This is a genomic window from Nitrospira sp. (assembly GCA_024998565.1).
In the GTDB taxonomy this organism is placed as follows: Bacteria; Nitrospirota; Nitrospiria; order Nitrospirales; family Nitrospiraceae; genus Nitrospira_A.
The window spans coordinates 1-57,671 of sequence record JACOEM010000003.1 but is presented as its reverse complement, the minus strand read 5'-3'; the positions used below and the strand labels follow the sequence as shown (position 1 = coordinate 57,671).

General features: G+C 59.9%; 58 protein-coding genes. 20 read left to right on the top strand and 38 right to left on the bottom strand.

Features of this window, described 5'->3' with window-relative positions:
- Positions 1 to 25 precede the first annotated feature (25 nt).
- Positions 26 to 370: a hypothetical protein gene (locus H8K11_06755; GenBank protein MCS6263444.1), complete on the top strand. Its 345-nt coding sequence runs from the start codon at positions 26 to 28 to the stop codon at positions 368 to 370.
- A 181-nt stretch (positions 371 to 551) separates the two neighbouring features.
- Here the strand turns inward: H8K11_06755 and H8K11_06750 are convergent, their stop codons facing one another.
- Both H8K11_06750 and proC read right to left on the bottom strand, forming a co-directional pair.
- A complete protein-coding gene (locus tag H8K11_06750; protein ID MCS6263443.1) occupies positions 552 to 755 on the bottom strand; it encodes a hypothetical protein in 204 nt (67 codons plus the stop codon).
- A gap of 6 nt (positions 756 to 761) precedes the next feature.
- Positions 762 to 1,592, bottom strand: a complete 831-nt coding sequence (proC, locus tag H8K11_06745; GenBank protein MCS6263442.1) for a pyrroline-5-carboxylate reductase — start codon at positions 1,590 to 1,592, stop codon at positions 762 to 764.
- Positions 1,593 to 1,706: 114 nt separating this feature from the next.
- Here proC and H8K11_06740 point away from each other — a divergent pair, with 114 nt between their 5' ends.
- Positions 1,707 to 2,783: a HEAT repeat domain-containing protein gene (locus H8K11_06740; protein ID MCS6263441.1), complete on the top strand. Its 1,077-nt coding sequence runs from the start codon at positions 1,707 to 1,709 to the stop codon at positions 2,781 to 2,783.
- Positions 2,784 to 2,836: 53 nt separating this feature from the next.
- Positions 2,837 to 3,340, top strand: a complete 504-nt coding sequence (locus H8K11_06735; protein ID MCS6263440.1) for a hypothetical protein — start codon at positions 2,837 to 2,839, stop codon at positions 3,338 to 3,340.
- A 438-nt stretch (positions 3,341 to 3,778) separates the two neighbouring features.
- On the opposite strand, the gene H8K11_06730 is transcribed toward H8K11_06735, so the two are convergent.
- From H8K11_06730 to H8K11_06705, 6 genes are all read right to left on the bottom strand, one after another.
- Positions 3,779 to 4,222: a type II toxin-antitoxin system VapC family toxin gene (locus tag H8K11_06730; protein ID MCS6263439.1), complete on the bottom strand. Its 444-nt coding sequence runs from the start codon at positions 4,220 to 4,222 to the stop codon at positions 3,779 to 3,781.
- Position 4,223: 1 nt separating this feature from the next.
- Positions 4,224 to 4,472 (bottom strand): hypothetical protein, encoded by a 249-nt coding sequence (locus H8K11_06725; GenBank protein MCS6263438.1) that lies wholly within the window; start codon positions 4,470 to 4,472, stop codon positions 4,224 to 4,226.
- Positions 4,473 to 4,506: 34 nt separating this feature from the next.
- The gene (locus H8K11_06720; GenBank protein ID MCS6263437.1) at positions 4,507 to 5,628 is read right to left on the bottom strand and encodes an LPP20 family lipoprotein; all 1,122 of its coding nucleotides are present in this window, start codon (positions 5,626 to 5,628) and stop codon (positions 4,507 to 4,509) included.
- Complete coding sequence (locus H8K11_06715; protein ID MCS6263436.1) at positions 5,625 to 7,049, bottom strand: hypothetical protein; 1,425 nt, start codon at positions 7,047 to 7,049, stop codon at positions 5,625 to 5,627. Before H8K11_06715 ends, H8K11_06720 begins: the two co-directional genes overlap by 4 nt.
- Before the next feature lie 86 nt (positions 7,050 to 7,135).
- A complete protein-coding gene (locus H8K11_06710; protein MCS6263435.1) occupies positions 7,136 to 7,765 on the bottom strand; it encodes a penicillin-binding protein activator LpoB in 630 nt (209 codons plus the stop codon).
- Positions 7,766 to 7,803: 38 nt separating this feature from the next.
- Positions 7,804 to 8,370 carry a hypothetical protein gene (locus H8K11_06705; protein ID MCS6263434.1) on the bottom strand — a complete coding sequence of 189 codons (567 nt, stop codon included), beginning with the start codon at positions 8,368 to 8,370 and terminating at the stop codon, positions 7,804 to 7,806.
- 414 nt (positions 8,371 to 8,784) lie between these two features.
- On the opposite strand from H8K11_06705, the gene H8K11_06700 reads away from it, so the two are divergent.
- Positions 8,785 to 8,955, top strand: coding sequence for a hypothetical protein (locus H8K11_06700; GenBank protein MCS6263433.1), 171 nt, complete (start codon positions 8,785 to 8,787; stop codon positions 8,953 to 8,955).
- Positions 8,956 to 9,154: 199 nt separating this feature from the next.
- Here the strand turns inward: H8K11_06700 and H8K11_06695 are convergent, their stop codons facing one another.
- Complete coding sequence (locus H8K11_06695) at positions 9,155 to 10,540, bottom strand: tetratricopeptide repeat protein (GenBank protein ID MCS6263432.1); 1,386 nt, start codon at positions 10,538 to 10,540, stop codon at positions 9,155 to 9,157.
- Between the two features lie 227 nt (positions 10,541 to 10,767).
- Here H8K11_06695 and acs point away from each other — a divergent pair, with 227 nt between their 5' ends.
- On the top strand, positions 10,768 to 12,657 hold the full coding sequence (gene acs, locus H8K11_06690) for an acetate--CoA ligase (protein MCS6263431.1): 1,890 nt from the start codon (positions 10,768 to 10,770) through the stop codon (positions 12,655 to 12,657).
- Positions 12,658 to 12,712: 55 nt separating this feature from the next.
- The gene (locus tag H8K11_06685; protein ID MCS6263430.1) at positions 12,713 to 13,231 is read left to right on the top strand and encodes an IPT/TIG domain-containing protein; all 519 of its coding nucleotides are present in this window, start codon (positions 12,713 to 12,715) and stop codon (positions 13,229 to 13,231) included.
- A 35-nt stretch (positions 13,232 to 13,266) separates the two neighbouring features.
- Here H8K11_06685 and H8K11_06680 read toward each other — a convergent pair whose 3' ends face one another.
- From H8K11_06680 to H8K11_06640, 9 genes are all read right to left on the bottom strand, one after another.
- Positions 13,267 to 13,923, bottom strand: coding sequence for a riboflavin synthase (locus H8K11_06680; GenBank protein MCS6263429.1), 657 nt, complete (start codon positions 13,921 to 13,923; stop codon positions 13,267 to 13,269).
- Positions 13,924 to 14,097: 174 nt separating this feature from the next.
- Entirely contained in the window at positions 14,098 to 15,273 is a 1,176-nt protein-coding gene (locus H8K11_06675; protein MCS6263428.1) for an MFS transporter, read from the bottom strand.
- A gap of 10 nt (positions 15,274 to 15,283) precedes the next feature.
- Positions 15,284 to 16,090 carry a hypothetical protein gene (locus H8K11_06670; GenBank protein MCS6263427.1) on the bottom strand — a complete coding sequence of 269 codons (807 nt, stop codon included), beginning with the start codon at positions 16,088 to 16,090 and terminating at the stop codon, positions 15,284 to 15,286.
- Positions 16,087 to 17,412, bottom strand: a complete 1,326-nt coding sequence (locus H8K11_06665; GenBank protein ID MCS6263426.1) for a hypothetical protein — start codon at positions 17,410 to 17,412, stop codon at positions 16,087 to 16,089. The genes H8K11_06670 and H8K11_06665 overlap by 4 nt, the downstream gene beginning before the upstream one ends.
- Positions 17,413 to 17,419: 7 nt before the next feature.
- On the bottom strand, positions 17,420 to 18,541 hold the full coding sequence (gene ribD / locus H8K11_06660; protein ID MCS6263425.1) for a bifunctional diaminohydroxyphosphoribosylaminopyrimidine deaminase/5-amino-6-(5-phosphoribosylamino)uracil reductase RibD: 1,122 nt from the start codon (positions 18,539 to 18,541) through the stop codon (positions 17,420 to 17,422).
- Positions 18,542 to 18,543: 2 nt separating this feature from the next.
- Positions 18,544 to 21,393: a pyruvate, phosphate dikinase gene (locus tag H8K11_06655; protein ID MCS6263424.1), complete on the bottom strand. Its 2,850-nt coding sequence runs from the start codon at positions 21,391 to 21,393 to the stop codon at positions 18,544 to 18,546.
- A gap of 25 nt (positions 21,394 to 21,418) precedes the next feature.
- Complete coding sequence (locus H8K11_06650; protein MCS6263423.1) at positions 21,419 to 21,937, bottom strand: hypothetical protein; 519 nt, start codon at positions 21,935 to 21,937, stop codon at positions 21,419 to 21,421.
- Positions 21,938 to 21,951: 14 nt separating this feature from the next.
- Entirely contained in the window at positions 21,952 to 24,144 is a 2,193-nt protein-coding gene (locus H8K11_06645) for a glycine--tRNA ligase subunit beta (protein MCS6263422.1), read from the bottom strand.
- 20 nt (positions 24,145 to 24,164) lie between these two features.
- On the bottom strand, positions 24,165 to 25,085 hold the full coding sequence (locus H8K11_06640; protein MCS6263421.1) for a glycine--tRNA ligase subunit alpha: 921 nt from the start codon (positions 25,083 to 25,085) through the stop codon (positions 24,165 to 24,167).
- A 242-nt stretch (positions 25,086 to 25,327) separates the two neighbouring features.
- Here H8K11_06640 and H8K11_06635 point away from each other — a divergent pair, with 242 nt between their 5' ends.
- From H8K11_06635 to H8K11_06610, 6 genes are all read left to right on the top strand, one after another.
- On the top strand, positions 25,328 to 25,753 hold the full coding sequence (locus H8K11_06635; GenBank protein MCS6263420.1) for an Rrf2 family transcriptional regulator: 426 nt from the start codon (positions 25,328 to 25,330) through the stop codon (positions 25,751 to 25,753).
- Between the two features lie 22 nt (positions 25,754 to 25,775).
- The gene (locus H8K11_06630; GenBank protein ID MCS6263419.1) at positions 25,776 to 26,831 is read left to right on the top strand and encodes a sulfate ABC transporter substrate-binding protein; all 1,056 of its coding nucleotides are present in this window, start codon (positions 25,776 to 25,778) and stop codon (positions 26,829 to 26,831) included.
- A gap of 102 nt (positions 26,832 to 26,933) precedes the next feature.
- Positions 26,934 to 27,815 carry a sulfate ABC transporter permease subunit CysT gene (cysT, locus tag H8K11_06625; GenBank protein ID MCS6263418.1) on the top strand — a complete coding sequence of 294 codons (882 nt, stop codon included), beginning with the start codon at positions 26,934 to 26,936 and terminating at the stop codon, positions 27,813 to 27,815.
- 48 nt (positions 27,816 to 27,863) lie between these two features.
- Positions 27,864 to 28,673 carry a sulfate ABC transporter permease gene (locus H8K11_06620; protein ID MCS6263417.1) on the top strand — a complete coding sequence of 270 codons (810 nt, stop codon included), beginning with the start codon at positions 27,864 to 27,866 and terminating at the stop codon, positions 28,671 to 28,673.
- 4 nt (positions 28,674 to 28,677) lie between these two features.
- Complete coding sequence (locus tag H8K11_06615) at positions 28,678 to 29,775, top strand: ABC transporter ATP-binding protein (GenBank protein ID MCS6263416.1); 1,098 nt, start codon at positions 28,678 to 28,680, stop codon at positions 29,773 to 29,775.
- A gap of 349 nt (positions 29,776 to 30,124) precedes the next feature.
- On the top strand, positions 30,125 to 30,430 hold the full coding sequence (locus H8K11_06610) for a hypothetical protein (protein ID MCS6263415.1): 306 nt from the start codon (positions 30,125 to 30,127) through the stop codon (positions 30,428 to 30,430).
- 210 nt (positions 30,431 to 30,640) lie between these two features.
- Here H8K11_06610 and H8K11_06605 read toward each other — a convergent pair whose 3' ends face one another.
- The 17 genes from H8K11_06605 to H8K11_06525 all read right to left on the bottom strand — a co-directional run bounded on the left by H8K11_06605 (position 30,641) and on the right by H8K11_06525 (position 42,734).
- The gene (locus H8K11_06605; protein MCS6263414.1) at positions 30,641 to 31,507 is read right to left on the bottom strand and encodes a hypothetical protein; all 867 of its coding nucleotides are present in this window, start codon (positions 31,505 to 31,507) and stop codon (positions 30,641 to 30,643) included.
- Between the two features lie 10 nt (positions 31,508 to 31,517).
- Positions 31,518 to 31,868 carry an isoamylase early set domain-containing protein gene (locus tag H8K11_06600; GenBank protein MCS6263413.1) on the bottom strand — a complete coding sequence of 117 codons (351 nt, stop codon included), beginning with the start codon at positions 31,866 to 31,868 and terminating at the stop codon, positions 31,518 to 31,520.
- A 239-nt stretch (positions 31,869 to 32,107) separates the two neighbouring features.
- Complete coding sequence (locus H8K11_06595) at positions 32,108 to 32,794, bottom strand: isoamylase early set domain-containing protein (protein MCS6263412.1); 687 nt, start codon at positions 32,792 to 32,794, stop codon at positions 32,108 to 32,110.
- Between the two features lie 3 nt (positions 32,795 to 32,797).
- The gene (locus H8K11_06590; protein MCS6263411.1) at positions 32,798 to 33,388 is read right to left on the bottom strand and encodes a sigma-70 family RNA polymerase sigma factor; all 591 of its coding nucleotides are present in this window, start codon (positions 33,386 to 33,388) and stop codon (positions 32,798 to 32,800) included.
- 96 nt (positions 33,389 to 33,484) lie between these two features.
- On the bottom strand, positions 33,485 to 34,444 hold the full coding sequence (locus H8K11_06585) for a transporter (GenBank protein MCS6263410.1): 960 nt from the start codon (positions 34,442 to 34,444) through the stop codon (positions 33,485 to 33,487).
- A 184-nt stretch (positions 34,445 to 34,628) separates the two neighbouring features.
- Positions 34,629 to 35,216: a hypothetical protein gene (locus tag H8K11_06580; GenBank protein ID MCS6263409.1), complete on the bottom strand. Its 588-nt coding sequence runs from the start codon at positions 35,214 to 35,216 to the stop codon at positions 34,629 to 34,631.
- Positions 35,217 to 35,273: 57 nt separating this feature from the next.
- Positions 35,274 to 35,711, bottom strand: coding sequence for a hypothetical protein (locus tag H8K11_06575; protein ID MCS6263408.1), 438 nt, complete (start codon positions 35,709 to 35,711; stop codon positions 35,274 to 35,276).
- A gap of 279 nt (positions 35,712 to 35,990) precedes the next feature.
- Complete coding sequence (locus H8K11_06570) at positions 35,991 to 37,457, bottom strand: hypothetical protein (GenBank protein MCS6263407.1); 1,467 nt, start codon at positions 37,455 to 37,457, stop codon at positions 35,991 to 35,993.
- Between the two features lie 82 nt (positions 37,458 to 37,539).
- Complete coding sequence (locus H8K11_06565; GenBank protein MCS6263406.1) at positions 37,540 to 38,445, bottom strand: hypothetical protein; 906 nt, start codon at positions 38,443 to 38,445, stop codon at positions 37,540 to 37,542.
- 61 nt (positions 38,446 to 38,506) lie between these two features.
- A complete protein-coding gene (locus H8K11_06560) occupies positions 38,507 to 39,286 on the bottom strand; it encodes an enoyl-ACP reductase (protein MCS6263405.1) in 780 nt (259 codons plus the stop codon).
- Between the two features lie 183 nt (positions 39,287 to 39,469).
- Complete coding sequence (locus tag H8K11_06555) at positions 39,470 to 40,321, bottom strand: hypothetical protein (GenBank protein MCS6263404.1); 852 nt, start codon at positions 40,319 to 40,321, stop codon at positions 39,470 to 39,472.
- A 40-nt stretch (positions 40,322 to 40,361) separates the two neighbouring features.
- Entirely contained in the window at positions 40,362 to 40,604 is a 243-nt protein-coding gene (locus H8K11_06550; GenBank protein MCS6263403.1) for a hypothetical protein, read from the bottom strand.
- 40 nt (positions 40,605 to 40,644) lie between these two features.
- Complete coding sequence (gene bcp, locus H8K11_06545) at positions 40,645 to 41,112, bottom strand: thioredoxin-dependent thiol peroxidase (protein MCS6263402.1); 468 nt, start codon at positions 41,110 to 41,112, stop codon at positions 40,645 to 40,647.
- Positions 41,113 to 41,151: 39 nt separating this feature from the next.
- Positions 41,152 to 41,592 (bottom strand): tetratricopeptide repeat protein, encoded by a 441-nt coding sequence (locus tag H8K11_06540; protein MCS6263401.1) that lies wholly within the window; start codon positions 41,590 to 41,592, stop codon positions 41,152 to 41,154.
- A 35-nt stretch (positions 41,593 to 41,627) separates the two neighbouring features.
- Positions 41,628 to 41,903, bottom strand: coding sequence for a DUF507 family protein (locus tag H8K11_06535; GenBank protein ID MCS6263400.1), 276 nt, complete (start codon positions 41,901 to 41,903; stop codon positions 41,628 to 41,630).
- A 72-nt stretch (positions 41,904 to 41,975) separates the two neighbouring features.
- Positions 41,976 to 42,257, bottom strand: coding sequence for a DUF507 family protein (locus H8K11_06530; GenBank protein ID MCS6263399.1), 282 nt, complete (start codon positions 42,255 to 42,257; stop codon positions 41,976 to 41,978).
- Between the two features lie 66 nt (positions 42,258 to 42,323).
- Positions 42,324 to 42,734: a hypothetical protein gene (locus H8K11_06525; protein ID MCS6263398.1), complete on the bottom strand. Its 411-nt coding sequence runs from the start codon at positions 42,732 to 42,734 to the stop codon at positions 42,324 to 42,326.
- A gap of 132 nt (positions 42,735 to 42,866) precedes the next feature.
- Here H8K11_06525 and H8K11_06520 point away from each other — a divergent pair, with 132 nt between their 5' ends.
- The 8 genes from H8K11_06520 to H8K11_06485 all read left to right on the top strand — a co-directional run bounded on the left by H8K11_06520 (position 42,867) and on the right by H8K11_06485 (position 55,242).
- Positions 42,867 to 43,640: a ribonuclease H-like domain-containing protein gene (locus tag H8K11_06520; protein MCS6263397.1), complete on the top strand. Its 774-nt coding sequence runs from the start codon at positions 42,867 to 42,869 to the stop codon at positions 43,638 to 43,640.
- A gap of 1 nt (position 43,641) precedes the next feature.
- Positions 43,642 to 44,448 carry a serine/threonine-protein phosphatase gene (locus H8K11_06515; protein MCS6263396.1) on the top strand — a complete coding sequence of 269 codons (807 nt, stop codon included), beginning with the start codon at positions 43,642 to 43,644 and terminating at the stop codon, positions 44,446 to 44,448.
- 158 nt (positions 44,449 to 44,606) lie between these two features.
- A complete protein-coding gene (locus H8K11_06510) occupies positions 44,607 to 45,446 on the top strand; it encodes a nuclear transport factor 2 family protein (protein ID MCS6263395.1) in 840 nt (279 codons plus the stop codon).
- 73 nt (positions 45,447 to 45,519) lie between these two features.
- Positions 45,520 to 46,521: a hypothetical protein gene (locus tag H8K11_06505; GenBank protein ID MCS6263394.1), complete on the top strand. Its 1,002-nt coding sequence runs from the start codon at positions 45,520 to 45,522 to the stop codon at positions 46,519 to 46,521.
- 400 nt (positions 46,522 to 46,921) lie between these two features.
- A complete protein-coding gene (locus tag H8K11_06500; GenBank protein ID MCS6263393.1) occupies positions 46,922 to 51,112 on the top strand; it encodes a PilZ domain-containing protein in 4,191 nt (1,396 codons plus the stop codon).
- A 106-nt stretch (positions 51,113 to 51,218) separates the two neighbouring features.
- A complete protein-coding gene (locus tag H8K11_06495) occupies positions 51,219 to 52,499 on the top strand; it encodes a hypothetical protein (protein ID MCS6263392.1) in 1,281 nt (426 codons plus the stop codon).
- Position 52,500: 1 nt separating this feature from the next.
- A complete protein-coding gene (locus tag H8K11_06490) occupies positions 52,501 to 53,913 on the top strand; it encodes a sigma-54-dependent Fis family transcriptional regulator (protein ID MCS6263391.1) in 1,413 nt (470 codons plus the stop codon).
- A gap of 186 nt (positions 53,914 to 54,099) precedes the next feature.
- Positions 54,100 to 55,242: a response regulator gene (locus H8K11_06485; protein ID MCS6263390.1), complete on the top strand. Its 1,143-nt coding sequence runs from the start codon at positions 54,100 to 54,102 to the stop codon at positions 55,240 to 55,242.
- Here H8K11_06485 and recN read toward each other — a convergent pair.
- The 3 genes from recN to H8K11_06470 all read right to left on the bottom strand — a co-directional run.
- On the bottom strand, positions 55,239 to 56,936 hold the full coding sequence (gene recN, locus H8K11_06480) for a DNA repair protein RecN (GenBank protein ID MCS6263389.1): 1,698 nt from the start codon (positions 56,934 to 56,936) through the stop codon (positions 55,239 to 55,241). The two genes, H8K11_06485 and recN, sit on opposite strands and share 4 nt — an antisense overlap.
- An 18-nt stretch (positions 56,937 to 56,954) precedes the next feature.
- Positions 56,955 to 57,377, bottom strand: coding sequence for a thioredoxin (gene trxA / locus H8K11_06475; protein MCS6263388.1), 423 nt, complete (start codon positions 57,375 to 57,377; stop codon positions 56,955 to 56,957).
- Between the two features lie 29 nt (positions 57,378 to 57,406).
- A partial coding sequence (locus tag H8K11_06470) for a hypothetical protein (protein MCS6263387.1) occupies positions 57,407 to 57,671 on the bottom strand: 265 nt, incomplete at its 5' end.

The following is a 57,671-nucleotide window of genomic DNA, read 5'->3' as shown; positions in this document are numbered from 1 at the left end:
CGAGGAAACAGAAGGACGAGCAACGATGACAGACGATTACGCTCAGAGGAAGGTGCAAGTCATCAGGGAATTTCTGGCTGCCGGATATCCTGCCCCCTATATCGTGGAGGCGGTGGTCCCCCGAAGAGATCCGTTGGCTGACACGAAGTTCAAGATTATTGTGAACAACCAGGTGGAACGCACTCTCGCCGTTTGCGCCGCCGTCGTGTTGGACAGCCTCCCCACCCCGGACCAGCTGAAACAACTCCTGGTCTCGCAGGGCATTCTGGAACAGGTCAAGGCATCGACGGACTCCCGTATTTGCCATGAGGCCCTGGGAACCGACGAAGAATCACATGCGCGACCGATGAGGTCGGTGCGGGGGACCTAACAGGGTGCTTCGAAGCAGAGTGTGTCACTATCATTTCCCACCGAGGTGACTCAGCCGAGCCGCGTGGGAATTCCCCCTGCATTCCATCGTATCGCCGATGAACCCACAAAAAAGAGGCGAAGCCTGCAACCTCGCCCCCGCTTCTCGCATTTCCAGCCGTGAGCAACTGACCCGTAGAAATTTACGCTTTCGCTTTCTGCGCGAACACCGTCGCATCGCAGGCGATGTACTTAATCTGTTTCATGGGCACGATGATCACTTCCTTGGCCGAATCGACTTCCAGCACCTCCATGTCTTCGCTGATCGTGTGACGAATCGCATCCTTCACCAGTAATTCCTGATTGTCGGCAAACACGACTTTCACCCAATATTGCACGAGACGCACTCCTTGTTAGAGGTGATGGTTCTCTTCTTGTCCCAGTTCCTGCGATCTCTGCGCCGCGGCTGTCACGGCCGACATCAAGGTCGCGCGCAGCCGCCCCTGCTCAAGTCGAGACAGCCCCGCTATCGTGGTGCCGCCCGGCGAAGCCACGCGATCTTTCAACACGGCCGGATGTGTCCCCTGCTCCAGCACCATACGCGCCGCGCCGGCTACTGTCTGCGCCGCCAGCACTTGCGCGGTGGCCCTTGGCAATCCCATCAACACGCCGCCGTCGGCCAGCGCTTCGATCATGGTGAAGACGTAGGCCGGTCCGCTTCCGCTCAATCCGGTCACGGCATCCATCAACCGCTCGTCCACTACAACCACCTTGCCGACCGATTCGAAGAGGCATCGCGTCCGGTCCTGATCTTCTGACGACAACCCCGGCGCGAGGCTCACCGCCGTCACCCCTTCTCCGATGGTCGAGGGCGTGTTCGGCATGGCACGGACCACCCTGGTGGCCGTCTTGAGATGAGCCTGCAGGCGGGAGATGGGATACCCGGCTGCAACGGACATCGCGAGGGGCCGGGACTGGAGACTTGAAGCCACTTCATCCAGGACGGCGTCGAGCACCTGCGGTTCGACACAGAACACAACCAGATCCGCGCCTTGCGCCGCCGTCCGGTTGTCGGCATGGACGGCGACCCCGAATCGCTCCGCCAGCAGTTCCCGGCGATGTCCATCGGGATCGCTGACGGTGAGGTGCTCAACGGCAGCCACGCCCTTGCGCAGGAGTCCAGCCAGCAGCGCCTCGGCCATATTGCCGCCGCCGATGAACACGATTCGTGTCCCCGTCAACATGGCGCGATTATACGGACGGCTCCCCGACAGGCGCAACTTGCAACAGCCGGAAGTGGTTGTATAGAGTGACGGCAGGGTTCGTGATCATCGTCTTTTCATCAAAATGGAGCAGACATGAGATGCATCCTTTCGCTCATCATCCTGGGGGCTCTAGTGCTCCTGGGGGACCAGAGTTGGGCCCGCCGCGACGCCTTAACCGCCGAACAAAAAAGCCAACTGGAACGAATCGATCGCGTGCTGGTCGATGTGATTGCCCTCTCGGACAAGGGCAGCCTCGACGCCAAACCCCTGGTCGACGTGGTCGTCACCCGCATGAAAGAATTCGACTACACGACCGTGACCGACCCGGCCCAACCGCACGATGTGGAACTGAAGATCAAATGCGAGCAGCGAAAAACTTGGGAGGGCAGCACGACGATGGGCAGCGACGCCGACCTTCCCGATGCCCCGTCACGAATCTGGAAGGGGCCGGCCTGCCAGCTCGGCTATCTCCTTAACGGAAAAAAAATGGCCTGGCGCAAAGAGGTCCGGACGGATTTCGACGATGCTCAAGCCGCGGCCACAGTCGCCAAAGCGGGCGATCCCACGGCCTACGCGATGGCCAAGTTACAAGCGCGCCTGGAAGAATACGATTTCCCCGCGCTCATCACCGCTGAATGGGGACAGGAAGCGCGCCTGTTCCGCCTCTACGACGATCCCAAGACTCCGGTCGCGCGCAAGGTGAAGTTGGTGGCCCTGTTCGGCGACCTGTTCTCCGTGAAGGCGATCCCTCGCCTCCTTGACGGACTCAATGGAGCCGACCGCAATATCGCCAAAGCCTCGGCCCTGGCGCTGGGCAATATCGGCCAGAAAGACACGATCCCGGTGCTCATCAAGACGATGAAATCCGGTCCCACGGATTTACGCGCGCCGGCGGCGAAGGCCCTGGGTATCGTCGGCGCGTTGCACGGAGATTTCACGATCGTGGATCCGCTGCTCGAAACGTTGAACACCGAGGATGTCGCCGTGAAAACCGAGGTCGCCTGGGCGCTCGGGAAGCTACCGGACATGCGGGCCTATGAGCCGCTGTTCACGCTCCAGAAATCGCTCTATCGCGTGCACGAAAACGATGCCGATCCTAACCTCGTCAAGTTGAAGGAAGCCGTCAATTGGAGCATCAAACAGATCGACACCTGGGAACACGTGCAATAACAGGCTCCGCCTTCCTCCTCTGCTTCGGCCGGTCGGCCATGCGGCGGACTCTCGTGGCGTGCCGAATCCTGACGGCGGCGCTCGTCGTCTGCATCGCGGTCAACGGCCAGGCTCAGGTCATGGGAGAAGAGGCGGAACTCGACCGCCTCAGGGCGAAGGCGGAAGATGCCATGGGCAATGACGATGCGGAGACCGCGGCGATGAGCATGGGCCGCGCGGCATTGATGGCGGCGCAACTCTCCAAGCGGCAGACCGAACTGGCCCTGCGACAAACCTTCAAAGCCACGGAGCAGCTCTACCGGTCGCAGGAACATGGGTATCGGGCGATTGCCCTGTTTCGGCGAGCCGGCGGGGAACTGCCCGCCTCAGCCGGCGTCTGCGGCAGTCTTCAACTGGCACAACTCGAACTGCGCCACGCGCAGGAAACTCTCAGCCAGCCGGGTGGGGTGGAAGAAAAGCAGACAGCCTCCCCCAGACGGAAGGCGGCGCAGCAGAGTATGGAAGACTGGTCGATTGTGTTGGATTCGATGCAGGGGGAATTTCGCTGCCCCACCTAGCCCGGACTATTCATGAATACCTGCTCCGGCGTCCGATCCTCTAGCCCGGCGGGGCTATTCTCGTTCGGCCTCCTCGACGGACTGCAAGTACGCCTGCGGCGGCCTCACGTGCGAGAAGCCCCGGCGGGCTTCGGTCTCAAACGCCTCGCGGCGGCATTCATGAATAATCCGGGCCAGCCATCCGTTGAAAAAGGCTACTCATTAGCAACCTGCCTAGCCATCACGCCCTGAAAGGCTGCGGAAGAACTTGTTTTACCCGCAAGCGGTCGGGATTAACTCACTAGCCACGTTGACGGGCGGATCGTCTGCAGGATGCGCAAACAGGCCGTCCAGCAAGGCCGCAGCGAGTGAGGGCCCCGAGGCGTACCCTTGCGGTACGTTGAGGGCCTGAACGAAGCGAGAACGCGGCTGGCGGACTGTTTCCGCATCCTGCTCCTGCTAGTCGTCTTCGGGATTGATGATATGCAACCCCGCCGGACGGCAGGCCGCCAGAAGCTGTTTATCCGCGCTCACGACTGTCAGCCGGAGCGGCTTGAGTTCCAACGCCAGGGCCAGGTGTTGCAGCTGCGCCGAGCGCAGGGCCGGATAGTCCAGAATCAACTCTTTCGCAGCCAGATAGGTGTCCATCGTCGGGGAAATGAACTGGAAGAGCCCTTGCGAGGCTTCCATCTCGAACTTGTACAGCACCGAATAGCAGTCGTCCCTGGTGATTTCACCCTGCTGCGCGCGAACGGAGAGGGCCGAGTAAAAATCCGTGACGCTCCACATGGGCAGAATGGCGACCTTACCCCGTTTCACCATGAGCTTGTTCACCACCCGCGTTCCGCGCTCCATGCTGTACCGCTTCACCAACGCCGTGGAATCGAAATAGTAATACGGCATCCTAGACCCTCCCCTTCAAGAGACTGTCGGCCAACGGCGACTGGAGCTTGGAGAGGCGATCCTGCAACTCATCCAACGGCAATTCCTCGTAGTAGCCCTGTTTGCGGAAAATACTCACGATGTCGCTCTTCAGCACCTGTTGCGTGTCTGCCGTCAGCCGTTCGCGCAACCGTTTCTTCATCGCCTGACTGGACAACCGGCGCCCGCCGTTGCCCTGCTCGCCCGCTTTCCGGGTCCCTATTTTACGCATCCCTGCTCCTCTCTCCTGTGGTTGACTCACCGCGTTAACGACTGACCGGCGGCTGCACCGCCTCTTTCGGACAACCGGACGGCGTCGCGGCCGACGCCGGCAGATCTCTCTCTCCATACACATGCGCGGCCACGGACCGGGCCAGATCGGACGCAAACTCCTGCTGCATCACACGGACCGCTTTGGCGGCCGCCTCGCGCTCCGTGACATGCCCTTCCTTCCCGCCTTTCGACAGGGCCCCGACCACGCGATGGGTCACGGCTTCTTCGATCACGGACTCCGCGCACCAGCGCACGTACCGAAAATGAGGATCGTTCACCTCGATCGGCCAGAGACGCACCGACCCGGTAATGAGCAATTCCGCAGGCGCGGCACCGGCGCCGCGCCCGACCACCGTGAAGCCTTCCTGTGCGAGTCCGTCTACAAGCGCTCGCTCAAGCGGCTCGGCTTGATCGCCAGACAGATCGACGGCCATGAGGAGATTCCCGGCAAGAAACTGTTCCAATTCGGCGGTCAATTCCGCCACGCGATAGGGCGATGCATTGCCCTGACCGTTGGAGCGCACCACGCGAAGATCGGTGTTATAGGCCTCGCGAAGCACCAGATTCTTGGCGGCCCGTTTGAGATTACGCACGCGTGAGAGCTTGTCCTGGGTCTGATGCGCTTCGGTCACTTCGGTCTGAATCGTGCGATCGAGTTCATTGAGGCGCTCCACCATCGCCGATTCGGCTTGCGCCCGGTTCATGCCTGCCAGAGCATAGTACTGTCGCGTCTTTTGGTCAAACCAGGTATCCAGGACCTGCACATTTTCCAGCACCTTGTCGGTCGTCACACGGGTCACGTTGTCCAAGGTGAGGCGACGCTCCGTGCTCGTCTGCCCGCGGGACTCCACCACCAGGTACGATTCCCAGTCTTTCGCCTGCGCCGTGATCTCGGCTTTAAAAATTCTGGAGACGGCAGCGTAGGCCTGCTCCGTGGCTTGCGGGCGCGAATCGGCCTGACCCACCCCGACGAGATACTGAGCCGATGGAAACTGAGGGCTTCCTCCCTCGATCCACGACGGACGGGCCGTCCCGCCGAACCATCCGCAGCCGACCAGCACCAGCAGGAGTGCGGAAAGAACGATTCCTCGCCCTCGACCCGTGCCCGGTGTCATAACACCACCCGTTCGATCAGAAAGACGGTCTGCCCGGCGCGAAGGACCAGCGGGCGAGACACTCCGGCCTGGGGAGCCCCGCCCTGTCGAAGCACCGGTTGAATGCGACTCTCGTATTCGCCGGCCGGGACCCACAGGCGGGAAATCTGAATTTCATCCGGCAGAGTCCGCCAACTCCGCGTATCGGCGACTTCGGACGCCACCGCCAGACCATGCGTGAGCAGCCCCACCAAAAGCCCGACCCACGCCGCATCTCCCTTGTTCACGGCATGTTGGGATCCACGGGTCGCCGCTTCGGCTGCGGTAAATTTCACAGCCGCGCGCGCAAGGGCTTTCGTGGTGATTCCGGGCATGCGATCCGACAGGGATTTTTCTGCTAGCGCCGTGCCGTTATACATCAGCTGCGATTGTCCGGTGATCGGCTCTCCGCTTCGCGGCACCAGCGTGATCGATTCGTGGGAGACCTGCGTTTTTTGTGGCACCAACCGGGGCAGGGCCACCCGCACGACACGCCCGTTCAGGCCATACAAGACACTGTCCGCCACGCGACGCTCCTGACGATTGGACGCGTGAATCACGCCCCGATTCAGCAGGACCAGTTGCAGCGCGCTCAGGCTGATCGGAATATCGAGATGGGCCTCTTCCTTGCGCGGCGCGCGGCCATTATAGCCGATCACCACCACCTGAGCGAGATCGGGTTGCCCCTGCAGCGATGCCCATCCTGTGTCGGGAAACTGCCGACGATACTCCTCGAACTCCGCCGTCATGTGCAGGGCATCGGTGGTGCGAAGCAGATCTGCGCGAAGCATCGGCGGCATGGGCGTCCTGGCCCACCCCCGCGTGGATTCATAAATTTCGTAGGCTTTTCGATAGGCGATGAACGCATTGTTGAGATCGCCCGTCGCCTCGTACAACACACCGGTCAGGTACCGGGCAAACGCATCCTCTCTATACCCGTCTTTTTCTTTGGCGCTGTCCGACAACACGTTCAAGCGATGGTCGATCTGCCGCGCCTCAACGACGGCCTCCATCAACTGCCCCATCGCCGCATAATTGAGCGCCTTGATGACGTTGATCATCACGTGCTCATATGGGTCGCCTTCATAAGGCAGCATGGTGTCGTTGGTCAGGAAGGCGGCGGTTTCCGTGCGGATGGTCCTGGTATACAGTCGCTCCACTTCGAGCGAGGCCTGTTCCAGCAGGTTGTTACTCTGCACATAGTCCCCGGCCAGATGCAGCGTCATCCCGCGATCCATGTCGTACAGCAACCGATTCCGCGAGCCATATTCGGATTCGGCCTGCGCCATGATGGCGTCCGCCCGCCGGGGATCGTTCGCCAGCAAACTCTGATCGATGAGGAGATAGTGATTGGCGGAGAACCCGCACCCGGACAGGGTGAATAACAGACCCAGGAAGACCACGCGCATCCACGGGAGAGAAATGAAACGGCCTCCCGGAAGGGAGGCCGTGGTCGATGGGGAGTGGCGTCTCAACAGAATACGTCAGGCTAAAAAATCGTTCGTTTCTTCTCGACGACTTTCTTGATTTTTTTCTGCCCGAACCAGGCCTTCACGTTGTTCTCCATATCCACCATTTCCAGGTCGATCTGATAGAAGACCGCTTTGGCCCCGTCCTGCTCATCCAGAATCGTGGAGATGCTCCCGCGCATCATGTAGTCCGCGCCGATTTCTTTGCCGGGTGCTTTCTGCGTGTCTTCACGGGCGTGCACGGCCTGCTCGCGCCGCTCCTCACGCACCTCTTCCCGCTCGCCCTTGCCGGCGACGAAGGTCACTTTTTGCGAGTTCGTCAGTTCCCGCTCCAGGTCGCTGATGAAGGTCTGCACGTTGATGTGTTCATGGCTCTTGTTGAGGACGGTTCCGACGATGACGACCGGCTGGCGATTCTTGCCCTTGGTGAAATTGCCGAGCCAGGGATTGCCCAGGGCTTCTCGCACCATGGCTTCAGCCACCATTTGTGAATCGGTGTCGTTCCAGCGCCCGCTGAGGTCCGTGACGATGCCGGTATCGACGCGCGTCACTTTCGTTTCATGCCCACATCCGCTCGCCACCGCGGCCACAGCCACCAGCGCTGCGGTCACAAAGGTCCGGCCCACTGAACGATCCCGCCACTCGATCATGCTCTCTCCTCCTGGTCAGCGCGCACCGGCACGTCCGCTTACTTCGTCGCCCGCTTGTCTTCTTCCTTCTCCAGACGATCGAACAACCGGTCGGCATTCTTTCGCACAAAGTCGCGGACCTGGCCGTTCAACTCCTTCGCCTGCTCCAGATTGTTCTTCATGTCTTCGAGGCTCAGCTTGGTGAGGACGTAGTAAGTGCCGGACTTCTCATCTTTGTACCGATCCATCGGCTTCACACCGTTCAGAGTGACTGCTGAGAAGGTCTTCACTGCCCGTTCGATGTTCTGTTCTTCACTGTTGCGGGAAAAGTCGCCGGCGGTCGTTGAGGCCGCATAGTCACGCATGAGATAGGCCGTGTAGGTTTCGAAGGTTTTCGCGATTTCAGCGCGGCTGCGGTTCTCAGCCGTGTCCCAGGCTAAGGGCTCGTTCCGCACGCCCACCACCGACCCGACACCATAAAAAGACTTATCGCTCTTTTCGTTGAACGCGCCGGAGCCCTTCTTGACCCAGTTCGGAGGACCCCCGCAGGCAGTCAGCCCGATGAGGAGTACGAGCGCCAACGCACTGCCGGTGAACTTGGAAAAAGCCCCCTCTACTCTGCGCATACGATTCCTCCTTGGTGTAACACAGATGAACGCTGACGGCTTCGTGGTGTGTGGCAAACTGATGGGAGAGAGATGTGTGTGGCTCACTGTCACCCGACACAGTTGGGCGAAAAAAGCAGATTTTATGCTAACATGCACCCCTAACACTGTCAACGCGCAACGACTGTTTCGGTTGACCACAGGGCCGATTCATCTACCCTAGGAGCCTGTGCGAGTAATCCTTCGTAGCGAGACGAAGGAGTTGCCGGCGGATGCGAGGCCGCAGGCTCGAAAAAACCGGAAGCGTATTCGCTGAATACGTTGAGGATTTTTACGGGCCGAGAACGAGGCAGATGCCGGCAGATCATTCGTCGCAGCAGAACGGCATTACTCGGACAGACTCCTAGACACAGGTTTTACGGAGGAGACAGACACATGGCTGACGTGCAGATTGAAGACGGCATCATTAAAGTGGTTCAACTCGATATCCAGGATCCCAAGGCCGCCGCCGTGTTGGCGGAATATCCCCAGGTCCGCTGGCCGGAAATCACTCGCCGGGCGTTGAAGATTGGGTTGGGGTATCTGAAAGGCGGAGGAAAAGACTAGCGGTGCATCGAAAAACCGTACGCCCCCCAGCAAAACTAATCGTTTCGCAGGACACCAAATCGGACCTGGATGCCTGCAGGCTGGTCAGAAAGCACGTCCAGCAAGGCCGCAGCGAGTGAAAGCCCGAGGCGTACCCTTGTGGTACGTTGAGGGCCTGAACGAAGCGAGAACGCCGCTGGCGGGCTTTCTCAACAGCCTGCTAAGGCCCATGTTTCTCAGCTGGAGGAGCACTGCCTTGGACGGCGCGGATCGCGCGTTCACTTTGTCCCCCCAACTCCAGATATCGACGGAACGCGTCGACGGACTTTTGCGGTTCGTTCAAATGGTCGGCGTAGAGCTCGCCGAGCGAGAAATAGACATCCCCGTAGGCCGGGTTCACTACTAATGCCTGCTGCATGGCCTGCTCGGCTTCCTGGTACTGTCCCTTCTTTTCGAGGGCCAGCGCCAGGGAGTAGTGGGAATCGGGATTCTGCGGCGCATGTTGCACCGCCGCGCGGGCGGCAAGCAGGGACTCCTCAAGATTCGGCAGCACTTCCAAACGGATGTAACTCTTCAACACGTAGGCATCGCCGAAGGACGGATCGTAGCCGATCGCGCGGTTGAGCCGTTCCAACGCTTCTTCGGCCGACTTTTGCTGCTGCAATAATGCAAAGGCCTGTTCATACTGAATGCGGGCCTCCCTCATCCGGTCCGCCTCACTCGTCGGTTCCTTCCCGGCCTGGAAGGCGCCTTTTCGCCCTTCAATCAGGACCACGTCCCCGTCGCCCTCCAACTGCACGAACTGCGGGTGCTGGGCCCCTTTGGTCGCAGTCTCCACGTCCTGCTTCACCTGCGCTGCCAGTTCACTGGCCATGAGCCAGCCGTTCTTGTTGAGATCGGCAGCCCCCTTCAAACCGGCAACCAGCGCTGCGACGAACGCACTCTGACCCGCAGCCCGTCCGATCGCCTCCTCTTTCTCGGCCGCCGTCAGGACCTGAACGGCTCGCTTCTCCGTCTCATCTTCCGGCGACAAGCGGCCTTCGAGTGAAAGCGGCTGCGGCGCGGTCACTTCCCATCCCCGGATGTTCGCGTCGAACAACATCAACATGTGTTTGGAAGCGGACCGCCGGCTGAATTCCTTGAGCTGATCAAACGTGATGGCTTTGGCGGGATTGTTCAACTGCGCATCCCAGGGAACCAGATAGCCCACTTCTTTGGATTGAGAATCCTGCGTGATCCCGGCATGCCCGGCAAAAAAGAACAGCACGCGATCCTGCCGCCCGACCTTGCGAGGTAAATAATCGTTGAGGATCTGGAGCAGATGCTTGGAACTGGCCTCTTTATCCTGCAGCTCGATCACTTCATCGAACCCGAGCCCCCGCAGCACCGTCGCCACCGCATGCGCACCCTCCAACGCGCCGGGCACCTTCGGCGCCACGAGGTAGTTTTCGACCCCGACCACGACCGCCCAGGACTTGTAATAGAGGCCTTCCGGCTTTCCGACCTGCGCGTGGGCAATGGAGAGCATTCCGACCGTTCCAGCGGCGCACATGGCCACCAGGCATACGAACATCCGGCGAAGACAGGGGGATATTGACAAGCTCATGAAGGGGTTAATCCAGTGAGGTGCAACACGTTCAGCGTACCTTCGTCTCCTCCTGACTGTCAAGAAAGGCGGAGTGCTCCGGCCTTGCGCCATGCGGTCTTCGCCTGCATCTGCAACCGTCTCACAGCGGCGCTGAGGGTTGCAGTTCTTTTCCCCCGTCCGCATAATGCCGGTGATGATTGACCCGCGCGCCGGACAGGCCCGCGCTTTGTGGAGGCATGGCACCGATGGACGAGAAGATCGATACCCTACTGAAAGAAGGACGTGTCATTCAGCCGACCGCCAAGACCAAGGCGGCCGCTCATATTCAGGACTATGACCAGGCCTACAAAGCCTCTATCGCCGATCCGGAAGCGTTCTGGGGCGGTGTGGCCAAGGAACTGGATTGGTTTTCGCCGTGGAGCAAGGTGCTCGATTGGAACTACCCCTGGGCCAAATGGTTCGTCGGCGCAACCTGCAATATCGCTTATAACTGCCTGGATCGACACGCAAACACGTGGCGGCGTAACAAAGTCGCCATCATCTGGGTCGGTGAAAACGGCGAGGAACGCATCTTCACCTATGGAGAACTGTTGCGCCAGGTCAATCGCTGCGCCAATGCCCTCAAGGCGCTTGGCCTGCAAAAGGGCGATCGCGTCACCATCTATCTCCCGAAAATCCCGGAGCAGGTCGTCGCCATGCTGGCCTGCGCGCGTATCGGTGTGATCCACAGCGTGGTCTATTCCGGCTTCAGCGCCCCGGCCCTCGCCAGCCGCATTCAGGACGCCGAAGCGCGCGTCGTCATCACGGCGGATGTCGGGTACGATCGCGGGAAAACCATCAACCTCAAGGGCGTCGTCGACGATGCCGTGCGCACCTGCCCGTCCGTCGAAAAGGTGGTGGTCGTCCGACGCGAATCTCCAGGCGTCGCCCTCGCGGCTCCCAAAGAAATCGATTGGGTCGAGTGGCTGCAAGCACAGAGCGCCGCCTGCCAGGCAGAACCGCTCGATGCGGAAGCTCCGCTCTACATTCTCTACACCTCCGGCACGACCGGTAAACCCAAAGGCGTCGTGCATGTGCATGGCGGCTATATGGTCGGCACCTACATCACGACCAAATATGTGTTCGATCTCAAGGAAGAAGACGTCTACTTCTGCGTGGCCGACCCGGGCTGGGTCACCGGCCACAGTTACATCGTCTATGGCCCGCTGCTGAACGGCGCGACGATCCTCATGGCCGAAGGCAAACCCGACTATCCGACCCCCGGCCGCTGGTGGGATCTCATCGCCCGCTACGGCGTCTCGGTTTTCTACACCACGCCGACGGCGGTCCGGCTCCTGATGAAGTACGGCGAGGACTGGCCGAAGAAGTACGACCTCTCCACCTTGCGCATCCTCGGCAGCGTCGGCGAACCCATCAACCCGGAAGCCTGGGAATGGTTTTACCGCGTCACCGGCAGCGACAAGCCCATCATGGATACCTGGTGGCAGACCGAAACCGGTTCCATCCTGGTCACGCCCCTGCCGTCCGTGCCGCTTAAGCCGGGCTCGGCTACCAGGCCGTTTCTCGGCATCGAGGCCGACGTGGTGGACAAGGAAGGGAACAGCCTGCCGAACAATGCCGGCGGCTTTGCCGTCATCAAGAAGCCCTGGCCGTCCATGATGCGGACGATCTACAAAGATCCTGATCGCTACAAGGTCTACTGGAACACCATCCCCAACTGTTATACGGCGGGCGACGTCTGCCGGAAAGACAACGACGGGTATATGTGGTTCATGGGTCGCGCAGACGATGTAATCAAAGTCGCCGGCAACCGCATCGGCACAGCGGAAGTCGAAAGCGCCCTGGTCAGCCACGAGGCCGTGGCCGAAGCGGCGGTCATCGGCAAACCGCATCGCACCGCCGGCGAAGCGATCAAGGCCTTCGTCATCCTGAAACAGGGCTATCAGGACTCGAAAGAGTTGGTGCAGTCGCTCAAGGACCATGTGCTGAAAGAGTTAGGGAAAATCGCGGTGCCGCAGGAAATCGACATCGTGCCGTCGTTGCCGAAGACCAGGTCCGGCAAGATCATGCGGCGGGTCCTCAAGGCCAAGGAACTGGGACAGGACGTGGGCGACATTTCGACGATCGAAGACTGAGACGATTCGTCTTCAGCCAATGCATCATCTTGTATTGTGTGCATGGAGGCCGGTCATGCAAAGACAGAGCGAGAAGCAGGGTGTGGTGTGGTCAACGGTGATGGGATTTGTGCTGCTGGGAGGAGTCATTCCCGCCGCGGCCGCCGAGGACACCAAGAAGCCGGCTGAACAGGCCGCACCAGCAGCAAAGAAGACTCCCGAAAAAAAGGCGACCGCGAAGAGCGGAAGTCAGAAGGCGAAGCCGGCCGGCACAGCCAAAGGCCCGGCACCCAAGTATGCTTCAGCCGAAACGGCAGCCAAGGCGCAAGCCTGCTTCGGAGAAGCACCGAAGATCCAATCGGTCACGCCGGATGAAGCGAAAGCAGGCGAGAAAGTCACGATCTCGGGCAGAGGATTCGGTCCCGCCGAGTGCCTGCGCTCACTCTCTTTCGGTCCCGGGTATCCCGCTGCATTCACATTCGTCAACGATACCCAGATCACCGCGACCGTACCGACCGGCAGACGCAGGGGCATGGCCATGATGACCGTCACGACCGCGTCCGGTGAAGATTCAAAAGCGTTTCTGGTGAGGTAAGGGGGCCGGCTACGGCCTGATTGACCTCGATTGCTCTAGATCAATCCCCGCCGTTTTAGATAATCCGTATCGATCACCGGCGTTGGTTTGGGAGGGAGGATGCCGCGCTCCTGGAGCAGGCGCTCGACGTATTTCCCGATCAGGTCTGATTCCAGGTTGAGCTTGTCACCCACCTGTTTCAGTCCGAGTGTGGTGACTTTTGCGGTGTGAGGAATGATCGAAACGACGAACGACCGTTCGGTCACGTCGTTGATGGTGAGACTGATGCCATCGACCGTGATCGATCCCTTCTGAACACAGAGGCGCAGAATCTCCTTCGGCGCCTCAATCTCCAGAATCAGCGCGTTCCCGTCCTGATGCCGGCTCCGGATGGCACCGATGCCATCCACATGTCCTGACACCATGTGCCCGCCGATGCGCTCGTTCAACTTCATGGCACGCTCTAGATTCACGGGCGAACCGGAAGTGAGACCACCGAGCGTCGTCACCCCGAGGGTTTCAGGCGAGACATCGACCGAGAAGTCATGGTCGGTTCTGGCGACCGCCGTCAGGCAGGTCCCATTGACGCTCACGCTGGCGCCGATGGTGAGGTCGCTCATGATCGTCGAGGCGATGATGGTCAGACGCGTGCCGGCCAGCCCCTTATTCAGTACGGAGACCGCGCCCATCTCTTCCACGATGCCGCTGAACATGGCTTACGCTCCCTTGCGAGTCTTCAAGAGATAAAGACAAAAACCCAGTAGTCCGATGCCGCCCACGACGGCAATCCCGCGCTGCAGCGTTTCGATAAAATCCGTGTCCATCCTTCTCCGCTTCCTTTTGAAAAATGTGGCCGTCCCCGGGCGAAAAGCGGCAGCATTATAGCACTACCGCGAGAGAGTTCTCATCGTGGCCCAGAAGGCGATGGCCGCCAGGATCTGAAGACCGGCAATCACGGCAAAGGCTCCCTGATAGCTCACATGGGCGATCAGCAGACCGGCCAGCAGGGGCCCGCTGGCATGGCCGATATCCATCACCGTTCCCTGCATACCCATCCCCGCCCCCAGCCGTTTGAACTCGGAACTGTCGGCCACCAACGCAGCGGACGAGGAAGAGACCACCGCCTCCCCGAACCCGAATCCTGACGACAGCACCAGCAACAGGGCGAATGAGCCGACATGGGGCATGCTGATGAACGTCGCGGCGCATATCAAGAGGCCGGCCAGAATCAGCGGCTGCCGCCCGACACGGTCTGATATGCGCCCCATGACCGGCTTGGACAGAAATGACGTCACCGCCTGCACACTAAACAACAGCCCCACTTGCCCGGCATTAAGTCCCACCGAAAGACCATACAGGGGCAGGAACGCCATGAGAGCGCCGTTGGCCACCATCTTGGCGGCATCCGTGGAGCTGGTGATCAACACCTTCCGGTTGCGCGCCACGGCGAGAAAGCCCTTCCCCATCTCCGCCATGACCGGTGCCAAACCCCGCTCGCGCACGCGCGGCGGCGGTTCATCCAGATGGAGACTGAAAAAGATCAGGATCGCAATACAGCCGAATACCCCGGCCGTCACGAAGGCCGTGGAAAATCCTGCGGTATGGGCCAGCCAGCCACCCAGGAACGGGCCGAGGAGGGAACCGGATTGGGTGCAAGCCGTATAGGTTCCCAGCGCCGCGCCGCGCCGTTCCTTATACAGATCGGCCACGGTGGCCAGGGCACTCGGCGCGAAAATGGCGGTGGCTAGGCCATGCACAAACCGCAGCGCCGTCAGCGCGTTGAGATCCGAGATGAAGGGGTAGATGAACGGCGGCAGTCCGAACGCCACCACGCCGATACGCAGCAGCATCTTCCTTCCATAGATATCGGAGAGGGCGCCCGAGGGTAGTTTCAGCAACACCCCGGTGATGGTCGACACCGACACGATCAAGCCGATCCGCTCAGGGCCGGCCCCCAACGATTCCGCGAAGAGGGACAAGACCGGCATGCGGACGAGGTTGTAACTGATGAAGCAGAACACACCGAGGGTACAGAGGTAGAAAAAACTGCGCGAGGTCGTCATGGATGTCTCATCAGGGTATCGGGCGAGGCGATTCGACAGGATTGTGCAGACTCGCAAGGGCGGCTTTCAAGAAGACCACTTCCTCGTCCGGTAATCCAGGCGGATCCGTCGCTTCGAATAACACTTTCTCCGAATGCTCCCGCATCGCGCCCCCCAGCCGACGGGCGGCATCGAAGGCTTTCAGGAGCTGACGATTCACCACATTCCCGATCAGCGGACGGAGCAACGACAGCATCCCCGACAAGAAGCGATTGTCGAGTCGCAGGTAAGTGACCATCGTACTGTCGATCGATTCGATCCCGCGGTTGTCGGTCACAGGGTGCAGCCTCAACAGAACCACCGCCTTGCCGCTCACCCGCGGCAGAAACCGTCCGTCATGGCTTCCTTCCACGTAATAGATCCGCGTCGCAGTGTCCCGAAACAGGGGATGGACGATCCCTTCCGTGCCTTCCCCGTCGGTAGCCCAGAATTCCCCCGGCTCCCGCTGCTCGGCCTTATACAACCCGAGATCGAGGCGGTTGACCAGCATGGCGGCCATCACCGGATGATCCAGGAGATAGAGAAAGACCGGTTGCGGCAAAGGCGTACGCTGCGGCCCGACTTTATTGGCGGTGGTGTAATGCGTGACGATCGGCTCAATTCGGCAAGCCCAGGCGACCTCAACTTGGTCCAGCGGAAAGACCACACCGGCATGGTGTACAGGAAGGGAGCAGCGGTCCGATTCAGTTCGCCCGACGGACACAAGGGCCGCCAGCCCGACTGTGAGCACGACCCCGAGCAGGCCGGCTCGTCGGGCGACCGGCCTGAACCTGCTCATGAAGGCCGTTGCGGCACTGAGAGCGTGAGATGAGCGGGATAGAGCTGCCCGGGGTCCTGTCTGAGCCGCGCCTGCCGCAGCAGCGTGTCAACCTGTGGCGTGATGATGCCCTCGAAGGAGACCTGCCCATCGGTGGTGACGACGACCGGCTTCGAGAGATCGACGAGGTCTTCGTTCAGGAACAACGTGTATTGCCGGACACGATCGGTCTTGACCTCAATCCGATTCGGCCCGGACACCTGTGCGATCAGCCTGGCGTAGGTGCGCTGCCGGATACTGTCGTCCCGCTTATCGACTAAGTCCTCTGAAAAGGATGCGATCTGGTCCGTGGCATCGATCCGCACCCAGCCGAACGGCAGCAAATGGCTGGCGTCACGCACCACCGTCAACGCTTTTGGGACGGCTGTCCGCCGCTGATTGTCGAACCACTTCACGAGATCCGGAAGTTCTTCACGGGGGAAAAAGTGGCCCCCCGCCATCGCATGGGTGCGATCATGTTCGCGATAGATATAGGGGTACCCCAGGTTCTTGAGTTCTCCCGCCAGCCTCCGGCTCAGCTCCACCGGCATCACCTGATCCTGCGATCCATGAATGATGTAGGTCGGCGTCGTGCGGAGGTTTTCCAGAAACGGAAACAGCACGTCATCGATCCCGCTGGCCATCGGCGCCAGTCCGGCAAACAGGGGCGCATGATGCATGCCGATCAACCAGGCGCCGATCCCGCCGTTCGACATGCCGCTGAGGAAGATGCGGTTCGGATCGATGCGATACCGCTGTTGCACGGCCTGCACGGTGGCCAACACGAGATCTTCCGCGCGCCGGGTGAACCAGGCGCCGGCCGGATAGGTCGGACAGGCAAGGATGTACGCCTCGCCTAAGCGGGACTTCCATCGATCCAAGTAGGCCTCGCCGGTGAATCCCGCCCCATGGAGACAGACGATCAGGGCATAGTCTTTGGTCGGTTCATAACTCTGGGGGATAGACAGGCTCAACCGATACGGACGTTCGCGAACGACGATCTGCTCATCCGGCAGGAGTCCCACAGGCTGCAACCCGTGAGGCGGACCGTTCCGCAACAGGTCCTGCACGGTCTGCACCGTGGCGTCCGGCCGCTGTACGATCGACGCGAGCAGGGTACGCTGCTGCTCGGCATCCTGAGTCGTGAGATACTGCCAGACCTGCGAGGCCAGATCGGACGAGGAACTCTCGTCAGCGGCCTGGGTGGACGGAATCGAAAGGCCTGCCCACAGCAGGCACGAGAAAAGAAACAGGGAGAATCTGCGTTGGTGAACTCGGCCGACGGGCCGGAAAGAATGTCCCACGACGCTCCTACTGAGTCTCGAAATCCGCCTCTATCAACATATCACGCCCGACCGGCTCGATGCGCACATTCTTCAATGGCACGGCACTCCGGAGTCGGCGCGGGCACTGTCCACCGAAGAGTCCTTTTGCATCCTGCCCCCCGAGCAGCAACGGAGCGACATAACACATCAATCGCTGGGGCAATCCCGCCCGCAGCACGGCCGCGTTCAGGTCGCTGCCGCCTTCGACCAAAACCGTTGTAAGGCCGAGCTGCCCCAGACGCGCCCACAACACCGGCAGGTTCACATGGCCACCGGCTTTCGGCAAGACCAGGACATCGATCCCCCGATCCTTCAACAATTTGATTTTACGCGCCGAAGCTGCCGCTGTCGTCGCAATCAACGTGTGAGCCGTTTGCTGATCCTGCAGCACCTTGGCCTTGAGGGGAATGCGCAATCGACTGTCGACTACAATGCGCAACGGCTGCCGCGGTGCCGGCCTCGGCGGGCCGTCGCCCACCCGCGCGGTCAACTGTGGATTGTCGCGTAACACCGTGCCGATCCCTACCAACACGGCATCCGCATCGGCACGCAATCGATGGGCCTGCTGTCGGGCGGCCACATCCGTAATCCATTGAGACTCGCCGCTCGCAGTCGCGATCTGCCCGTCCAGTGTCATCCCGGCTTTCAGGATGGTAAACGGGCGGCCGGTCCGGATCCAATGGATGTAGCGTTCATTGAGCTGCCTCGCCTCGGCCTCGCAACATCCCACATCGACACGAATTCCAGCCCGCGTCAGCTGCGTAACCCCATTGCCCTTCACCTGCGGGTTGGGATCGACCATGGCCACGACGACGCGGCGGACTCCGGAAGCAACGACCAGGGGAACACAGGGAGGGGTGCGTTTGTTGAGATGACTACAGGGTTCGAGAGTGACGTAGAGGGTGCCGCCTTTGGCCCGTGAGCCGGCCTGACTCAAGGCGATGACTTCGGCATGGGGACCGCCGGCTTTGCGGTGGGAGCCCTGGCCGACGATCCGGCCGCGGTTCACCACCAATGCGCCGACCATGGGATTCGGGCTGGTGGATCCCCGGCCCTTCGCCGCGAGGCGGAGGGCCAGGGTCATGTACTCAAGATCGTGTCGAGTCAACCTCACCGTTTCGTACGCTTGGAGCGACGGACCGCGCGCTTGGCCGCTGGGCGTTTCTTCGCCGGCGCAGGCGTCGCGGCCTTCTTGACCGGTTTGGATTTCGCCATCCGCTTGCTGCTCGGTTGGACTTTCTTCGGCTTGGCCTTTTCCGCTTCTTCCTGCGCCAGCGCCGCCTGCGCCGCAGCCAACCGCGCGATGCCGACCCGATAGGGTGAACAACTCACATAGTCCAGGCCCAGTTGATGACAGAATTCCACGGAGCTGGGATCGCCGCCGTGTTCGCCGCAGATGCCCAACTTGATCGTGGGACGGGTCTTGCGTCCGCCCGTGATGGCCGTGCGCATCAGCGATCCGACGCCTTCCCGGTCCAGCACCGCAAACGGATCGCTGTCGAGGATATTGGCCGTCTTATAGAAATCGATGAACTTCGCGGCGTCGTCGCGGGAGAACCCGAAGGTCGTCTGCGTCAAATCGTTCGTGCCGAAAGAGAAGAACTCGGCCTCCTCCGCGATCCGATCGGCGGTCACGGCGGCGCGCGGCAATTCGATCATGGTCCCGACCAGGTACGACAGTTTCACGCCGTACCGCTTCATCGTGTCCGTGGCCACTTCGCGGACCAGATCCTTCTGCGCTTTCATCTCCGAGACCATGCCGACCAGCGGAATCATGATCTCCGGCACGATCTTGGTGCCTTCCTTCGCCAGTTCGCAGGCCGCTTCGATGATCGCACGGGCCTGCATCTTGGTAATTTCCGGCATCGTGATGCCGAGACGGCAGCCGCGCAGACCCAGCATCGGGTTAAACTCATGCAGCTCTTCCACGCGAGCCAGCAGCCGCTTCTTTTCCTCCAACACCGTCGGCGCGCCGCTGGTCAGTTCAAGCTGGGCGATTTCGACCATCAGGTCTTCACGCTTGGGCAGGAACTCGTGCAGGGGTGGATCGAGCAGACGAATCGTAACGGGATAGCCCTTCATCTCGCGGTATAGGCCGATGAAATCCTGCTTCTGCAGCGGCAGGAGCTGATCCAGATACATTTCCCGTTCTTCACGCTTCCTGGCCAGAATCATCTTCTGCATGATCTGGATACGGTCTTCGGCGAAGAACATATGTTCCGTGCGGCAGAGGCCGATACCTTCAGCGCCGAAGCTGCGCGCGATGCGGGCCTGATCCGGCACATCCGCGTTCGCCCGGACCTTCAGCTTGCGCACGCCGTCGGCCCACTTCAGCACCGACTCGAACAATTGGTACTTCTCGGAAGCCGAAGCCTCCATCTTGCCCTGCAGCACCTGGATGACTTCGGACTCCACGACGGGAATGTCGCCGCCGTACACGTTGCCGGTCGAACCGTTGACCGACAGGTACTCGCCTTCGCGAAACACCTGGGTCCCGATCCGCACCGACTGACTATCCAACACCTCGATCGCTTCACAGCCGGCCACGCAGACTTTGCCCATTTGCCGGGCCACGACGGCCGCGTGGGACGTCATGCCGCCACGCGCAGTCAAAAAACCCAACGCCGCGTTCATGCCGTGAATGTCGTCCGGGCTGGTTTCCTGCCGGACGAGGACCACGCGATTGCCCGCGGCTTTCATCTCAACCGCGCGATCCGCCGTTAACGCAAGTTTTCCGGCAGCGGCGCCGGGACCGGCAGGCAATCCCTTGCCGAGCGGCGTGCAGCGAGATTCTTCCTTCGCATCGAAAATAGGATAGAGGTACTGCGCCAATTGATCGGGGCCGATGCGCTGGAGCGCTTCCTTCCGCGAGATCAAACCTTCCTTCACCATGTCCACCGCGATCCGGACGGCCGCCACACCCGTGCGTTTCCCGACGCGGGTTTGCAGCATATAGAGTTTGCCCTCCTGGATCGTAAACTCCAGGTCGAGCATATCGCGGTAATGGCGTTCGAGTTTTTTGTAAGTCGTTTCGAGATCCCGATATGCCTCCGGCATGAACTTTTCGAGTTCCTTGACGGGCAGCGGGGTCCGGATACCGGCGACGACGTCTTCGCCCTGCGCGTTCGTCAGACATTCGCCGAAGAACTGACGCTGACCGGTGGCGGGATCGCGCGTGAAGGCCACGCCGGTGCCGCTGGTTTCGCCCATGTTGCCGAACACCATGGCGACCACGTTGACCGCCGTGCCCCAGGTTTCTGGAATATTGTAGAGCCGTCGATAGGTCACCGCCCGGGCTCCGTACCAGGATGAAAACACGGCGTTGATCGCCATGCGCAGTTGCTCCAGGGGATCGTCGGGGAAATCCCGCTTGGTCTCTTCCTTCACCAACTCCTTGAAACTGACAACGAGTTCCTTGAGCGCCTTGGCATCGAGGTGCGTGTCCTGCGTCACCCCAAGATCCCGCTTCTTATGCTTGAGAATGTCTTCGAAATGTTCGCGATTGACGCCCATCACGATGCTGCCGAACATACCGATGAAGCGGCGGTAACTGTCCTGCGCAAACCGCTCGTTCTTCGTCTTGAGGGCCAGGCCGTGCACGGTCTTGGTCGTCAAGCCGACGTTCAACACGGTATCCATCATGCCGGGCATGGACGCACGGGCGCCGGAGCGCACGGAGACCAGCAAGGGATTGTCCGGATCGCCGAACCCGGCCTTCATCGAGCGTTCGATCCGCTTCAGGGCGTGCAGCGCTTCGTCCATCATGCCGGGAGGATAGGCCTTGCCGCGTTTGTAGTACTCGACGCAGGCCTCGGTGGAGATCGTAAAGCCGGGGGGCACGGACACTTTCAGGTTCGTCATCTCGGCCAGTCCGGCGCCTTTGCCGCCGAGCAGTTCTTTCATGTTGCCGGTGCCTTCGGCCTTCCCATCCCCGAAATAATAGACGTATTTCTTGGCCACGCGACGCTCTCCTTGTGCTATGAGGTCAATGAGTCGGAACCGAATGGCGGGCGGCGGCTTCCAATCGCAGGCGGTAGCGGTTCACGACGTGCCTGGTCACCCGAATGCCGCACACGATAATCCCCACCACGAACGCGCCGACCGCAAAAAGGCGGTAGTCCACGAACGGTCCATAATCGAAATAGAACTTTCCGTCTGCGCCCTGTTTGAGTTGTGCGTCTTTTTGAAACGTATGGGTCTTCCCGGTCGGATCGGCGAGATTGAGCCACTCCGAGCAGAACTGCACCGGGTTCTCCGAACCGGGGACATGTTGGTAGGCCAGTCGCAAGCAAATGTCTTGTCTGGAGTCATAGATATCCGGTGTCCGCACCAGCCGTTCGAAGTTGACGCCGGTCACCCAGATGCCGAAGAGGAACACCGCGTTGCACACCACCATCATGACGACGCTGATGCCGGACGCAAACCGCCGGACCTTGGTCGCCCTCAATTGGGCCGCGGCACTCGCCTCGGGCGACTCAGGCTGGCTCTCTGACGTAGAGTCCAAACGTTCACCATCCGCTACGTCCCTTGTACCATAATCTGGGAGAAATCAGCGAATGACATGAACAAATCGTCGACGCTCTTCAGGAGAGACAACCGGTTTCCGCGTACCGCCGGATCGTCGGCATTCACCATCACCGCGTTGAAAAAGTCGTCGATCGGACCCTTCATTCGAACCAGCACATCGAGCGCCTGCCCATACTGCCCGCCACGCATGGCCGCCGCATAGTCCTGCTGACTGCTCTGCACGGTCTGATGCAAAGCAGACTCCGCCCCCTCCCGGAAGAGACCGGACTCCACCGGCTTGCGGTCCCACTGTTCCTTCTCGGTCAGCCGGTGGGCACGTTTGAATCCGACGATCAGCGGATCGAACTCCGCCCGCACGGTGATCTGCTGCAACGCCTTCATCTTGTCGAAGAGATCCGTCAGGTCGATGGCCCGGCGATCGGCCGACTTCAACACGGCCTCCATCACATCGTCCCGCAATTGATGCGCGCTCTTTCCGTAGAAACGCACCCGCTCGAACAGAAAACCGATGACATCGGGAGTCCCGCCTTTGCCTGACTGGGGTGCCGCCGCCACATTCTGGCCGCTCAGTACGTCCTGCGCCTCCTGCACAGCTTGGGCGAGATTCAGCCGCAGCTTGCTCTCGATCACGATGCGCACGATGGCCGTGGCATGACGTCTGAGGGCAAAGGGATCTTCGGAGCCGCTCGGGACCAGGCCCACGAGAAAAAATCCTGCGATGCTGTCCAGCCGGTCCGCCAACGACAGCACTTTTCCCGCGAGCGACTCAGGCAACTCCCCTTCCATGGCGCGAGGCATGTACTGTTCACGGATTGCCGCGCTCACCACCGGAGATTCGCCGTCATGTTTGGCATATTCCCCGCCCATCAGGCCCTGCAGGGTCGGAAACTCCCCGACGATACCGGTCAAGAGATCGGCCTTACTGAGTTCCGCCGCGCGCCGGCAATCCTGAACCAGTCGGTCGTCACCGAGTTGCCCGGCCACATGGGCCGCCATCGCGACGACACGTTGCGTTTTCTGATGCAGGCTGCCGAGTTTCTGGTGGAACGTCACCGCCAGCTGTTTCGCGACGCGATCGACCAACGAGGTCTTGCGATCTTCATCGAAGAAGAACTTGGCATCGGCCAGCCGCGCCGCCAGGACCCTCTCGTTCCCTTCGCGAATCAGCTGCATGTTAGACAACTTCATGTTCGTGACGGCGAGGAAATTCGGCAGCAGCGCGCCCTTCTGATCGACCAGGGAGAAATACCCTTGATGCTCCTTCATAGAGGTCATGAGGATTTCTTTCGGGAGCGAGAGATAGTGCGGCTTGAAGGAACCCAGAATCGTCAGCGGAGACTCCACCATGTAGACAGCCTGTTCGAGCAAATCGTCGTCCTGGTGCAGATGGCCGCGGGCTGATTTGGCGAGCGAGGCCAGCTGGTCGAGGATCATCGCGCGCCGCCGCTCCTGATCCACAATCACCCCATGCCGTTCGGTCTCCTTCAAATAATGCGCAATCGACTTCACCGCAAAGCCCTTCGGGCTGGACACCTTGGCGCCCAGCACACGATGGCCGTGACTCAGATTGCCGGCCTTGATCGTGGCGAACTGGATCGGGAGTACCTTCCCGCCGCACAAAGCCACCAGCCAGCGCACCGGCCTGGCGAAGCGTACGCCGGTCTGGTTCCAATGCATGGCTTTGGGAAACGACAGTTTGCCAAGGAGCTGCGGCAAGGCCTGGGTCAGGACCGCCGCCACGGCCTGCCCCTTCTCCTGCTTCACCGCAAAGAGATACTCGCCCTTGGGCGTCTGCCGCACTTGTAAGTCTTCAACGGGAATACCCTGGCCCGCGGCAAAACCCACGGCCGCTCTCGTAGGCTGTCCATTTTGGTCGAAGGCCACCGCCTTAGAAGGCCCCATGGCCTCTTTCACGGCAGACGCTTGTTGCCGGGCCAGTCCTTCGATCAACAGCACCAGCCGCCGCGGAGTGCCCATCGTACGGACGGTGCCATAGGTGAGGCGCAGATCTTTCAGCAGGGTCTCGGCCGATTGCTGCAGAGCGCGCATGGCCGGGGCGACGAACTGATAGGGCAACTCTTCCGTTCCGATTTCCAACAGGAGTTCCGTGGTCGCCGGAGCCTTGGGGGCTTTGGCCACCTTGGAGCGTGAGGCAGTTTTGGTCATGGTCTTTTTTGTCGGCATCGTCAGGTACTGCCTGCGGATTATTTGGTTGGAACGGGTGAATGAGCGCCGGCGCGCTTGCCGGTCCCAGCCGATTGCTTGATCAAGGGATGTCCCATCGCTTCGCGATCGGCCAGGTAGGACTCGGCGCAACGACGGGCCAGCGCCCGCACACGGGCGATATAGGAGGTCCGTTCGGTGACGCTGATCGCCCCGCGGGCATCGAGCAAATTGAACATGTGCGAGGTCTTGATGCAGTAGTCGTAGGCCGGCAACGTCAGCTTCTTGTCCAGCAGCCGCTGGCACTCGCCCTCGAACGCCTGGAAGGTGGCCATCAGCATGGGCACCTCTCCCTCCTCGAAGTTGTAGCGGGAAAACTCGACCTCGCTACGGTGATGCACATCGCCGTAGCTCACACCGTCGGTCCAGGCCAGGTCATACACGTTATCGACCTGCTGCAAATACATCGCAATACGTTCGGTGCCATAGGTGATTTCGCCCGTGATGGGATTCAGCGGAATCCCGCCGATTTCCTGGAAGTAGGTGAACTGGGTAATCTCCATGCCGTCGAGCCGGACTTCCCACCCCAACCCCCAGGCGCCGAGCGTGGGCGACTCCCAATCGTCCTGCACAAACCGGATGTCGTGTTTCTTCGGGTCGATGCCCAGCTGCTTGAGGCTCTCCAGGTAGAGGCCCTGGATATTGTCGGGCGCCGGTTTCAGCACCACCTGATACTGGTAGTAGTGCTGCATGCGGTTGGGATTTTCGCCGTACCGGCCGTCGGTCGGTCGGCGGCAGGCTTGCGGATAGGCGGCGCGCCAGGGCTCCGGACCGAGGGAACGCAGAAATGTGGCCGGATGGAAGGTCCCCGCGCCCATTTCCAAGTCATAGGGTTGATGCACGACACAGCCACGGTCCGCCCAAAAACGATGCAAGGTCAAAATGAGGTCTTGGAAATTCACCGGGTATCCAGATCTAGCAGCAGTCTGCTGGTGATGACGGATGAAAATCAGGCTGAAGCTAGCAAGAACGGTTACAGGGTGTCAAGAAACTGAAGCTCGGATTTCAATGGGTTGCAGGGACGTTTCTGCGTCGGCAGTCACAGGATTCCTCTACCCATCCCGTGGTCAACGTGCTTGAATCACAACACGCGCTGGTTTATTCTTCGAAATCTTGAGCAACTCACTAGACAAAATCTCCCGGCATGAAGTTCTCCAAAAAAAGTGAATATGGCCTCCGGGCACTGCTCGAATTGTGCGAGACCTATGGCGGGCGTGTCCTCCAACGCCATGAAATTGCAGAACGGCAGAATATCCCGGTGGAATTCCTGGAACAGATTCTCCTCGCGTTGAAACGCGCCGGCCTGCTGGCCAGTCGGCGAGGAGTCCGGGGCGGCTATTCCCTTATCAAATCGCCGGAAGAAATCACGCTGGGCCAGGTCATCCGTATCCTGGATGGACCCCTCGCCCCGATCAGCTGCGTCAGCAAGACCGCCTACCAAAAGTGCGCGGACTGTCCCTACGCAGCCAAACCCTCGTGCCCGCTCCAACAGGCCATGGGTGAAGTCCGGGATGCCATTGCCAACATTCTCGACCATTACACGCTCAGTCGATTCGCCCATTCGAAATAGGCAGAAGGAGCCGCGACCCGCTATGACTCGTCAGACACGTACCATTTTTGGCCTTGCACTAGGCGCCTTATTGACCGCGTTCATACTGACAACTGCGCCCGTGCAGGCCGCCGAAACCCGCGATCTCATCCTGGCCGCCTACAGCGTGCCGAAAGAAGCCTACGAACGGCACATCATCCCCGCCTTTCAACGACATTGGAAACAAAAAACCGGGCAGGACGTGCTCGTACGCAGTTCCTACGGAGCCTCCGGCGCCCAGGCTCGCGCCATCATCGGGGGATTCGATGCGGATGTCGCCGTCTTATCGTTGGAAGGTGATGTCGATCAGATCGTCAAGGCCGGATTGATCACCCATGATTGGCGAAAGGCGCCCGACGGGGGCATGATCTCCGCGTCGGTCGTGGTCCTCGGTGTCCGCAAGGGCAATCCCAAAGGCATCAAGGGATGGGACGATGCCGCGCGCCCCGGCGTGGAAGTGCTCTACCCGAATCCCAAGACATCCGGCGGCGCGATGTGGGATGTGATCGCGATTTATGGCGCCGGCCTGAAACTGGCGGAGCAGCGCGCAGGCGGGAAGCCGGTCGCCCCGGATGCGGCGGCCTCGCAGGCCGTGGACCTCCTGACTCGCGTCCAACGGAACGTCAAGGTGATGGACAAGAGCGGCCGGGAATCGGTGACCACGTTCGAGCGCGGCGTCGGCGATGTCATCGTGACTTACGAAAACGAATTGCTGCCGCGTGTGAAGAGCGGACGGCCTTATGAAATCATCGTGCCGGCCGAAACCGTCTGGATCGAAAACCCGGCGGCGGTCGTCGACACCTATGTCGACCGCCACAAGGCCAGGGATCTCGCAGAAGCGTTCGTCGCATTTCTCCACGGACCGGAAGCGCAGGCTGCCTTCGTTGAATTGGGATTTCGCCCGTTGGACAAGAATGCCGGCACCCCTGCCGCCGCGCTCCCGCAACCGGCGCGCCTCTTCACGATTGCAGATCTGGGCGGCTGGGATCAGGTGAGCAACAAGCTGTTCGGCGCGCAAGGCCTCTGGACGAAGATCGTCGAAGACGTGACAAAGAAATAGCAGCCTCCTGAGAACATGATTCGTGAAGAATCATCACGACCACCGATAGGAATGGTGCCTGTCGAACATGCGCGACCGTAACCAGTAAGGTAGAACGCTCGTATGACCGCTCATCTCTTGCTCAGCCTGGCCTTACGATCTGCCGCAGTCGGCTATGTGCTCGTGCTGATTTTCTTGCCCCTCGCGGCGCTGGCACATCAATCGTTCGCGGCCGGATGGGACCGATTCATCCAGGATCTGTCGGCTCCCCAAGCTGCGGCGGCGCTGTGGCTCACCGTGGAAACCGCCGCCATTGCGACCGCCATCAATGCCCTGTTCGGCACCTTGTCGGCACTGGTGCTGGTGCGCTACGAATTCCCCGGCCGGTGGCTCCTCAACGCGCTCGTTGATTTGCCCTTTGCCATCCCAACCTTGGTGGCTGGATTGATGATCGCCGCGATCTATGGACCGACCAGTCTGCTGGGTACCTGGCTTCAACAGGGCGGGATGGCGGTGCTCTACAACCAGCCCGGCATCATCCTGGCCATGGTGTTTGTGACCATGCCGTTTACCATCCGCTCCCTGCAGCCGGTGTTGATGGGACTGGAACGCGATCAGGAGGAAGCAGCCTTCACGTTGGGAGCCAGCCCCTGGATCACCTTCTGGAAGGTCACGGTCCCGTCGATCCTGCCCGGTCTACTCACCGGCGTCTTCCTCACCTTCGTGCGGGCGCTCGGCGAATTCGGATCCATCGTGATCGTGGCGGGCAATATTCCGATGAAGACGCAAGTCGCATCCGTCTATGTCTATGGGGAGATCGAGAGCTACAACCCCCAGGCGGCCACCTCCGTCTCGGTCTTGATTCTACTGATCTCCTTTCTGGTTCTCTTGCTGTTGGAACGGTTGACCCGTCGTCCCGGAGAACGGTTGCCAAGATTGTTTCAAGGGACCCGGCAGAAAGATCGTCGCGACTCCGAGTCAGCGGTGCCGACCGTGGCCATCTGAGCCTATGAATCCGGCAGAATGTGAATTGGTTGTGATGGGAGCATGTGCATGCGTTGGTTGTTGATCGGGATCGTCTGGCTCTATTTTCTGGTTCTGCTGGTCGGACCGATCCTCTATATGGCGAGCCAGAGCTTCAGCGAGGGGCTGACGGCATTCTGGACCGAGATCTCGAGGCCGGAAGCGGTGCACGGCTTCACCCTCACGGCAGAAATCACCCTGATCGTGTTGGTGCTGAACGTGATCTTCGGCACCATGACGGCGATGGTGCTAGCGAGGCAGAGGTTTTGGGGCCGCAGCCTGGTGAGCGGCGTCATCGACCTGCCGTTTGCGGTGTCCCCCGTCATCGCGGGCTTCATGCTCATATTGCTGTTCGGCCCGGACACCGTACTGGGCACGATTTTCGGACAAGCACAGATCAAGGTGTTGTTTGCCCTGCCGGCCATGATTCTCGCGACCCTGTTCGTCACCTTTCCATTTATGGTGCGTGAGCTGACGCCCTTGCTGCAAACACTCGGCACCGAAGAAGAGGAAGCGGCAAGAACGTTGGGGGCCGGTGAATGGCAGGTGTTTCTCAAGGTCACCCTACCGGCTCTCCGATGGGGCCTGGTCTATGGAGCGACTCTCACCGTGGCGCGGGCAATCGGCGAATTCGGAGCCGTCCTCGTGGTGTCGGGGAATATTTTGTTGCTCACGCAGACCGCCACGTTGCACATTTATCAAAGTTACGTCGATTTCAATTATGTGGCGGCAAACGCCGTCGCATTGACCCTGTTGGCCGTCTCCTTTGCGATCCTGACCGTGCTGGAAATCGCCAAGGCGCGGGCGGAAACGACCATCGCGGAAGCGGGAGCGCAGTAACCCAGTGAAGATTGAAGTACGCGGGCTCACGAAGACGTTTGGTTCAGCTACGGCAGTGAGAGGCGTCTCATTCGTTGTCAACGAAGGGGAATTGCTCGGTCTGCTCGGACCCAGCGGCAGCGGAAAAACGACCGTGCTGCGATTGATCGCCGGCCTGGAAGTTCCGACCGCCGGCGACATCTTCATCGACGGCAAACGGGTGAACGACCTCACCGTGCAGGAACGCAACATCGGCTTCGTCTTCCAGCACTACGCTCTGTTCAAACATCTGACCGTCTTCGACAACATCGCCTTCGGGCTCAAAATCAAAAAGTGGAACCGGCGTGACATCGAACAGCGCGTCACGGAACTGCTCGCGCTCATGAGTCTCGATGGACTGGACGGTCGGTATCCGCATCAACTATCCGGCGGCCAACGGCAGCGTGTCGCCATCGCCCGCGCGCTGGCCCCGCGACCGTCGGTGCTGTTGATGGACGAACCGTTCGGGGCCGTCGATGCGAAGGTGCGTCAGGAGTTGCGCGAGTGGCTCATCCGCCTGCACACCGACCTGAACGTCACCAGCCTGTTCGTGACACACGATCAGGAAGAGGCGATGGAAGTGTCCGGGCGTATCATCGTGTTCTCCAAAGGCAAGCTGGAGCAGGCCGGATCTCCCGCTGATGTGTATGAAGAACCCGCCACTGAGTTTGTCGCCCGCTTCATCGGTTCGATGAATATCGTGGCCGGCGTTGTGCGGCGCGGGCAGGTCCAGGTCGGCTCGCTCGAATTCCCTGCCCCCGGCTTTTCCGACGGTCAGACGCTGCAAGTGGGATTTCGGCCCTACTACGTGAAGGTGGCGGAAGATCCAGCGCGGTATCGTCAGCAGGCAAAACTCCGGCACATCTACTTCCTCGGCGTGGCCTACCGGCTCGAAATCGAAACCCCGGACGGACTCATCCTCCGCTCCCGCATGAACAAGGAAGAATTCCGGCGCTGCCGTTTCACCGTGGGGCAAGCCGTCTCCTTCGCCGTCACGCATTTCCGCATTCTTCCCCAGGAAGGCACGAGCCCTTCGCCGGGCACCGAAGCGGGCATTCCCATCACCGGGCCCCTGACGCCGTAAATCGTCGGCCTCACTCCGACCCGATCAATATCGCTGTACTTCGTTCGCTGTTCTGCCGGCAGCACCGCCCCGCTGCCTCGTTCACTCGTTCTCTGTCGGTTTCACCCCGCACCCTCTCTCGCCTGTGTCAGCCTGCGGCACCTGCCCGACCATCGCTGTCGTACCCCTGACACAGAATTCATCTCTCCGGAGTCACTACGTAGCATCCGTTTACCTTTTCTCCGGGCCGCCGTCTTACTCTATGACAGGTTGATTGGAGCGTGCCGTCGGATGAGAGAGCCGGAGCGGCATCCTCCAAAAACAACCACCGATCGCACCAGCACCACACTCTCTCACAAAAGGAGGAGTCATGATGAATCACACGATGCTGAAAGCAGGATTGATCGCCGGCCTGGTTGTAGCCGTCACGGCACCGGCAGTGATCCCGTCGATCGCACTCGCGCAACTCGACATTCGGCAGGAAAATCGCCGCGCCGACCGGCAGCAAGACCGGCAAAATGATCGCCGGGAAGACAGACAACAGGATCGACGAGCTGATCGACAGCAGGATCGGCAACTGGATCGACAGCAGGATCGCCGGGTGGATCACCAGCTGGACCGGCAGCATGTGCGTCAAGAAGACCGCCGCGCCGATCGTGGAGCCCGCTTCCGTTAAAACTCACCCCCCACTCACAAACGGCGTCAGGGCCTCTCCCTGGCGCCGTTTTCTTATGCGTCTCAGACACACCGCGAGGCAACTCGTCCCGAGGTTCCTCCCGAGAGCTGCGACGCTCGACCTCGGAACAAGACCTCAAACGGCCACTAATAAGAAGGGCCACTCCATCAGGAGCAGCCCTTTACCTATCCACTTTCATTCGATGCGTTGTCAGTGATCCCGACCGCCGTGTCCGCCCCCGCCTCGCTCGGGACGCCCTCCACGATCAGAACCACCGCCACGGTCTCCGCCGCCGCTCCCGCGATCGTCTCTTATGCGCTCCCCATGATCGGCATTTCCTCCGCGGTCACCATGATCGCCGCCGCCGGAATCGCCATGCTCATTTCGAAACAGTCGATCTCCCCGTTCGCCACGACGCACTTGTTCACGCAACGTCTGGATGCTGGCACGACCGCTCTGAAACTCACCCCCGCGCCGTTTGATTTCGCGGCTTAGGTCGAGCAACTCCGACGGCTTGTACCCTTGGCGCATCCCTTCGCCGACCAAGGCCGCGCCTTCTTTCGAGGCAATCTTTCCTTCCTTCATCATCGCCAGACTCTTGGCTCCCGCCGCCAACGATTCTTGCGTTACCTTCTGCTTTCCATCCTGCGACAGGCGCGTGAGCTCCCGCACTTCTTCGGGCGTGGCGCCACGTGAAAAGGCTTCCGCCAGGGTTTCGAGGGCAACCCGTCGATTCCCTTCGGCCACCCCGCGCGTGCCGGCCTCTCGCAGCACCTCCTGCGCCGACTCAAAATGCGTGACCATTTGCCGCAGGACCGGATCGATGCGCTTGGGGTCGACCCCTTTGGCCAATCCTTCTTTCACCTTATTCGCCAGCGGCTCAACGGGAAGGCCTCGTTCTCCGGCCTTGTTCACCTGTTCGAGCAACGGGCTCATCTCTTCTGCTGCGAACCCACGCGCCGATCGCAGCCTCGCGATTTCATCACGGTCCTGGATCGAGATCGAATCCGCCCAGGCCGGATCGACTGCGCTGAGACACACCGCCGCTAGAATCATGCCCTTGACCGGGATTCGCATCAGACCATCCCTATGGGACTATCACCACACCGTTGGTGTTCCCGAAACCGTCCGTCACAAAATCTTCCGCTGCCGGAGGCACCACCCACGTTGTTCCATCGACCAGATACATGAACGCATGTTCCCCCTCCGACAATGGGACCACCGCCGACCAGAATCCGTTCGATCCCACCCGGGTCATCACATGCGCCGTAGGCGACCATCCATTGAATGATCCGACGATCGCCACCGACTCTGCCGTCGGCACCGACACCGAAAACCGCACTCCGCCTGAGACAGACTTGGGCAATTCCGGTATGTGTGTCGCCGCACAAGCTGAGAGCCAGATCAGAACGGTCAGACTCAGAATGGTCCGCATCACAATCCGCATCGTACGTAGAGTACCGAAGCGCTGAGAGTGATGCAAGCGTATGGAACAGGTCGCTAGCCCGGACTATTCATGAATACCTGCTCCGTCGTCCGATTCTCTCACCCGGCGTGGCTTTTCTCGTTCGGCCTCCTCGACGGACTGCAAGTACGCCTGCGTCAGCCTCACTTGCGAGAAGCCCCGGCGGGCTTCGGTCTCGAACGCCTCGCGACGGCATTCATGAATAATCCGGGCTAGAGGGTCGTGCCGACATCCAGCACCGCATTCTGGGACCCGAACCCGTCACCCGCATCTTCGGTCGCGAGCGGATCCGCCAGCCATTGTTTGCCGTCGATGACGAACATGTACTGATACCGCCCCGGCTTCAATCGAATCGTCGTCGTCCACACTCCGCCGTCCGACCGTTCCATGCTCGTGCGGCTCGGGTTCCAGCCGTTGAAATCACCGGCGACCGAGACGGACTGCGCCCCCGGCTGCACAAGCACCAGTCGTACGTAGGTAGTCGGCGCCTGGCCCTGCTCGAACGACACCATTTGCGCCGATTGGCCGGTGATCGGCACCTCAACGATCCGCTCAGGCACCAACCGCAACAATCCCGCCACCGCCAGAATCGCCACAGAGGCCGCCACCATGGCGCCGCCCAGATTCCATTGCAACGTGCGAGGCGCGGTCACGAGCGCCACAAGCCGATCGAGGCTCCCCTTCGGCTCGGCATCGAGTGTCGCTAACACGCGGGCCGTGAATTGCTTCGACGGGGCGATCCGCGGGAGGCGCCCGGCCTCCGCAACCACCATCTCAAGATTCAACCACTCACGACGCAATCTCGGATCGGCATCCACCTGTTCAAGAAACTGGACGCGCTCGTCCGGCGTCAGATCCTGATCGAGAAACCGTTGAATCAACAGGTCTTGATCATCCATGCTTCACCTCGACACCGGGGACTGCCTGTTATTCCACTCCGACAACTCACGACTCAACTGAACGCGCCCTTTATAGACCCGCATTTTCAAGGTATCGGCATTGACGCCGAGCAACTCCTGCATCTCTTCGTAACTCAGCCCTTCGACATGTTTCAACACAAAGGCCTCTCGATACAGCGGAGGAAGACGCTGGATGGCTCCATCCAAGTGCCGCGCCACCTGCTGCTGAGACAGGAGCCGCTCCGGCGTATGATTCTCGACCACTTGAGCCGCCACCGTCTCATCTCCATCAAGCTCGACCGGAATGGGATGCTTCGCGCGTAGCCAGTCCTTGCACTTGTTCGCGGCGATCCGATAGAGCCAGGTCGAAAACTTCGAATCGGCTCGAAACGTCGGCAGCGCCTTGAACGCCGCCAGAAACGCATCTTGGGCCAGGTCCTCTGCATCGGCACGATTCCCCACCATCCGGTAGGCCAGGTTCACAATCACCCCGGCATACCGATCGACGAGTTGCCCGAAGGCTTCGTGATCCTGCGTCTGACTTCGGGCAATGAGCCTCGCTTCATCGCCCCCCGCATGTGGCTCAACCGGCATGTCCACCATTTCGTGTCAGCCCGGCCGCCACCCCCTGAGTCCTGCTACCCACTATGACGAGCCGCCAGGCAATTCGTAAACAGGCACCAACCCCGCTCAGAAGCGGTAACTGGCGCCGACGGAAAACGCATAGTCCGGAGCTCCATTGGAGACACCGACGGTCACGCCGCTGTTCAGTCGCCATGCGGATGAAACCGTATAGTTCATCGCGAAGAAAAAGTCGCGCGCATTCACAAATCCCGGCACGATGGCGCGGTACTCCTCGAAATAGACACTGGCCAGGAGATCCCTGGTCACAAAGTATCCCGTCCCCACATCGTACCAATGCTGATTCTGGAATTGGAGTCCGTCCGGATCGCCGATGATGTTGTACCCGGCATCCAAGAATGCAATCCAGTACTCCCCGAACATCTTGGACATCTCGACGCCGAAGCCGTAGTCCAATGCGCCGGTCCCCAAACCCTGTTGCTCATTGGCCGTAGGCAGCTTGACCCGTGCCGTCAGGGCAATCAGCGGCAGCGCGTCCCCTTCCTCAACAACATAATACCGGCCTTTGATGATCACATCGCCGAGACCGGATGTCGTCACCTTCTGCCCCGGCGCGCGAGTCGTGAGACCGCAGACCCGGTCCTTCCCGGACCCGGACTGTCCCTTTCCGCTGCACCCGCCATCGTCATTCGTGCCGCTTCCACTTCCACTGGACCCGCTCTTCGGATTGTCATCAACCCGCGTGGCAGTCCCGCCGACGATGGTCGTCCGACCATCAGTGGTCGAGGTGACAAACGGAACCACGACTGTAATATCACCATCCTTGAACAGACGGCGCAAGGATAACGGTGCATACAAAAAGCTGCTGGTCGAACTGGTCCCGAAATTTCCAGTGGAATAACTGGGCGTGAATCCTATCTGCCAATTCCGATCGGGCGACTGGGGGCCTTGATCTGTCTTCTCTGCTGCACCTCCGATGGTCGCAATTCCGAGGAGGCACAACACGACCCCTATCACTCGACTGCTCCACACACCCATCCCGATGCCTCCTACTTCTGCCTGCGTCATGCGCCGACTTGTTTCAAATTACGTATTCTCGCGTGGGGCCTGATGGCCAGAACCTACCCGATCTCTCACCATCCTTCAAGCCGTTGGTAGGCAGGGAAGATGCGTAGAGCGATGCGGCCACTTGCCCGCACCGCTCCACACTCGGTCGGATCACCATGCGAGCGGAGTCCCCCGAGACAGGCAGCTAATTTCGCCCCGACCGTTCCGGTCTCTCGGGACGTTCCGGTCGTTGCGGGCGCTCGGGGCGCTGAGGCCGTTCGACTCGCTCGGCACGATTTCCCCGCTCCATCTGAACCGCACGGGCATTGTCGCGTCCCTGCCGGCCATGGTCATCGGCAACGTGATCAGCCCGATCAAGCCCTCGAAGTTCTCCACCGCTATTGGCCCGACGATCTTCCCGTCGATCTACCTGCCGATCCTCACGTCGATCTTCTCTTCGATCCAATTGGCGATCTTCTCTTCGATCTTCTCGGCGGTCCAGTAGCCGGTCTTCCCGGCGGTCGGCCCGTCGGTCTTCCTGTCGCACATCTCCTACCTGTGCCACCCGGACGTCATCCCAGCCCCGACGGCGATGGTTGTCTTCTCTTCCCGATCCACTGTTGATCGAGCCGGGTCCGCTGTTCAACGAGCCTGGGCCGCGATTGTCGCCACCGCTTCGATCTTGACTACCCCTCAGCATCTCCCCGTCTTCGAGCACATATGCCTGGCCAACTCCCCCCGCAACCATCCCCACCAGCACCGCGACTCTCACCATGTGTTTCGCCATACTCATACGCCGACTCCTTATGATTGTGTTACGACGCACTCCCGCCCCTTCGCACCATGTAATTTACAAACTGTGGCCCCCTGCAGACACATCGCGCAGTGCTCCGGTGGATTTCGGCCCCTCGGGCAGGATATCCGCCGTCCAGGACACGTGCGAGGGACACCATTGCCAGACACCCAAGGTCACAATCCGGGTGAGCCCGGCCGGAATGCAGGCTGCTCGACTGACCGAAACCTCTCGATTGACCACCCTGGTACTGTCACCGCAACGGCCGAGATAGGGCTCACTGCTGACTTTATTGAGATCAAAATGCGGGACAAAAAAGGCCACCACAGGAAGAGGCAGCACAGCCACCGACGAATTGTCCGCCCATTCACTGCCCGCGCAGTGTCGTTCAGTCGCCACAGGCCGCTTCATCTCGTCATGAATCAACGTCGTCGTACAGCCTGACAGCCCCAGGACCAGGGCCAACAACAGAGACATGGTTTTTGATTGTGGCATCGGCATCCCCCCTTCATTGATCGTCTGTTGGTTAGACGCAATAGGGGCGAAAAAGTAAACGTGCAGGAATTCGCCGAAGTACGGGGGAGTCGAATGGGCATGAGGTTGGAGGGGACGACCACTATCGGCGCGAAACAACCGATAGCGGGTTGGAGCAGGGGCCTAGGCATCCACCTAGCAGGAGAAACATCAACCGACCGCTCTCAGCTCGCGAGTGACGCCTACCAACATACGTCCCAACTACAAATATGTCTCCGCGCGAGGCCTGGATGGAATCGGCTACGACCGTGTTTTGAGATGGAGCAGTGTCGCACCTGGAAACGGCACGGTGAACAGTCTTTCCCCCTCTCCTTGAATGGGTTCAACCAAGATTGCCCTTCGTGCCTCCACATCGATCCATTCCACCGTGAACGAGCCCACCACGCCGTTGAGGTTGAGCGTCACGGGGCGGGCACCGTTGTCGTCGGTTGATGGAGCTGAAGCGCTACCGGCAGGGATAGAGACAAGGTACTCCCGCCCCGGCCCTGCAAGACAATAACCGGTCGAAGCCACATCTCCGCGTGGAATGGCACGCCGCAGATCCAGTGTTGTTGCCCAACGACGAGCCTCACCCATGGCGACCCGTGCACGCTCATGCTGGGGTTCGTTCCGCACCGGCTCCCCGATGGTCAACTCGTGCGGAGCATCCAACGGATCCATGTAGATGGGATTGTACCCGCGAAAGAAGCTTTCCCACACAAAGTCCTGATCACCTCCGATCCCGTGAATGTGATCGGTGTCGAGAAGGATGACCTTGCGGCCGTCGGCTGTGGGAGGATTGCGGGCATATTTCGTATAACCGCCGGGGGAGATCCAGTCAGCCGGGCTATCGAACAGGGCCGTATTGTCGCCGCCGCCGAACTCGCCGAGTTGAAAAAACGTCATCCCGACAGGGTGCGCCACATACTGATGTTCACGCTCATACTGTTGAATGAAACGAATGAGATGGTATTGCCACGACGCGGACTCCGGAATGGCCTCGTTCACCACCTCATACAACACATTATCCATATCGCGCAGCGTATCCAGCACCCGCCCCACATAGGCCTCTTGCGCGCTCAACACCCACGCCGATGGCGACCGATGCACTTCTTTCCCGACCCCATCCCGATCCTCGTCCCCGCCGATGCCGTTCACATTGTTGTTGCCATTCAACGGATGCGCCTTCCACGCATGCGGTTCCACCACACTGAAGCCTTGAAACAGCATGACGGAGACATAGTACCCACGTTGCCCGGCTTGCTGCACTCTCGCCCTGAGTCGCTCAAAATAGACTGGATTGAATCGGGTAAGATCCAGGCGCGGCCCACCGTCCGACGCCACACCCGGACCGGTTCGGAGATACGGAAGCGGGGTCACCGGATTGTCCTGAGCGGGAGGCTGCAGGAGCCACCCTGCATCGGAACGGGTCGATTCACCCACCCACATGCGAATGAAGTTATGGTGCCGGGCCGTCAACCGATCGAGATACGCCTGATAGTTGAACGCGGCCGTGACATCCTGAAAGTTTTCCCAGGAATGGGATCCCGTCAGGTAGACGATCCGATTCTCGGAGTCCGCAAAGTATCGGGGATTGTCGCTGGACACCCGGAGTGGCCCGCGCGTCGGAAGCGGCGCAAGGTCACCCCCGGCCCGGACCTCGGTTTCGCCGACTGTCCAGGCCGACATGATGGTCACGAGAGCAGTCAGCAGGCACAATCGGTTCACAATGTTCCTCCGCCCTTTCGCCCATCGGCGCATCACCGGAATCGTTCTAGGTCATCGCATACGCGAAGAATGGTAAAGGGAATTAGTAGTACGCAATGCTGCGCTCTCTGACGGAAGATTGTTTGAGCGTCTCGCGGCCATCAGCCACCTCCCACCACTGCAACGTTTCCTTGATCCAATTCCCCACGGCGTCGTATTCGTAGCGGTAGACTTTTCGATCCGTGGCCTGTCCCTTGGCATTGAAGATGCGTTCTTCGTTCTGATTGCCCTGTTCGTCGTACCGAAACTCCGAGCGACCCTGTGGTCGGCTCAGGAGATCGGACACCACTTTCTCGCGAACATACCCCTGCTCGTCATAGACGATGGCGACTTCATACCCGGTATCGAACTGATCGGTCATGCCAACCTGAGTCCCGGCTGCATTGTAGTGATAGTTTCGTTCGAACCGCTCACGCACCAGCCGTCCGGCACTGTCGAAGGCATAGAGATTTCGATTGATCACTTGCACGCCATTGAAGTGAAGCCCTCTGATCGGCCGATGTGCTTCGTCGTATTCATACAGGGAGACGTTCTCAAACGTGCCGTCGCCCCAGGCCGAGAGTTCGGCGGAGCGATTCCCGCGATCATCATAGACCGAGCGGGTTTCCTTCACGAGCTCGCCTCGCGCATCGTGCACCGCCTCGGCAATCCGCCTGTCTGTCTGGTCATAACTATAGACGAATCGCAACGGCCACAAACCCTGAGACGTCTCCCTGCCTCCCTGAATGCGCTCGATGAGACGACCGCGTGGATCATAGCGATCGGTTTGCACCAGCAGGCTCTCTCTGGTTTCGACGGACTGGACAGGGCCCAGCAGCCCGTCCTCCTCCCGATCGGAGAGCTCCGCAGAGAAGGACGGGATGACAGAACCAATAGTGAGACGAGTAATGAAGAAGATGAAGAATAGGAAGAAGAACAAGCCCGGAATGGCCCGGCTGTGCCACGTCACGATGTCGGCCTGATCAGGCAAAACGCAGGACGCTGATCGTGTGAACAGACCCCCTGGCCCCCTAGTCGACAGAGGCCAATGACCCCAGAATATGATACCCCCCATCGACGTAGATCACCTCTCCGGTGATACCGCGCCCCAACGGACTCACGAGGAACAAGGCCGTATCGCCGACCTCGCCCTGCTCCGTCGCCCGCCGTAGCGGAGCGAATGCGCGATGGTGATCGACCATCTTACTGATACCGGACACGCCACGCGCCGCCAATGTCTTGATCGGCCCGGCGGAGACGGCATTGACCCGGATGTTCTTCGGCCCCAGATCGTGCGCCAGATACCGGACCGTCGCTTCAAGCGCCGCCTTGGCCACACCCATGACATTGTAATGCGGCACCACCCGCTCGCTGCCGAGATAGGTCAGCGTCACGACCGATCCGCCTTCCGTCATCAGCGGCATCGCCGCCCGCGTGACGGCCACGAGGGAGTAGGCGCTGACATCCAGGGCCGTCGCAAATCCTTGACGGGTGGTATTCACGAATTCTCCGGTGAGCTCTTCCCGCGGAGCAAAGGCCAGGGAATGCACCAGAAAGTCCAACCGCCCCAGCTTCTCAGCGGCCTGTTTCATCATCGCATCGATCTGACTGTCGTCTCCGACATCGCACACGCAAGCCGACGCGCCGGGCAGGGTCTGCACCAACTCTTCGACGTTTTCACGCAACCGTTCGTTCTGATAACTGAACAGCATCTGCGCGCCTTCTCGCGCCGCAGCCTGCGCGATCGCCCAGGCGATGCTGTGCTTGTTGGCCACACCGATGATCAGACCCTTTTTCCCTTCTAACAACATACCGGCTCCTGCTCCTTCAATGAAATGACACTGTGTCGGGCGCTGAACATACCATGATTCGCCCCGGGAGTGAATCGCCCTCTCGCCATAAAGACCGGCCATACCCTCTTGCTCATGCCACAGGCCGACAGCAAAACAAACGCCCCTGCGACGTTCGCGCGCGGGCACGTTCTCCGACATCCCTCACAACTTCTTTCTGACGTCCTTCCACTCGTTTGCCGCTTTGGCCTTTCGCGGCATCTCGCCTTTGGGCAACTCCGGGACCACCACCACCACCTCGAATCGATGTTGCAGCAGCATTTCTGCAGACGACCGCGTGCGGACGATGCCGGTTTTCAGCGTCGCCCAGCCGCCCTGCTTGAAGGTCTCCAGCGTGGCGCCCAGACCTTCCGCCGGCGGCGCCACAAAGCCGGACGGAAATTTGTGAGACGCCAACCATCGGCGCACATTCCCGCTCGCGGCAATCTCCTCCGACGGCTGTTCGCCGCCCGTCACATAGACCACGTTGTAGTAATACTGGGTCAGCCGGGACAATTCGTCGGCGGCATCGGACAGGGGCTGCAGGGATGATTCAGCCGCCGTTCCCGTCGAGGCGGACGCGACCGGCTGGATGAGGGCGGCCAGTTCGACGAGGATGATCGGACGCCGGCGCTCCCACACACAGAGCGTCGCGTCACCGGTGTCCGCCGCAACGGACGCCGCGTCATCGACCGAGACCGCAATAGTGTACGTGCCCCGCATCTTCGCGAGGTAATCGAACGAGGCGTGCCCGCTGTCATTAGTTTTGGCCGTCGCCACCGGCTTGCCGTCGATAGACAGGTGCAAGCCAACGCCGCCCCACGGGAAACTTCCCCCTGGAACTTTCCCGCCGAGTTGAGCCTCGATGCGGACCGAGTGATTCGGCAACGTCAAGGCATCATGCACGGTCAGGATACCCTGCACCTTCCCGGCGGCCTCGCTGGTGCCCGCCATGGTCCAGCCGAAGAGCAGCAGCAGGAGAAACATGCGTGACTCGAAACGAAGCCATTTTGCCATGATACGGTCCACGGTCCTTTTCTGCGGACGATCGGCTTGGTCAGGAGAGGAGACCGCGACCACGGCTGACGGTGAGATAGGTATCTCCCATACAAAACAGCACCAGCCCGATCAACGGCACGAGGGCAGCCGAGAACACCACCATCCAGAGAACAATTAGCAGCACTCCGGCCAGGAGCAAAGGACCGCCGCGCTTTTCCCCGATGTAGAGATGTCCGAGTCCCGGCACGAGGGAGAGCGCGGCGGCGCGGCAGGCGTGGGAGGTTTTTTCCAGCGGATCCATGTCATTCAACCGAAAAGGCGACCAGTATGCTGGATCACGACTAGGCCTTCAGCGCCGCCAGCACTTCATCCACATGGCCGGGCACCTTCACTTTCCGGAATAGGGCCTTGATTCGCCCCGTGGCATCGATCACAAACGTGCTCCGTTCAATACCCATATACTTCCGGCCGTACATGCTCTTCTCTTTGTAGACTCCGTAGGCGTTGCAGACCACCGTTTCTTCGTCACTCAACAACGCAAAGGGCAAGCCGTACTTGGCGATAAACTTCTGGTGTGAGGCTTTCCCGTCCTTACTGACTCCAAGCACCACCGCTCCGGCCTTTTTAATCGGCGCGAGGGAATCCCGGAAGTCGCAGGCCTCCTTCGTACAGCCCGAGGTATCGTCCTTCGGATAAAAATAAAGCACCACCTGCTTGCCCTTGAGGCTCTTCAGCGTCACGGTGCTGCCGTCCTGGTCCGGCAAGGAGAAATCCGGCGCCTTCGCCCCCACTTCTAATTCATCTGCCATGTCTCAATCCTCTCCAGTACAAGTCTTCGTGTCACCCGGTCAGCGCGGTCCGCTGCCGATCACCGGACGCTGTGTCCCATAGGGGTGTTCCCTGGGTGGCCCCTTTTGCGCCTGGGGACTGCCGAAGGGGCGTAACGCAGGAGAATCCCAGATCACCTTATCTCCGGGAGCTAAATTCGCCGCCTCGATAAACTCCTGACGAGCCTGGTCCGTTTGCCCCAACGCATTCAGAGCGAGCGCGTAATTGTAGTGGGCCTGGCCTGAATCCGGCGACGCCTTGATGGCCTGCCCGAAAAAATTCTTGGCTTCCGCAACCTGGCCGGCCAGATAGGCTTGCATCCCCTGATTGTTCAGAGCGATGGCGTCAGCCTTAGCCCCATAGACCAATTCCAACGGAACCAGCGGCTGCGGTTTGGAATGGGTACAGGCGGGCAACGACACCGCCAAGACACAAAACACTATCCATAGAGCAACTCTCATCGCACAACCTCGTCGAAATCGCTCGCCATGCCGGATCAGGGCTTGGCACGCTTTTTTTGTTCTTCTTCAGCTGTTTTCCGATACATCACGTCCCATTCCGGACTCCCCTCCACGATTTGTCGTGAGTAGGACGCCAGCTTGGTCCGTACTTTCTTATCGATCTCCGCTTCCAACAACAACTCTGCGGCCACCACCCGTTTGATCTCGCGCAGCACCTTCCCATCATCCTCAGCAAACCGGCAATGGGGGCTCTTTTTCAAAGCGCCGAGAGCGAGGTGGGCAAGATGGCTGGCTTTATCGTCGCTGATCACGAATTGGACTCCGGTTCTGGGTGAAGGGACTCTGCGCGTTCACATGACGAAGATTCACGCACCCGGCGGCAGCTAGAGAATGATGCCCCGTTCGCGCACCAGCTTCTGCTTGATCATCGTGAACATCTTCTGGTAATCGACCTGTCCCTGCTCGATCTGCCGCTCATAGGGTTGCATCATCCGGCGCACTTCGGCGTTGAGGCGATCTTCGACTGCGAGCTCGTCCGTCATCGTCTGTTCCAACGAATCCCGAAGCGCCTTTCGATCCCCGGTGACCTCCAGGTAGCCCAGCTCGTGGAGCCGCGCAATCACTGATTCCGCCATATGATGGACCCGCTCTTTTGCCAGCCTCATCGCAAAAGACTCTCCGCCGACATAGCATTCATACCATTGCCGTTCACAAGACCCATCCTCATGAACCTATCCGATCGACGGTCCCTGTTCAATCCGTTCGACCCGGATTGTGCTGGCATTCATCGCCTGCCGCAGAGCCGCCGCGTCCCCCACGACACGACCCACCACATTGACCCGGTCGGCCGGAACGGGATCGGCCCCCATGCTCATCGGCGTACGCCCGAAGAAAATGGCCAACACCTGGCCGGCACCCCAGAAGGCTACGTCACCGACTTTGACCTGCGTGGTCGCCGTTTCGCGGTGGTCCTTCACACCGGGAATCTTAAAATAGAACTCTTCGCCCCAGACATTCAATGGTCCTTCAGCGGGCAGCGCCCGGTAGAGTTCTTCAGCCGTTCTCGTGCCCTTTAACTCCGCCTCCAACTGTATCCCGCCGACCTTGATTCGAATACGTTTCGTCGATCCATTCGTGGTCATGTTCCCTCATCTCCACCGTACTACACTGCGCAACTCAAGCACACGAAACTCCGCACCAGTCGCGGACTCTAACTTGTTTATCCCTTGAAATCAAGGCTACAATCCCGGCGAAGGGAGATCGCGACCCGCGTTATGCTGACCTCGACATTCGTCCATCTGAAAGGCATCGGCCCATCGACGGAGCGGCGACTCTGGGAAGGAGGCATCGCCGATTGGACGACCTTTCTCCGCGAGCCGAACCTCCCCGGCATCTCACCCTCGCGCAAAGTCCTGTACGATGTCGACCTCGCATCAGCGCAGGAACAGCTTGAGCGCCGCAATGCCCGATACTTTGCCGACTGCCTGCATACCCGCGATCATTGGCGACTGTTCCGCACCTTCGGCCCACGGGCGCTTTATCTCGACATCGAAACGACCGGACTGTCCGCGCACGAGGGACAGGTGACCATCGTCGGTCTTTACCGCCAGGGGCGTATGCGGACCCTGATCAGCGGTGACGACCTGACGCTTGGCGTGATTCAGGAAGAACTCGACCAAGCCGACTTGCTGATCACGTTTTTCGGCAGCGTGTTCGATATCCCCTACCTCCAAACCTGTTTCAAGGGCCTGCGGGTGTCGATTCCTCACTTCGATCTCTGTTTCGCCGCGAGACGCGTGGGCCTGCAGGGAGGCCTCAAGCACATCGAGCGCGAGTTGGACATCGCGCGGGACTCCGATCTGCTGACACTCGACGGCATGGAAGCCGTTCGTCTCTGGCACCAGTACCGCGCAGGCGACGAGGCAGCGCTGGATCAACTCGTCCGTTATAATGCCGCCGATACCAGAAACCTTGAACCACTGGCGGAGTGGCTGTATGACCAGCTCGCCCTGCGCTACGGTCCACCGTCAATGACGCCGGCCGGATAGCATGAGCACGCAACAGACCAGATGGGCATGGACTGCGTTCGGGCAGACCGACCGCGGGTTGGTCCGTCCCACGAATCAAGACACCTTCCTCGTCGACAACCGCCATCGACTCTGGGCGGTGGCGGACGGGATGGGAGGCCACCCGGGAGGAGATGTGGCGAGCGGTCTCGTGACGGACTCCCTTGCCGAACTTGCGCCGACTCTCGGCGGAATTGCATCTGCCCCCGACCTTCACGAGGAAGAGCGCGCAACCGACCGTCTCACAACCATGGCGGAGCAGGCCCATGCCTCCATCCTCACCCATGCGGCTCAGCACCCGTCGTTATACGGCATGGGAACGACACTCGTGATGGCCCATCTCCTCCCGCTGCCCAAGCCACGCTTACTTGTTTTGAACGTCGGCGACAGCCGGGCCTACCTGGTCAGAGCCGGCACCCTCACGCAACTGACTCGGGACCATACCCTGATTGAAGAGTACGTCCGTGACGGGCGCCTCACACCTGCGCAGGCCGCATGTCACCCGAACCGCCATGTGCTCACCCGCGCCATGGGCCTTGCCCCTCACCTGGAAAGCGACCTGTTCTTCTTCGATCTTCTCGATGGAGACCTCCTGCTGCTCTGCTCAGACGGCCTCACGAAAATGCTGACCGACGAACGCATTCTTCAGACCGTGAGGCCTCATCAGCATATCCCTTCCCTTGCCACCCAGGCACTGATTCACACAGCGCTCGATGCAGGAGGGATCGACAACGTCACCGTGGTGGCTTGCACCATTACTGAGATACCCGATCAGGCAAATATCCATTGACACCAACTCGAAGCACCAGGTAGCCTCGCAGAATTGCCGCCTCGTAAAATCACGAGGCTTTCGTCCACATATTTCCCTATACCCCTATGCACTTTCAGCCCATTGAACGTCGATCCCGCCGTGCCTCGTTGCGGCACTGCCTCTTCATCTGTTCCCTCATGAGCATCCTGGCGGGCTCCCTTGCAGCGGCCAAGGAGCCACTCGATGCAGAAGCCACTCTGCGCCTCATCGTGCAAGCAAACGCCGATCGTGATCTGCCCACTATGTCGAAGTATATGTCTCACGACGCCGACGCCGTCGGCTACACGATCGACGGACACAAATACGTAGGATGGACGGCTTTGGCTACCGACATGCACACCGAGTTCACCTCGGTCGCCAAACTGGAACTTCCCATCACCTACCTGCAATTCTGGCGTAAGGGGGACATCGCCTGGTTCGCGATGGAACTCGACTATATTCGTTATCTCAACGCAACGGACCTGACCCAACGCATGGTGCTTCCACTGCGTGAGACAGGGGTGATGGAGCGAAGGGACGGCACCTGGATCCTCGTGACCTGGCACGAATCCACTAGACAGCCCGACACCGGAATGGGGATCGCCCTGGCCGACCCCGGCACCTTAGTGCGTCGCGTGTCAGACAATCAGGCGCCCGGGCCGAATGGCGCGGACTTGAGCGGCGAATGGGAAGTCACTGAAATCGAAGACAATAAGAAATACGTCGCCACGCTGGACGCGCACGGCAACGGCCCTTACACCTGGCAAGGGGGACAGTTCGCCACCACCAGCTTCAACGACCGGCGCTGGCAGGGGACCTGGAAACAGACCGGCAATGACCGCGAAGGCGCGTTTGAAGTGGTGATCTCGGAGGATGGCACCGAAGCCAAGGGAATCTGGTGGTACGTGCGTGTCGGCACCAGAGACAATATTCCACCCCGGCAACATGGCGGTACTTACCTGTGGAAGCGACTGACCCCGCCCCCGACGGCTCCCTAACGGGTGGGCCTATTTCCCGACATTGTCTCACACACACTCACGGACGGCCGGTCTGTTATAACGAGGAGGGGCTATGAATCGTGCGCTGCTATCGATGGTCATGCTGCTGATGGTCACAAGTACGGTCTACGCCGACGGTGGCCACGATCACCATGCCATTCCAACCATGCCGAGTTTAGGCGACACGAAGATTACCATCGATGATCACACGGTCACTCTCACCTTCGGTCCGGTCGATTTGCCGACCGGTCATGACGGCGATCTGGCATCCAGTATGCCCAAGAAGGTCTTCCAGTTGCCGGACGACACCTACATGATCGGCTATAAGTCCGAGGTCTTCACGAAAGACGGCAAGCCGCTGCCCAAGAATTACCTCCATCACATCCTCATGCTGAACAACGACAAGCCGAGCGTGTCATGCGACGGCGAGCCGTTGTTCTTCGCCGGCGCCGGTTTGGAAATGACGGAAGCACGTTTTCCGGACGGATACGGGGTCAAGCTGGGAAAAGGGCAAAACCTCATGTCCGTTGTGGCGTTCTACCACAAGGCTCCCCCGACAAAAGACGTGATGGCCCGTTTCACGATGTATGTCGCGCCGAAAGGCACGAAGGTGCAGGAAATGGATGTCTACCAGGTCGGGGTCAATATTGTCTGCTACAGCAAGTTCGGCCAGCGTGGCGCGGACCAAACTGACGAAGGCATCGAAATCAAGCCAGGGGTTTCAGTTCTGTCAGCCCCTTTGAAATTCAACATGGACGGCTGCGTCAAATTCGCCTACCCCCATGGCCACGATGAGTTGCTGATGGTTGCCCTGGAGAATAAATCCTCCCGAGAAACCCTCCTGCGAACGGTCCCTGAAGTGGGTGCCGACGGCACGTTTCGTGACTTTCGCCCTCATCAGGTGTACCGGGATGACAAAGGGTTCACGGTAACCAAACGCGACGACTATGAAATGGTGATGGTTCACCACCACCCGCTTCAAAACCCGAATATTCAGCATGGAATGGGAAATTACCTGCTGTATATGACCCCTGGCGTTTGCCCGCAATCTGCCAACACAGCTTCAGCTCGCTAGGCATAGGAGAGTTCCCCGCCCACCGCAGTCCAACGATTGCGGTGGGCATCCCGTTCGTTCCCGAAGCTGCCGCACATCATCCGACCGGCGAAACCCTCGCCCCCACCCCCCTCCCCAACGAGAATTGCACCTTATTCTTGGGGTGTGATCACTTTTGGTTGCTCCGCACAGCACACTCCCCTACTGAAGTACACGCGCCCCCTCAGGCAGCGGGCTGGGATTCTCAATAAGGTGTATGATATTGAACCAGTCATGCACTCCAACCGACTACCTGAGGACACAATCGTCCCTTTGATAGTGAGCGCATGTCCACTTCTGTGCGGTGGTGCAGTTCCAAGCGTCCGCCCGGCGGCATCGAACCAGAATGATCGCACCCCTGCATAGGAAGATGGAATCCTCCATGTCGTCCGCTGAACCGTCCCTCAACATCCTCCTCATCAACGAACAACCGGATGAAATCAAACTGGTGACCTCCAGTCTGAGAGGGTTTTTTTCCGGCTGCCGGATCGAAGCGGGCTATTCATCCGAAGATGCCCTGACATTCAGTCATCAAGGCGAATGGCACATCATCCTCATCGATCACGACTTACGCCCTGAACGCGGTCTCGATATTCTTTCCCGCCTTCGTCGCAATGCTCCCTATGCAGCCATCATCCTCCAAACGAATGAGAGCGATTCCCAAACCGCCGTCCAGGCGCTGCAGAACGGCGCTGACTTCCTCCTGTTCAAACGATCACCCGCCTTTATCACCGAGTTGTTGTTTTCCGTCCAGGAAGCGGTTGAAAAGCGCGACCTCCAAATGAAACTGGACCACACCTTTCAACGGCACCAGCGGTTCATCGAAACACTGAGCGACTTGGTGTACGAACTCGATCGGGACGGTCGCTTTGTCTACGTGGGCACCGCTGTCACCGCCATGCTCGGCTATACTCCCGAGGAGCTTGCCGGACAACACTATTCGCTTCTACTCCCTCCCTTACAATCAGCGACAGGACGCTTTCGCTTGAACGAACGACGGGCCGGCAGCCGCTCTGTACGCAGGCTTGAGCTCACGCTTCATCGGAAAGCCCCTCCTGATGCACCTCCGGCATCAATCACCGTCGAGGTCACAGCCAAGGGGCTCTTCGATTCGGCCAATCGTTACCTCGGCACGATCGGGGTCCTGCGCGATCTTTCACAACAGAAAGCGCAACAGGACCGCCTCACCGAGTTGCAGTCACGCCTCCAGGAAACCACCCGTCAACTCGTGCTTTCCCGGGAGGCAGCCCGGGTATCCCGTCAGCTCCAACAGCCGCTCACCACCCTCCTGCAAGATTCACAGCGCTTACTCAGCTCTATTCAGCACAGCAAGATCGAGCAACATGTCGAAACGATGGTCGAACAGGCGTCGCAGGCCAGCCGACTTGGTCATCAACTGGCTCAAGCCATCTATGCTCCGCCTTTAGAATTTTCCCCCGTCGATCTCCACCATCTTCTTGAGACCGTGGTGCAATCGATCCGGCATGAGACAGAAGGCTCGGGACTCCTCGTGACCACGCACTTGGCTCAACACCGTCCACTCATTCTGGGCTCACCGGGTGCGCTGGAGGATCTCGTGAGAATCCTCCTCAATTATGCACACCAATACACGTCCCGGCCCGACGCGCCCTCTCATCTTCTGCTACAGACGGCGCCGCCGGCCGGAGACGCTCCTTCACTCGTTTCAAGAACGCTTCCGCTGCATTCGACCACCTCGCGCGAGTATGTAAGCTTCACCATCAAGGAAAGCGCCGGACGCACCGCTGCTCCCGTCGGCGAACAGCCAGATTTACGTATTTCTCCCGAGCAATTCTTTCGCGCTCACCACATTGTCCAGGCACATGGTGGCGCCATCGAAATTGGACATGCGGCAGACAGCGGCCTGACCATCACAGTACGAATTCCTGTTTCCGCTCATCTGTTCGCGGACGAAGGCGCTGAATCGCCCGCAGCCCCGCCCGCCACACCCGACCTCGTTCGAGGCCAATCGCAGCCCGTCGCAGGACAACGACCCGACCGACGGCGTTCAGAACGCAAGTTGTTCGCGCTCCCCGTGCAACTATCCGTCGGAGGCACAACTCTTCGAGGCGTCTTACGAAACATGAGTACGGGCGGCGCCCTCCTCACCATCCCTGATCTTTCGGCCTCCATTCATCTACAGCCAGCCTACGTGGTGATCAAAACACCCGTGAGCTTCCTGGAACTTCAGGGCGTCGTACATGAACGACCGGCCGCACTTACGGACCTGCCGCTCACTGCCATCAAGAATTTTGTGATTTCCTTTTCATCGAGCGGCGAGCGCGACCGCAATGTCCTCCGCTCACTTCTGGATGGGCTGCAAGACGGCTCAACAATCGTCACGTTCGAAGGATTGATCCTTCCTTTTTTCACACCCGCCGAACAGAACCCTGACGCCCTTCTCCCCTCCATCACAGCGACGACAGAACGGCGTGAGGCCTCACGGCTACACGCCCCATGCCCGATTCGACTGGTCGGCTCACCAGGCACGCCAACCCGTCCGCTTGGAGTGACGGTCAATCTGAGCCTGGAGGGGGCCTGCATCGAAGTGCCGGGAGGCTACGACTTCCCTGTTGGCCGGCAGATCCTTTACCTGGCACCCCTCGAGCCAAACTCTTCGTCAATCGGCGCCGCCTTGCCTGAGGGTTCTGAAAACCCTTGGCCAGTTCGGATTGTCTGGACAGATCGCGCTCGGACCAGGACAACCTTGAATCCCGCACAGACAGAAGGCATCCGCCGCTATGGAGTGCGCTTTGAGGGTTTATCGCCCGCACAGGAACAGAAACTGCGGGCTCTCATCTCATCGCGGATCGGTACTTCGCAAGAACTCGCCGAACCGCTGGCAGACTCGCCGCTCCTCACCGTTGCACACAATCTACGCAATCGTGAGGGCATCACGATTGCGCTGTGTCAGGATGTTCCGACACGCACAGACGGCCCACAGTACCCGCTGGTGCTGCTCTGTCCGGGGTATGGGACGACTCAGCAGGCCTATGTCGCCCTCGCCTACACACTGGCTGCATGCGGGCTGCAAGTCCTGCGTTATGATCACAGCCGTCACATCGGGCTGAGCGAGGGCGACCCCACACAAACCACGCTCACATCCCTGGAAGACGACCTCGATACCGTGCTGAGCTTTGTGCAGAAAGAGTTCCCCGGAATCCCCCTCACGTTGCTGGCACCGGACCTGCTCGGCCGCATCGCATTGCGGCGCCAAGACTGGCACAGGCGAGTCAACCGGCTCTTACTGCTCAACCCGGCACTCGACATCCGAAATTGCCTGACGAGCCTTCACCAGCGGGATCTGGTAGGTGAACATCTGGCCGGAACCCGGCTCGGGCTCGGCAACCTCATGGGGATTCCACTCGACATCGATCATTTCGTGGCCGACGCCGTGGCCGGTCGATATACAGAGAACACCTCGCTTCAGGAGGACCTTTCGCATTGCGGGACCGACGTGGTTTTTTTGATGACCGGCCCAGGCGCCGCTGAATACCCGACTCCCTCTCCAGCACCGGCACTCGTGGAGGACGCGCTGCATCGGCTCGGATCAAGAGGCAGTCGCGTCATGCTACAAACTCCCCTTCTCCCTGTCGATGCTGTCGCACCAACGGCACTGCTCGCAAGCTGGCAGCGGATCGCGCAGCTCTGCCTTACTTCGGATCGCTTCCCCTCTCCCACCGTCCCGGCGCTCATGGAGATCTCACGCATCACCTCCACCCGTGCACGATTCGAACACGATCGACTCCGCATCAAATATGCCGCCGGAACGGCAGGCCGCGAACGCCTCTGGGCCGCACAGACCGATCTCACACGAAGTTTGGATGAACTCCCCGCGCATTGGCAATATATCGATCAACTGTATCAACTCCTCCAACCGCTCGATGGAGGCCTGACCCTGCTCGATGTCGGATGCGGCATTCATTCATTCGCCAGACTCCTGCTCTTGAACCTTTCCTACCGTCTCCGCGCTCAAACCTGGAACCAGAATCAACCGCTTCGATACATCGGGGTAGACTTCTCAGTGGCTGCGCTGCATGCCGCGCAGGACGCGACGAATGACGCCTTGAAGCACGTGGATCGGCTGTTCTCCGGACGCATCTCCGGGCCGACACCCGTCAGTCAGCAGTGGGTACTGGGTCGATCCGTAGAAACGCTTCCCTTCGCGGACCATTCATTCGATCGCATCGTGGCGAATCTCTCCCTCAGCTTTTCACGATCTCCTCTCCACACGCTTCGTGAACTGTTCCGTGTGCTTCGCCCGGGCGGAAAACTCATCGTGAGCGCCGTCACCCCCTTGGCAGATATGGCCCTCCCCTATCGCTCATCCTTGCAGGAACTCGGCGTCGATGCCTTCTCGGGAGACGCCCGCCTTGCGCTCAATCGTATGGCTCAGTGTTGCGTCGCCCTGCGCGTCGGTCAACTACATGCATTCCAGGAAGATGGCCTGAGCGCCGCCCTCGCCCAAGTCACCTCGACTCCGGCAAGACTCGTGCGTACGTTCTCCGGACAAATTCTGGTCGCTCTCGCCGAAAAACCTGATTCCGCTGGCTGAAAAAATACCTCGCATATATACTTCAGTTACTCACACACGACATGCGGCGCGTTGGATGACACCACGTGCGCGGTGGTGTCCGGGTTGATATTTTCTGCGCAGAACTATGGCACTTCACGAGCACATTCGGCACACTCCTATTCTTTCTCCTTCCGAAGCTCCTATCAGAATGATCGGCGCGTTTGCCGAATCGGTGGGACAGGCCACCGACCTCCCGCAGGTCGGCGAGTGCATCTTGAGAATCCTCAGCGAGCAGTTGCGCTTGCCGGAAGCCGCCATCTGGATACGAGAAGCAGACGGTCAATACCATCTTCTTGCTTCTCTGGGACACCGCACGTTTGCGGCATGGCCGGCAAGCCTGCCGGATAACCACGCCCTTGTCACGAGTCTTTCCGATCGGCTACGCCTGCTCCAATACGACCAGACCTCAGCTTCGCCCGCCGGGTCAGCCATGATGTCGATACAGGCAGCGGTGTGCCTGCCTCTCCGGAACAAGACGCAGTTCCTCGGACTCTGTGCCCTTGGGCCGATCGACACAGACTGTCACCTGGACGAAGAAACCGTGATCATTGCAGAGACCGTCGCGCGTATCGCCTGCAATACCTTGGAGCATCACCTGGCGCAGGACGACCTTCGGCGCTCCTCCACCTTAATGAGACGCACCGATCGGTTGCGCTCATTGGAAATCATGGCGGGCGGATTTGCGCATGAAATTCGTAACCCCCTCACCTCGATCAAGACCTTTATTCAGTTAGCCCCGCAACGCCAACAGGACCCGGTGTTCATTCGTGAATTCAGCCAAGTCGCCATTGAAGACGTCCACCGCATCGAGCGGCTACTGCACGAAATCCTCGACTATGCGAGTTACATGACCCCCCAACCGAGCGACGTGGATCTGAACGAACTAGTCACCTCTTGCCTCGGGTTTGTCTCCTCCACCGCGTCGCACCGAGGAATTCGTCTACACACGACACTGGCCCCTCAGCTGCCCACGCTCTCGCTCGACCGCCAGCAGATCAAACAGGTGCTTTTGAACCTGCTCTTGAATGCGCTCGATGCCATGCCCAACGGCAACGGCGTGATTCAGATCCGCACGCGCGTGCTGCCGCAAGCCGGCCGTACGGCCTGGGTGCAACTGGAGGTCGAGGACGAGGGATGCGGCATCGCCCCGGACCACCTCGAGCATATTTTCGATCCGTTTTTTACGACCAAACATACCAATAGTGCGAGCGATGGGTCCGGCCTTGGTCTGACCACCGCGCATCAAATCGTCCGCGAACATGGCGGCACGCTATTGGTGGAAAGTCGAGTCGGCGCAGGTTCGACGTTTTCCGTGAATCTTCCAGCACCGGATGCACGCACCACAGTTTCAGCCGCACGGGAGTAACATGAAAAAACGGGTACTACTTGTTGATGACGAGCCGCGTGTTCGCGCCTCGCTGAGAACAGTGCTGGAACCGACCTACGAGATTCTTGAAGCGGCGGATGCCGCGGAAGGCCTCAAGAGTTTCAAGCACGATACGCCGGATCTGGTCCTGCTGGACGTGATCCTGCCGGGAACAGACGGCCTGGCGGCGCTCCAGACCATGCGCACCGAAAATCGTGCCGTCCCGGTGATCATGCTGACCGGAACCAAATCGGTCAAGACGGCCGTCGATGCCATGAAACTGGGCGCAGCCGACTATCTCTCTAAGCCGTTCGATGTCGAAGAACTGCAAATCGTCATCGAACGCACGCTGGGCAAACAGGAATTGGAACAAGAGGTTCGTCAACTACGCGCACAGGTGGTCCAACGGTATGCCTTTCACAATCTGATCGGCAAAAGCCCGGCGATGCAGGAAATCTATGCGAAAATCGAGCAAGTGGCCGACAGTCGCACCACCGTTCTGGTCACCGGCGAGAGCGGAACCGGAAAAGAACTCGTCGCCAAGGCCATTCATTACAACAGCGCGCGGCGCGAACGCCCGTTCGTGGCGCTCAATTGCGCGGCCCTACCCGAAACTCTGATCGAAAGCGAACTGTTCGGCCACGAAAAAGGCTCCTTTACCGATGCCACGGCCAGGCGCGTAGGCCAGTTCGAATTGGCGCATACCGGCACGCTTTTTCTCGATGAAATCGGGGACCTCAGCGCGGCGACCCAGGCCAAACTCCTCCGCGTGCTACAGGAACGTGAGTTCACTCGCGTGGGCGGAGTGCAGTCCATCAAGGTGGATGTCCGAATTGTGGCGGCCACCAACAAAAACCTCGATGAGATGGTCCGGAAGAACCAGTTTCGCGAGGACCTGTATTACCGCATCAACGTCATCGCGCTGTATCTACCGCCCCTGCGCGAGCGGGGCGAAGACATCGCCCTCCTGGCCAAACACTTTCTGGCAAAACGTATCGAAGAAGAGAAACGTCCTCCTCAGGAATTCACGAAAGACTCGCTGGAGTTGATCTCGCACTATCCCTGGCCCGGAAACGTCCGCGAGATGGAGAACATCATCGAGCAGGCGTTCATCTGGTCGAAAGGCTCCGATGTCATCACGCCGGAGCACTTACCGAATATCCTGCGAACCGATACACGCTCCACCTCACTCCGGGACGACACCCTGGCGGGGCGATTGTCGCTCGAAAAAGCCGTCATGGAATTCGAGCGTGAAATCATCCTGGATGCACTCAAGCGAACAACGTACGTACAGACCCATGCGGCCGCCATGCTGGGAATCAGCCGCCGCATGCTGAAGTACCGCATGGATACCCTGGGCATCAGCCGGCCCGATAACGGAGTGACTCCCGAGCCTCCACTGACTCAGGAATGACACAGGTGGCGCAACGTGTCCCGCAGCCTGTCTCATTTCCTCAAAGGTGAAATCACTTACATCAAATATCTAGTGGCCTGAATATGCGGGACCTGCTATATATTGGCCGATCAGCACAATCAGGAGCGGTATAGGTTTTGCGTTTATCCTTCAGTAACGCCTGCAATGCACCCGGGAGCGCTCTGGATGGGGACCCATACATCACCTGAATACGTAGGCACGAAACCGTCGGTACTGGTCGTCGATGATGAGACCGGCCCACGGGACGCCCTCAAAGTCATTCTTCGCCCGTTCTTCACCATCCACTCCGCCGACAACGCCAAATCCGCCCTCCGGGTCCTCAAAGATCAGCATATCGACCTCATCACCCTCGATCAAAAACTGCCCGACCGCCAGGGAATCGATCTGCTGCAAGACATCAAGCAGGACTACGCCGACATCGAAGTCATCATCATTACCGGCTATGGCAGTTTGAAGTCTGCGATGGAAGGCATCCGGCACGGCGCAGCGGGATATCTGCTCAAGCCATTCAACGTCACTGAACTGATTACCCTCATCAACCAAACACTCGAGAAAAAGCAGCGGCTGGACTACCTGCGCTCGTTTCTCAAAACATCGACCGCCTTGTGGGGCACGGAACAGGAAGCAGGCCAGGCGTGGAAAGATCTGCAAACCAACTATTTCGCCATCGGCAAATCCGCCCCAGAACTCTCCGCCAATCCAGGCGATGTCACTGCGCTGATCCCCTTGTTATCCGATCTCCTCGAAGCGAAGGACCGCCAACTCCTCAATCACTGCAGCCGCGTCAGCTTTTATGCCTCCCTCCTTGCCAACCAGCTCAACCTGTCCCTTCCCGATCAGAAGGCGCTCGCGCTGGGCGCGTTTCTCCACGATATCGGGAAGATCAGTATTCCCAACTATAAGTATGCAGCCGACGATGACGACAGTATCAAGAACGGGGCGCTCGCCAAAGCATACTCCGAGGCCGGCGCGCGGATGCTATTGCCACTTGAATTTCAGGCCGAGGTGGGACAGATCGTGGCCTATCATCATGAACGATTCGACGGACTGGGCAATCCGCACGGGCTGGAGGGAGAAGGCATTCCGCTCCTGGCACGCATCGTTGCCATCGCCCAAGCCTTCGATAACCTCACGGTTGATATGCCGGGACACCTCCCGATGTCCATCGACGACGCCATCCAGAAGATCGTGCTCCAAGCAGATACTCACTTCGATCCGAAACTGACGAAGCTGTTTGCCCAAGTCGTGCGGGAGTGCAAATCTTCCCTGCCCGCCCTCGCGATCGCGAAAACCTCGCCGACGACCTAGTCCGGTCGCGCCCGTCGTTCCTTCGCGCTGCCGATCATTTCAGCGGCCGCCGCGCGCGCACGGTCGGTCACCGTGACCCCGGCTAACATCCGCGCCACTTCCTCCTCCTGTTCGGACTCGGTGAGCAACCGGACTTGCGTCATAGTGCGCTGCTGACGCACCTGCTTCTCAACCAGGTAATGCGCATGAGCTTGGGACGCGACCTGCGGGAGATGCGTCACACAGAGCACCTGGTGGTGCCGACTGAGATCCCGAAGACGTGTCCCCATCACCTCCGCTACGGCCCCGCCGACGCCGGCATCGACTTCGTCAAAAATCAGCACAGGAACTCGATCGCTCTCGGCCAAAATGGTCTTCAACGCCAACATGACCCGTGAGAGCTCGCCCCCGGAAGCCACTTTGGCAAGCGGCTTGAGTGGCTCACCAGGATTGGCCGAAAACACGAACTCCACGGCCTCGTGCCCCATCTGGCCGTAGGCCGCCTCGCCGGGCAGCGGAACCACCTCCACCGAAAAGCGGGTTCGCTCCATCCGAAGCGCGTTCAACTCTTTCGTCACCTGCGTCGTGAGTTTCTTGGCCGCATCGATTCGCTTGCGGGAAAGGCGCCCGGCGAGTTCAGCCACGCGACGTGCGGCATCCTCCACGGCAGAGGCCAGATCCTGCAGCCTGGTTTCCGCTGTGTCCAATTGGTCGAGCTGGACACGCAGTGACTCCTGCAACACCAGCATGGATTCCAGCGATCCGCCATATTTTTTACTGAGTCGATGCAGCCGATCCAGGCGCTGCTCGATTTCCATCAATCGTGCCGGGTTGGCTTCAACGTGATCACGATAGTGCCGGATCTGGTCGGCCAGGTCCCTCAACGGAACGATGGCGTCTTCTACCACCCGCGTCCATTCGACGGCCGTCTGATCGATCGACACCATCTTCGCGAGCAGTTTTCGCGCGGAAGCCAACAGGCTCAGCACGCCCTGCTCACCCGCGTACAGTAATTCGTGGACTTGGTCGGAAAGGTCGCCCAGTTGTTGACTATGCATCAGGCGCGGACGTTCCTGTTCAAGCCGCGCATCCTCTCCCGCCTCCACTGCGGCATCGGAGATTTCCTGAAATTGAAAACGCAGCAGATCCTCTCGCTCCCGGCGTTGGGCGATGTGCGCCATCAGCGTCTCACGTTCAGCTACCCGCTCCTGCCACGACCGATACGCTGCCTGGTAGTCCTGACGCAGAGCATGAAGTCGGCCGAAGGCATCCAACGCCTCCAACTGAGCCGCGGAGGACAACAGCGATTGCTGCTCGTGCTGGCCATGCACATCCACCAACGCGCCGCCCAGTTCCTCCAGAAGATGAACCGGGCAGAGATTGCCGTTGAGATAGGTCCGGTTGCGGCCCGTCCTGGAAATCACGCGACGGATCACAATGTCCGTCTCACCCGGACGGGCAAATTCCTTGGTCTGGAGCAGATGGAGAAGGGGATGATCTGACGGCAACACAAACGCCGCTTCGAGATCGGCTTCATCGGACTGGGCACGGATCTGATCCGTCGAGGCACGGCCCCCGACCAGGAGCGTCACCGCATCGATGAGGAGAGATTTGCCGGCTCCGGTTTCACCGGTAAACACGATGAAGCCGGAGCCGAAACGGACGGCCAGCTGCTCGATCACGCCGAAATTCGAGATGCGCAGCTCGGTCAGCATGCCGCTGAGGATCAGGCGCTAGGCAGCGCCGGAATGTTGCGCGAGAAGCGAATCGATGATTTCTTTGAACTGGCGCTTCGGACGCGCCCCCACCAGCCGCTCGACCGCTTGACCGTTCTTGAAGAAGAGAATGGTCGGAATGCTCATCACCTGATAGCGCCCGGCAATTTCCGGGTTTTCATCGGTATTGAGCTTACGGACCTTGACCTTGCCGGCATATTCTGTTGCTAATTCATCGACGATCGGCGCGACCATCTGACAAGGCCCGCACCAGACCGCCCAAAAATCCACCATTACTAATTCGGATGCCTTCATGACATCCTCATCCCACGTCGCATCAGTCGCCTTCAACGCATCGCCTGCCACAGTGTCCTCCTTCGCTCGACCTACCCTGTCATCGTTTTTCGATGTGCTGAAGCGGTTCCACACACCGTCCGTCATCCTATAACACGGTTTTGCAGAGAGTCAAATCACGGCCTGTCCCAGTGCCACTCAGCTGGCGCACCCGACCACCAGTCCGTCGGCCTGGCGCGTCGCCACGCATCCTGTTCCTGCCAGAACTGCCTCACCAGGGCCTCATCCAAGCGAGCCGCCATCGCCGCAGTGACGTCAGACTGTCGCTGCACCGCCTGCTGGATCACTTCTTTTGCGATACGCGCGAGCACATCCGGCGGATCAATCAGATCTTCACTCCGTCCGGTCGAGAGATTCAGGTAGAGCTGTTCCACTCGGACC

Bases quoted from the DNA above. Each gene is read 5' to 3' on its own strand.
- H8K11_06755 (MCS6263444.1), top strand. From the start codon at position 26: ATGACAGACGATTACGCTCAGAGGAAGGTGCAAGTCATCAGGGAATTT.
- proC (MCS6263442.1), bottom strand. From the start codon at position 1,592: ATGTTGACGGGGACACGAATCGTGTTCATCGGCGGCGGCAATATGGCC.
- H8K11_06740 (MCS6263441.1), top strand. From the start codon at position 1,707: ATGAGATGCATCCTTTCGCTCATCATCCTGGGGGCTCTAGTGCTCCTG.
- H8K11_06730 (MCS6263439.1), bottom strand. From the start codon at position 4,222: ATGCCGTATTACTATTTCGATTCCACGGCGTTGGTGAAGCGGTACAGC.
- H8K11_06725 (MCS6263438.1), bottom strand. From the start codon at position 4,472: ATGCGTAAAATAGGGACCCGGAAAGCGGGCGAGCAGGGCAACGGCGGG.
- H8K11_06720 (MCS6263437.1), bottom strand. From the start codon at position 5,628: ATGACACCGGGCACGGGTCGAGGGCGAGGAATCGTTCTTTCCGCACTC.
- H8K11_06710 (MCS6263435.1), bottom strand. From the start codon at position 7,765: ATGATCGAGTGGCGGGATCGTTCAGTGGGCCGGACCTTTGTGACCGCA.
- H8K11_06705 (MCS6263434.1), bottom strand. From the start codon at position 8,370: ATGCGCAGAGTAGAGGGGGCTTTTTCCAAGTTCACCGGCAGTGCGTTG.
- H8K11_06700 (MCS6263433.1), top strand. From the start codon at position 8,785: ATGGCTGACGTGCAGATTGAAGACGGCATCATTAAAGTGGTTCAACTC.
- H8K11_06695 (MCS6263432.1), bottom strand. From the start codon at position 10,540: ATGAGCTTGTCAATATCCCCCTGTCTTCGCCGGATGTTCGTATGCCTG.
- acs (MCS6263431.1), top strand. From the start codon at position 10,768: ATGGACGAGAAGATCGATACCCTACTGAAAGAAGGACGTGTCATTCAG.
- H8K11_06685 (MCS6263430.1), top strand. From the start codon at position 12,713: ATGCAAAGACAGAGCGAGAAGCAGGGTGTGGTGTGGTCAACGGTGATG.
- H8K11_06680 (MCS6263429.1), bottom strand. From the start codon at position 13,923: ATGTTCAGCGGCATCGTGGAAGAGATGGGCGCGGTCTCCGTACTGAAT.
- H8K11_06675 (MCS6263428.1), bottom strand. From the start codon at position 15,273: ATGACGACCTCGCGCAGTTTTTTCTACCTCTGTACCCTCGGTGTGTTC.
- H8K11_06670 (MCS6263427.1), bottom strand. From the start codon at position 16,090: ATGAGCAGGTTCAGGCCGGTCGCCCGACGAGCCGGCCTGCTCGGGGTC.
- H8K11_06645 (MCS6263422.1), bottom strand. From the start codon at position 24,144: ATGCCGACAAAAAAGACCATGACCAAAACTGCCTCACGCTCCAAGGTG.
- H8K11_06635 (MCS6263420.1), top strand. From the start codon at position 25,328: ATGAAGTTCTCCAAAAAAAGTGAATATGGCCTCCGGGCACTGCTCGAA.
- H8K11_06630 (MCS6263419.1), top strand. From the start codon at position 25,776: ATGACTCGTCAGACACGTACCATTTTTGGCCTTGCACTAGGCGCCTTA.
- cysT (MCS6263418.1), top strand. From the start codon at position 26,934: ATGACCGCTCATCTCTTGCTCAGCCTGGCCTTACGATCTGCCGCAGTC.
- H8K11_06620 (MCS6263417.1), top strand. From the start codon at position 27,864: ATGCGTTGGTTGTTGATCGGGATCGTCTGGCTCTATTTTCTGGTTCTG.
- H8K11_06610 (MCS6263415.1), top strand. From the start codon at position 30,125: ATGATGAATCACACGATGCTGAAAGCAGGATTGATCGCCGGCCTGGTT.
- H8K11_06605 (MCS6263414.1), bottom strand. From the start codon at position 31,507: ATGCGAATCCCGGTCAAGGGCATGATTCTAGCGGCGGTGTGTCTCAGC.
- H8K11_06595 (MCS6263412.1), bottom strand. From the start codon at position 32,794: ATGGATGATCAAGACCTGTTGATTCAACGGTTTCTCGATCAGGATCTG.
- H8K11_06590 (MCS6263411.1), bottom strand. From the start codon at position 33,388: ATGCCGGTTGAGCCACATGCGGGGGGCGATGAAGCGAGGCTCATTGCC.
- H8K11_06585 (MCS6263410.1), bottom strand. From the start codon at position 34,444: ATGACGCAGGCAGAAGTAGGAGGCATCGGGATGGGTGTGTGGAGCAGT.
- H8K11_06580 (MCS6263409.1), bottom strand. From the start codon at position 35,216: ATGAGTATGGCGAAACACATGGTGAGAGTCGCGGTGCTGGTGGGGATG.
- H8K11_06575 (MCS6263408.1), bottom strand. From the start codon at position 35,711: ATGCCACAATCAAAAACCATGTCTCTGTTGTTGGCCCTGGTCCTGGGG.
- H8K11_06560 (MCS6263405.1), bottom strand. From the start codon at position 39,286: ATGTTGTTAGAAGGGAAAAAGGGTCTGATCATCGGTGTGGCCAACAAG.
- H8K11_06555 (MCS6263404.1), bottom strand. From the start codon at position 40,321: ATGGCAAAATGGCTTCGTTTCGAGTCACGCATGTTTCTCCTGCTGCTG.
- H8K11_06550 (MCS6263403.1), bottom strand. From the start codon at position 40,604: ATGGATCCGCTGGAAAAAACCTCCCACGCCTGCCGCGCCGCCGCGCTC.
- bcp (MCS6263402.1), bottom strand. From the start codon at position 41,112: ATGGCAGATGAATTAGAAGTGGGGGCGAAGGCGCCGGATTTCTCCTTG.
- H8K11_06540 (MCS6263401.1), bottom strand. From the start codon at position 41,592: ATGAGAGTTGCTCTATGGATAGTGTTTTGTGTCTTGGCGGTGTCGTTG.
- H8K11_06530 (MCS6263399.1), bottom strand. From the start codon at position 42,257: ATGAGGCTGGCAAAAGAGCGGGTCCATCATATGGCGGAATCAGTGATT.
- H8K11_06525 (MCS6263398.1), bottom strand. From the start codon at position 42,734: ATGACCACGAATGGATCGACGAAACGTATTCGAATCAAGGTCGGCGGG.
- H8K11_06520 (MCS6263397.1), top strand. From the start codon at position 42,867: ATGCTGACCTCGACATTCGTCCATCTGAAAGGCATCGGCCCATCGACG.
- H8K11_06515 (MCS6263396.1), top strand. From the start codon at position 43,642: ATGAGCACGCAACAGACCAGATGGGCATGGACTGCGTTCGGGCAGACC.
- H8K11_06510 (MCS6263395.1), top strand. From the start codon at position 44,607: ATGAGCATCCTGGCGGGCTCCCTTGCAGCGGCCAAGGAGCCACTCGAT.
- H8K11_06505 (MCS6263394.1), top strand. From the start codon at position 45,520: ATGAATCGTGCGCTGCTATCGATGGTCATGCTGCTGATGGTCACAAGT.
- H8K11_06500 (MCS6263393.1), top strand. From the start codon at position 46,922: ATGTCGTCCGCTGAACCGTCCCTCAACATCCTCCTCATCAACGAACAA.
- H8K11_06495 (MCS6263392.1), top strand. From the start codon at position 51,219: ATGGCACTTCACGAGCACATTCGGCACACTCCTATTCTTTCTCCTTCC.
- H8K11_06490 (MCS6263391.1), top strand. From the start codon at position 52,501: ATGAAAAAACGGGTACTACTTGTTGATGACGAGCCGCGTGTTCGCGCC.
- H8K11_06485 (MCS6263390.1), top strand. From the start codon at position 54,100: ATGGGGACCCATACATCACCTGAATACGTAGGCACGAAACCGTCGGTA.
- recN (MCS6263389.1), bottom strand. From the start codon at position 56,936: ATGCTGACCGAGCTGCGCATCTCGAATTTCGGCGTGATCGAGCAGCTG.
- trxA (MCS6263388.1), bottom strand. From the start codon at position 57,377: ATGACGGACGGTGTGTGGAACCGCTTCAGCACATCGAAAAACGATGAC.